We start from the raw sequence: 57671 nt of genomic DNA, 5'->3' as shown, positions 1-57671 counted from the left end.
GGGGCGATGTTCTCGTCGCAGATCAGGCCGGCGGCGGTGATGCCGTCCATGCGCGGCATCTTGACGTCCATGCACACCACGTCCGGGCGCTTGGCACGCGTCAGTTCGACGGCCTCCTCGCCGTTGGCGGCCTCGCCGACGACCTCATAGCCGTTGTCCTCGAGCATGCCGACGAGGTCCATGCGGTTCACGGATTCGTCCTCGGCGACCACGACGGTGCGCTTGCGGTTCTCGTCCGCCTCCGCCGGGGCGGCCTCCTCACGGGGAGCGGCGGCCTCCTGCGCGACGGCCTCCAGCTCCTCCTCGGTCAGCACGGGCTCCATCTTCGGAGTCTGATCATCGGCGTTCTTAGCAGCCATGCCAGTCCTTTCCTCATATGCTTACAAAGTCATCCTTGGCGATTTTAACGCATAATCCCAGTGCCCGCCCGCACGACGTGCCCTCCCCTGAACGAAATCGCCACGCGGGACGCGCATCATGTGCGCCGCATCGCGCCGATGTGCTATATTGTCACGAGTGCCTTACGGCATCGTCGATAACCGGATACGCCCCCGTATCCCAATTGGTAGAGGAAGCAGCCTCAAAATCTGCGCAGTGTGGGTTCGAGTCCCACCGGGGGCACGGCTGAAATCCCCGCAATCTTCATGGTTGCGGGGATTTTCTGTATTCGTTCGGGCACAGTGGGCATACGTGGGCATAAAGGAAGGGTCCCTTATCAGCTATCAGCCGTGACGCTGATAGCTGATAAGGGACCCTTTCGCCGGCTCGTTCCGGCTTACGCCGGGAATTCGCCTATCGGCTCATTTCCGCGCTGATGGAATCAGTCGCAGGCGCCCACGGTGTGGACGTAGATGGAGTCGGTGCTGCCCGGCTGGTGCTCGCCCTGGGCGGAGCTCAGGATGACGATCTTGTCGCCGTCGACGACCTTGCCGGCGTCGCGCAGCAGCTTGTCGGTGAAGACCATGAGGTCCTTGCGGGACTTGTCATGGTAGTCCTCTTCGAGCAGGAAGGCCTCGGTGCCCCAGGAGAGGGCCAGCCAGTGGTAGGTGTGCTCGTTGTTGGTGATGCCGTAGATCGGGGCGGCCGGACGCTCGCGGGAGACGCGGTGCACGGTGTTGCCGGTCTGGGTGTAGGCGACGATGGCCTTGGCATTGAGCTTGTCGGCCAGGTCGACGGCGGCGGAGGAGACGGCGCCGGTGGAGGACATGTCGAGGTTCTTCAGGGCCGGGATGCGGTCGAAGCCGTGCTCGGTGGCGAAGCCGGAGATGCGGGACATGGTGGCGACGGTGACGGCCGGGTACTCGCCGACGGCGGTCTCGTTGGAGGTCATGGTGGCGTCGGCGCCGTCGAGCACGGCGTTGGCGCAGTCGGAGGCCTCGGCGCGGGACGGGACCGGGGAGTGGACCATGGAGCCCAGGACCTCGGTGGCCACGATGACCGGCTTGGCGTAGTGGCGGGACAGCTCGATGATGCGCTTGGTGGCCAGCGGGACCTCCTCGAGCGGGCACTCGACGGCCATGTCACCACGGGCGGCCATGATGCCGTCGAAGGTCTTGACGATGTCCTCGAGGTTCTCGAGGGCCTGCGGCTTCTCGATCTTGGCGACGATCGGGATGCGGCGGCCTTCCTCGTCCATGATCTCGTGGGCGCGGTCGATGTCGGTGGCGAAACGCACGAAGGACATGGCGATGATGTCGGCGCCGGTGCGGATGGCCCAGCGCAGATCCTCTTCGTCCTTCTCGGTCAGGGCCGGCAGGGAGACGGCGACGCCCGGCAGGTTGATGCCCTTGTGGGAGGACACCGGACCGGCCACGACGACCTTGGTGTACACGTTGTTGCCCTCGACCTTGGTGACCTCGAGACGGACCTTGCCGTCGTCGATGAGAATCGGGTCGCCCGGGTGGCAGTCGCCCGGCAGGCCCTTGAAGGTGGTGGAGGTGATGTGCTCGTCGCCCTCGACGTCGTCGGTGGTGATGACGAACTCCTGGCCTTCCTTGAGCTCGACCTTGTCCTCGCCCTCGGCGTTCTTCTTGAACCAGCCGCAGCGAATCTTCGGGCCCTGGAGGTCGACCAGCACGGCCACGTTGCGGCCGGCGGCCTTCGAGGCCTGACGCACGTTGTTGTAGACCTTGAGGTGGTCCTCCGGGGTGCCGTGCGAACGGTTCAGACGGGCCACATCCATGCCGGCCTCGACGAGGCTGGTGATGCCCTCGAGGGATTCGGTGGCGGGACCGATGGTGTCGACGATCTTGGCTTTGCGCATGTTGCCTATTCCTAACTATTGCAAGGGACGCAGGCCGGACGACCTACGTTTTCCACGGAACAGTGTACTAGCTTTCGCCCGTTCCTTCCAGTTTTCCCATCGGTGTGTTGTTAACGCTCACAGCCCAATCGCCGCAATACAAAGAACGCCCACGGAAAATCCCCTTTCAGGGAATTCCGTGAGCGTTCTCGTAGAATTCACCGGGCCGACGGATCATCCGCCGGCCGTCGGCCCCGATCGGCCGTCACGCCGACGTCACTCGCCGTCCGCGCCGGACTCCACGGCGGGCTTCGATCCCTTGCCCGCGTCCATCGCTTTCATCTTGACGACCGACGCGAGAGCCGCGCCGCCGATCGCGACGACGATCACGGCGAGCGACAGCCATGTGGGCACCTCGGGCACCCAGTGGACGCCCTCGCCGCCGTTGATGAACGGCAGCGTGTTGCCGTGCAGCGCCTCCATCACCAGCTTCACGCCGATGAACCCGAGCACGACGGACAGGCCGAGCGGCAGGTAGACGAGCTTGTCGAGCAGGGCTCCGAGCAGGAAGTAGAGCTGCTGCAGACCCAGCAGGGCGAACACGTTCGACGTGAACACGAGGAACGGGTCCTTCGTCAGACCGAAGATGGCCGGAATCGAATCGAACGCGAACATCACGTCGGTGGTGTCGATGGTAAGGAACACGATGAGCATCGGCGTCCAGTAGCGCATGCCGTTATGGGTGGTCCTGAGCTTCTCGCCGTCGTATTCGTCGGTGATGCGGATCACCTTGCGCAGCGTGCGGATGATTCCGTTCTCCTGGTACTCCTCGTCGTCATCGCCGCCGATGACCAGCTTGACGGCCGTATAGATGAGGAACGCGCCGAAGATGAAGAACACCCACGTGAAACGGCTGACGAGCGCCGCGCCGATGAGGATGAACACGCCGCGGAAGAGCAGCGCGATCGTGATGCCCACGGACAGCACGTACTTCTGAATCTGCTTCGGCACGGCGAAGTTCGACATGATGATGACGAACACGAACAGGTTGTCGATGGACAGCGAATACTCGGTGAGCCATCCGGAGTAGAACTCGATCGCGGGCTTGGAACCGGCGAAATACCAGATGCAGCCGCCGAAGATCAACGCCATGACCACGAAGAAGGCGATGTGCTGGACGCATTCCTTCGTGGAGGGCACGTGCGGCCTGCGTCCGATGACGAACAGGTCGACGATGAAGAACAACGCAAGCACCACGAACGTGGCGATTTCAAATGCAAGAGGGGTTTCGGCCATGATTCCCTACCCTAACGCATCTCTATGACCGCTCTTCCCCGTTGCCGTGGCTCACTCGTTCGCCTTCGCTTTCCCTGCGACGCTCGCGACGCTATCGCTGCTCGCTGCTACGAAGGCTCACTCGTTCGCCTTCGTCATCTGACGCAGCTCCTTCTTCAGATCGCGGATCTCATCGCGCAGACGGGCGGCGAGTTCGAACTGGAGCTGTTCGGCGGCGGTGTGCATCTGCTCGCTCAGCTGGCGGATCAGATCGGCGAGGTCCTGGGCGGGCAGTCCGGCCTTGAGGATCTCCTCATGGCGCTTGTCCGCCTCGGCGGCGTCGAACGCGGGCACGCCCAGATGCGTGTTGCCCGCCTTGCCGGCGTTGCGGTAGCCGCCTTCGAGCAGGGTGGCCGTGTCCACGTCCTCCTTGGCGAGCATGTCGTTGACGTCGCTGATCTTCTTGATGAGCGGCTTCGGGTCGATGCCGTGCTCCTTGTTGTACGCGATCTGCTTCTCACGGCGGCGTTCGGTCTCGTCGATGGCCTGCCGCATCGCCTCGGTGACCTCGTCCGCGTACATGATGACCGTGCCGGACACGTTGCGCGCCGCGCGGCCGATCGTCTGGATGAGCGAACGGTAGGAGCGCAGGAAGCCCTCCTTGTCGGCGTCGAGGATCGCGACGAGCGACACCTCGGGCAGGTCGAGGCCCTCGCGCAACAGGTTGATGCCGACGATCACGTCGATCTTGCCTTCGCGCAGCATGCGCAGCAGCTCGACGCGGCGCAGCGTGTCCACGTCGGAGTGCAGGTATTCGACCTTGATGCCCCGTTCGAGCAGATAGTCGGTGAGGTCCTCGGCCATCTTCTTGGTGAGCGTGGTGACCAGGGCGCGCTCACCCTTGGCGACGCGGTCCTTGATCTCGGCGAGCAGGTCGTCGATCTGCCCCTCCGTGGGACGCACCTCGACCTTCGGGTCCAGCAGTCCGGTCGGACGGATGATCTGCTCGACCACCCCGTCGGACAACCCTAGCTCGTAGTCGCCGGGCGTGGCGGACAGGTACACGGTCTGGCCGACGCGTTCAAGGAACTCCGGCCATTTGAGCGGCCGGTTGTCCATCGCGGAGGGCAGGCGGAAGCCGTGTTCGACGAGCGTGCGCTTGCGCGACGCGTCGCCCTCGTACATGGCGCCGATCTGCGGGACGGTCACGTGCGACTCGTCGATGACGAGCAGGAAGTCGTCGGGGAAGAAGTCGAGCAGCGTGTGCGGCGGCGTGCCGGGCGCACGGCCGTCGAAATGTCGTGAATAGTTCTCGACGCCGGAGCACACGCCCACCTGGGTGAGCATCTCGAGGTCGTAGGTGGTGCGCATGGTGAGGCGCTGCGCCTCCAGCTCCTTGCCCTGCTTCCTGAGTTCGGCGACGCGCTCGTCGAGCTCCTCGCGGATCGTCTTCAACGCGCGTTCCATACGCTCCGGCCCGGCCACGTAATGCGAGGCGGGGAAGATGTGCACCTCGTTCTCCTCGGCGATCTCGTCGCCGGTCAACGGGTGGAGCGTGGAGATGCGGTCGATCTCGTCGCCGAAGAACTCGATGCGCACGGCGAGCTCCTCGTACACGGGGATGATCTCCACCGTGTCGCCGCGTACGCGGAACGTGCCGCGCGTGAACGCGATGTCGTTGCGCTTGTACTGCATGGCGACGAACTTCCGCAGCAGCTGGTCACGGTCGATCTGCTGGCCGACCTTGAGCAGCAGCATGCGGCCCGCGTATTCCTCCGGCGTGCCGAGGCCGTAGATGCACGACACGGTGGCGACGACCACGCAGTCGCGTCGCGTGAGCAGGTTGGCGGTGGCCTGGTGGCGCAGACGCTCCACATCGTCGTTGATGTTGGAGTCCTTCTCGATGTACGTGTCGGTCTGCGGGATGTACGCCTCGGGCTGGTAGTAGTCGTAGTAGGAGACGAAATAGCTCACCGCATTGTCCGGCATGAGCTCGCGGAATTCGGCGCACAGCTGCGCGGCGAGCGTCTTGTTCGGCTCGATGATGAGCGTCGGCCGCTGCAGCCGTTCGATGAGCCAGGCGGTGGTGGCGGTCTTGCCGGTGCCGGTCGCGCCCATGAGCACGACGTCGTTCTCGCCGTTCTCGATGCGTGTGGCGAGCTCGTCGATGGCCTGCGGCTGGTCGCCGCTCGGCCGGTACGGCGATTTGACGACGAACGGCCTGTCCTCGCGCTGGATGTTGAACCCCATCACTGCTCCTTCCATTCGGCGACCAGTCTATCAACCTGCTCGAACATGCGTTCGAGCGGCTGTGTGGCGTCGATGACGGCGTCGGCGATCGCCTCGCGCTCCGACCGCGTCGACTGGTGGCGGATGCGTGCCTCGGCCTGCTCACGCGTCATGCCGCGCGTCGCGACCATGCGTTCGATCCGCGTCTCGACGGGTGCCTCGACCGTGACGATATGGTCGAAGCGGAACGGGATGTCGCCGATCACCTCGGCGAGCAACGGCACGTCGTGCACGACGATGGCCGCGGCCGGATGCATGCGTTCCATGCGCGCCGCCGCGGCGTAGATCAGCGGATGCTCGATCGCGTCGAGCCGCTCCCGCGCGCCGGGTTCGGCGTCGCGCCCGAACACGTGGTCGGCGACCCATGCACGGTCCAACGTGCCGTCCGCCGCGACGGCGTCGTCGCCGAACTCACGCGCGATGGCCGGCAACGCCGCGCCTCCCGGCGCCACGACCTCGCGCGCCAACGCGTCATAGTCGATGTGCAGCGCGCCGTCCTCGCGCATCCGCGCCGCCACCGTGCTCTTCCCCGCCGCGATGCCCCCGGTCAATCCAATCCGAATCACGAAAACGCTCCTCCCCTTCTCTCCATCTCCCCATTTCCCATGGTGCGGTGAAACCCCCATGGTGCGGTAGGCGAAAACGACTTGATTCCGCCGTTATGAAGAAAGTGTGTTGCCGCACCATGGGAGAGATGGCCGATGATACGACGAAACCCGGCCCATCGGGACCGGGTTTCGTTTCAGGCGTTACGCCGTGAGCTCATGCCGTGAGGCGGAACTCACTTGCCGAGCAGCTGGTCGCGCAGGGCGGCGAGCTGATCGGAGTCGGCGAGCGTGCCGGTGGAGGTGTTGTCGGAAGAGTAGTTGGACACCTCTTCGACCTTCTCCTCCTTCGGGCCCTGGCCGTCGGCGGCAGCGGACTCCTCCGCGTGCTCGAGCTCCTTGGCCACGAACTCCTTGTGCTCCTCCCACAGCTGGTGGGCGGCCGCGTACTGGGACTCCCACTCCTCGCGCTGCTTCTCGTAGCCCGCGATCCACTCGTTGGTGTTCGGGTCGAAGCCTTCGGGGTACTTGTAGTTGCCCTGCTCGTCGTACTCGGCCGGCATGCCGTAGATGGCCGGATCGAAGTCCTCGGAGGCCGGGTCGACGGAGTCGTTGGCCTGCTTGAGGGACAGGGAGATGCGGCGACGATCGAGATCGACGTCGATCACCTTGACGAACACGGTCTCGCCCGGCTTGACCACGGTCTCCGGGTTCTCGACGTGACGGTTGGCGAGCTCGGAGATGTGCACCAGGCCCTCGATGCCGTCCTCGACGGAGATGAACACGCCGAACTGCACGATCTTGGTGACCTTGCCCTTGACGATCTGGCCGGGGACGTGGGTGCGGGCGAAGCGCTGCCACGGATCCTCCTGGGTGGCCTTGAGCGACAGGGAGATGCGCTCGCGGTCCAGATCGACGTCCAGCACCTCGACGGTGACCTTGTCGCCGACCTTGACGACCTCGGACGGGTGGTCGATGTGCTTCCAGGACAGCTCGGAGACGTGGATGAGGCCGTCCACACCGCCGAGATCGACGAACGCGCCGAAGTTGACGATGGAGGAGACGACACCCTCGCGGATCTGGCCCTTCTTGAGCTGCGAGAGGAAGGTCTCGCGCACTTCGGACTGGGTCTCCTCGAGGTACTGGCGACGGGACAGGACCACGTTGTTGCGGTTCTTGTCGAGCTCGAGGATCTTGGCCTGGATCTTCTGGCCGATGTACGGGGTGAGGTCGCGGACGCGACGCATCTCGACCAGGGAGGCCGGCAGGAAGCCACGCAGGCCGATGTCCACGATGAGGCCGCCCTTGACGGCTTCGATGACGGTGCCCTCGACGACGCCGTCCGCTTCCTTGATCTTCTCGATGTCGCCCCAGGCGCGCTCGTACTGGGCGCGCTTCTTGGACAGAATCAGACGGCCTTCCTTGTCTTCCTTCGTGACGACAAGGGCCTCGACGGTGTCGCCGACCTCGACGACCTCGTCCGGATCGACGTCCTTCTTGATGGAAAGCTCGCGGGAGGGGATCACACCCTCGGTCTTGTAGCCGATATCCAGGAGGACCTCGTCGTGATCGATCTTGACGACGGTACCCTCGACCAGATCACCATCGTCGAAGTTCTTGATGGTGGAATCGACTGCCTTGATGAAGTCCTCTTCGGTGCCGATGTCGTTGATGGCGACCTTGGTGACCTCAGTGTTGTTCTCTGCCATGTAGGTAATGGTTTCTCAATAGTTGGATGGATAATTACTCGATATTCAGTTATGGATGTGCCCATTGGACACGCGACTTTCCACAATACAGTCAGCCATGCCCAAAATCCCGGGCGTGTCGCCGTCGGTCAGGCCTCGCCTCCGGCCTTCGCCTGGCGCTCGGCCATCTCCACGACGTTGGCGAGGAGCATGGCGCGGGTCATCGGGCCGACACCGCCCGGGTTGGGCGAGTAGGCGGACGTCTTGTCATGGGCGGCCTTGTCGACGTCGCCCCTGACGCGCCAACGGCCCGCCTCCTCGTCGTAGACGCGCGAGACGCCCACGTCGAGCAGCACGGCGCCGTCCTTGACCATGTCGGGCTTGACGAATCCGGCGGAGCCCATCGCGGCGACGACCACGTCGGCGCGGCGGATGTGGTCGACGACGTCGCGCGTGCCGGTGTGGCACAGCGTGACGGTCGCGTTGACGGCGCGGCGGGTGAGCATGAGGCCGATCGTGCGGCCGATCGTGATGCCGCGGCCGAGCACGCACACCTCCTTGCCGTCCAGGTCGATGTCGTACGCCTTGAGCAGTTCGATGCAGCCGCGCGGCGTGCACGGCAGCGGCGTGTCGATGTCACCCTTGACGTGGAGCACGAGCTCGCCGAGGTTGTACGGGTGCATGCCGTCGGCGTCCTTGGCCGGGTCGATGAGGTCGATGATCGCGTTCTGGTCGATGCCCTTCGGCAACGGCAGCTGCACGATGTAGCCGGTGCACGCCGGATCCTCGTTCATCTCGCGCACCACGGCGGCGATGTCGTCGAAGGTCGCGTCGGCGGGTAGCTCGTGCTTGATGGAGCGGATGCCCACCTCGGCGCAGTCGGCGTGCTTGCCGGCCACATACTTGACCGAACCGGGGTCGCTGCCGACCAGCAGCGTGCCGAGGCCGGGTTCGACGCCCACGGCCTTGAGACGCTCCACGCGCTCCTTCAAATCCTGCTTGATCTGCGCGGCCACGGCCTTGCCGTCGAGTTTCACGGGCATGTCGACTCCTTCTGTCCTAACGTGTCGTGGGATGCGGTGGACGCTACTACGATTAGGTAACATGTCGGTTTCGCCGAAGACGGATATGGACGCGCGGCGAGGAGCGGAAGGGTTCGGACGATGAGTGTGGGACATTTGGGACGGCGAGCGGGACGACGGTTCGGGAGCGTGCGGCGCGTCGCGGCTTCGGTCGTCGCTACCGCGCTCACCCTCGCCTGCGCCGCCTGCGGCACGGCGGCGGGCGACGGCGGGACGGCCACGGGCGCGCAGACGACGCAGGAGACGAAGACCGGCGTCATCAAGGTGGTCTCCTCGGTGAACCAGTGGGGGTCGCTCGCCAAGGAGATCGGCGGCGACGCGGTCGACGTCACATCGATCCTCTCCTCCACGGGCGTGGACGCGCACGACTTCGAACCGAAGACCTCCGATCTGGCGAAACTGAGCCGCGCCGAGATCGTCGTCGCGAACGGCGCCGGATACGACACGTGGGCCACGAAGTCGCGCGGACCGGACTCGACGCTCGTCTCCGCCGCGCAGATCGTGGGCGCGATGGACGGCGACAACCCGCATCTGTGGTTCTCGAAGGACGCGCGCGCCGGCATGGCCAAGGAGCTGGCCGACGCGTTCTCGAAGGCGCGGCCGAAGAAGCGCAAGACGTTCGCAGCCAATCTCAAGGCCTGGCAGTCGCGCGAGAAGGAGCTCGACGCGCGCATGGCCGACTTCGCCGACGCGCACAAGGACCTCACCTATGGCGCGACCGAGGCGGTCGTCTACTATCTGATGAGCGACATGTCGTTCGACGACGCCACCCCGAAGGGCTACGCGCAGGCGGTCGCCAACGGCGGCGAGGTCGCGCCGGCGGACCTGCAGACCTTCCAGGAGGCCATCGAGAAGAAGAAGGTCGACGTGCTGGTCAACAACACGCAGGAGGCCTCCGACGCGACGAACATGCTCATCGGCACGGCCGGGCGCTCCGACGTGCCGGTCGTCGACGTGAGCGAGCAGATGCCGAAGCGGTACGACACCCTCGTCGACTGGATCGGCGCGCTGGCCGACGAGATCTTCACCGCCGTCGACCCGGACTACGGCAAGGACGACACGGCCGACGATACCGAATCGTCCTCTTCCGATTCCTCTGATTCCTCTGGCTCCTCCGACGACTCCTCCAACGACTCGGATTCCGCCGGGACCGCCGCAGGCGACGCCCAACCCGACCCCGGCAAGTAACGGCGCGGACGACGGGTCCTTATCGACGCGCCCGTAATTGAGAACGGTTGTCAACATCATTTGCGATAATCCTGCGGTAGATTCGTGAATCCCAATCCATGACCACAGGAGGCCCGACCATGGGCGAACCGCTTCAGGACGCAATCGTCTTCCGCGACGCGGCGATCAGGCGCGGCGACCGCGTCATCTGGCAGCACGGCGACTTCGCCATCCCCGCCGGATCGGTCACCGCGATCGTCGGCACCAACGGCGCCGGCAAGACCACGATGATGAAGGCCGAGCTGGGACTGCTGCCGCTCTCGCACGGCTCTCTCACCGTCTTCGGCAAGCCGGCCGGCGAGGCGAACGGCGTCATCGGCTACGTCCCGCAAAGCTACACGTCGGACATCGACTCGAACCTCACCGCCGAACAGTCGGTGCTGCTCGGCCTGACCGGCACGCGGTTCGGCATCCACCCGGTCACGCGCGCGCAACGCGCCAAGGCGCACGAGGCGATGGCGTTCGTCGGCATCGACAACAAGGCACGATACCGGCTGTCCGAACTGTCCGGAGGCCTGCGCCAACGCGTCGCCATCGCGCAGGCGATCGTCTCCGACCCGAAACTGCTCATGCTCGACGAGCCGCTCGCCAACCTCGACCTCGCATCCCAGCGCGCCGTCGCGCACCTGCTCGCACGCCTCAACCAGGAGCTCGGCATGACGATCCAGATCGTCGCACACGACCTCAACATGCTGCTGCCGATCCTCACCGGCGCCGTCTACCTGCTCGACGGGCACCCGCACTACGCGGACATGCGCAAGGTGCTCGACTCGAAGCTCCTCACCCACCTGTACGGCACGAACGTGCAGGTCGTGACCACGCCGCAGGGCGACATGTTCGTCACCCCCTCCCCCGACGAGCCGAAGGACCAGCTGATGGACATGCACACGGCCGCCGAGGTGGCGGAGCTGCACCATCACGCGCACACCGACGACATGCACGCGCACGACGCCTCCACGATTCAAGGAGCGAGGAAATGAGCCACATCGATTTCAGCTTCGACCCCAACTGGATGGACACGCTGACCGCGCCGTTCATGGCCAACGCGTTCCTCGCCGGCCTGTGCATCGCGTTCGCGGCCGGCGTGATGGGCTACTTCACCATCGCCCGGCATTCCACGTTCGCCGCGCACGCGCTCGCCCACATCGGCCTGCCCGGCGCGACCGGGGCCGTGCTGCTCGGACTGCCCGTCTCGCTCGGCCTCGGCGTGTTCGCGCTGGGCGGCGCGCTCGTGATCGGCGCGCTCGGCAAGCGCGTCTCCGAACGCGAGATCGCCACCGGCACGGTGCTCGCCTTCGCGACGGGCCTCGGCCTGTTCTTCGCCCGGTTGTCGAGTTCGGCCTCGCAGCAGATGCAGTCAATCCTGTTCGGTTCGATCCTGACGATCACCACCGCGCAGATCGTCGGATTCGCGATCTTCGACGTGGTGCTGCTGGCGGTGCTGTCGATCATCTACCGGCCGCTGCTGTTCAGCTCGCTCGACGAGCAGGTGGCGCAGGCCAAGGGCGTGCCAATCGGCTGGATGAACGTCGCGTTCATGGCGATCGTGGCCGGTGTGATCACGATCGCCGTGCCCGCGGTGGGCACGCTGCTCATCTTCGCATTGGTCATCACGCCGGCGGCCGCGGCGAACATCATCGCCTCCTCGCCGCTCAGGGCGATGGTCGCGGCCGGGGCGATCTGCCTCGTCTCGATCTGGGGTGGCCTCGTGCTCTCCGCGATGTTCCCAGCTCCCCCGAGCTTCATCATCGTGACGATCTCCACCCTGTTCTGGGCCGCCGCCAAAGCCGTGGAGGCGCTACGGCGGCGGTGACTCTATTTATAAAGAAGTCCCGCCCATCGTCGCCCCATCCATCGGCCGTCCGTTCACGCGCCCAGTCAGCGCCCGGCTTCCTCGACCAGGGCCGTGGCGATGGCGGCGAGGCCTTCGCCGCGGCCGGTGAAGCCCATATGGTCCGTGGTGGTGGCGGTGACGGACACCGGGCACCCGACGGCCTCGGAGAGCGCGACGGCAGCCTCGTCACGGCGACGTCCGATCTTCGGCCGGTTGCCGATGATGGCGACCGACGCCGACGCCGGAGCGAAGCCGCGTTCCCGAAGATACGCGACGGTCTCGCGCAGCATGTCCGCGCCGTGCATGCCGGTGCCGTGTGCCTCCGCGCCGACGCCGAACAGCGCACCGATGTCGCCCAGTCCGGCGGCCGCCAGCAATGCGTCGATCAGCGCGTGCGCGGCCACGTCGCCGTCGGAGTCGCCCTCGATGCCGCTGCCCTCGCCGTCCCAGCGAAGCCCCGCGAGCCACAATTCGCGGGAGTCGTCTTCAGAGGCGAAACGATGGGCGTCGAATCCCTGTCCTATACGCATAGTGCTCCTCCCGATATGCGAAGGCCCCCATTGGCGGGGGCCTTGCGGATGTCGATCGTCGAATCGCGTCAAACCGCGGCTCAGCGCTTGCGGCTCTTCTTCTTCTCGGCGTCGAGACGCGCCATCGTGTCGGAGGCGGCCTCCTCGGGCGCCTCGGTGTGATGCTTCTCGTCACCGGGCTTCGGCTCGCTGTAGCCGAGGTTCACGTCGAGCAGGCGCTGCGCCTCCTCCTCGTCGATCTTCTCGGACAGGGCGATCTCCGAGGTGAGGATGGAACGCGCCTTGGTGAGCATGCGCTTCTCGCCGGCGGACAGTCCGTGCTCGTCGACGTCGCGCTGGGCGAGGTCGCGCACGACCTCGGCGATCTTGTTGACGTCGCCGGTCGCGATCTTCTCGACGTTCAGCTTGTAGCGCCGCGACCAGTTCATCTCCTTCTCGACGATCGGAGTGCGCAGGATCTCGAACACCTTCGCCACCTCGTTCGCGTCGACGATGTCGCGCACGCCGACCTTCTTCGCATTGTCGACCGGGACGTTGATCACCAGGCCGTCGGAGGACAGCACCGACAGCTGCAGGTACTCGCGGGTGACCCCCCTCACGGTCCGCTCGGTGACCGCCTCGACCCTCGCCGCGCCGTGGCGCGGATAGACGACCATATCGCCGACCTTGTAACCCATGAAACCTCCGCTGAAAGCAGACCCACAAAAAACCTGAAAAAGTATGCCATCACCCCCGGACACGCCGGCAGGTCGCCGACCGCGGCTCGCGCGACGCGCCAAAGCCGCGATGATAACGTTTGTAGCCGTACACTATGGGCATGGCTACAAACACGAACATCAATGAAGATACCGTCGCCGTTCCCGTCAACCAGGGTGACCTCGACAAAGTCAGCAACGCCGAGTTCTACAACCCGCACGCCATCCTCGGCGCGCACATGGCGAACTACCCGCATGCCGACCAGACCACGATCCGCGTGCTGCGCCCGATGGCGAAGACCGTCGCCATCGTCACGCAGGACGGCGAATACCCGGCCGAGCATGAATACAACGGCGTGTTCATCGCCGTCGTGCCCTCCGCCAGGACCGAGCACGGCTACAGCGTGCCCGACTACCGCGTGAAGGTCTCCTACGAGGGCGGCGAGCCGTTCGTCGAGGACGACCCGTACCGCTACCTGCCCACCGTCGGCGAGATGGACACCTACCTGTTCGGCGAGGGCCGCCACGAACGCCTGTGGGAGGCGCTGGGCGCGCACGTGCGCCGCTACTCCGACCCGATGGGCGACGTGACCGGCGTCTCCTTCGCCGTGTGGGCGCCGAACGCGCACGCCGTGCGCGTCATCGGCAACTTCAACTCGTGGGACGGCCGCCGCCACGCGATGCGCGCGCTCGGCTCCTCCGGCGTGTGGGAGATCTTCATCCCCGGCATCGGCGCGGGCGAGGTGTACAAGTACCAGATCCTCAACGCCAACTACGAGTGGGTCGACAAGGCCGACCCGATGGAGCGCTCCCACGAGGTGCCGCCGGCGAACGCCTCCGTCGTCGTCGAGTCGACGCACGAGTGGCAGGACGACGAGTGGATGGAGAAGCGCGCCAAGACCAACCCGATGGACAGGCCGGTCGCCATCTACGAGATGAACGCGCTGAGCTGGCGCAAGGACGTGAACAGCTACCGCGAGCTGGCCGACAAGCTCGTGCCGTACATCGAGAAGATGGGCTTCACCCACGTCGAGTTCATGCCGCTCGCCGAATACCCGTTCACCGGCTCCTGGGGCTACCAGGTCACCGGCTACTACGCGGTCGACTCCCGTCTCGGCGGCCCGGACGACTTCAAGTACCTCGTCGACCGTCTGCACGAGGCCGGCATCGGCGTGATCATGGACTGGGTGCCCGCGCACTTCCCGAAGGACGCGTTCGCGCTCGGCCGCTTCGACGGCACGCCGCTGTACGAGGACCCGGACCCGACCCGCGGCGAGCATCCGGACTGGGGCACGTACATCTTCAACTTCGGCCGTCACGAGGTGCGCAACTTCCTCGTCGCCAACGCCTGCTTCTGGCTCGGCGAATACCACATCGACGGCCTGCGCGTCGACGCGGTCAGCTCGATGCTGTACCTCGACTACAGCCGCGAGCCCGGCCAGTGGCATCCGAACATCTACGGCGGCCGCGAGAACCTCGAGGCCATCGACTTCCTCAAGGAGGCGAACGCCACCGCGTACAAGAACAACCCGGGCATCATGATGATCGCCGAGGAGTCCACCGCGTACGCGGGCATCACCGCCCCCACCGACCAGGGCGGCGTCGGCTTCGGCCTCAAGTGGAACATGGGCTGGATGCACGACACGCTCGAGTACCTGCACGAGGAGCCCATCAACCGCAAGTGGCACCACAACGAGATCACCTTCTCGATGGTGTACGCCTACTCGGAACACTATGTGCTGCCGCTGAGCCACGACGAGGTCGTGTACGGCAAGGGTTCCCTGTACGGCAAGATGCCGGGCGACGGCTGGCAGAAGTACGCCGGCGTGCGCGCCCTGTTCGCCTACCAGTGGGCGCATCCGGGCAAGAAGCTCACGTTCATGGGCAACGAGCTCGCGCAATGGGGCGAGTGGGACCACAACAACTCGATCGACTGGGCGTGCCTCGACTGGGAGGACCACCGCGAGGTGCAGTCCATGGTCGCCGACCTCAACAAGCTGTACAAGGAGACGCCGGCCATCTGGAGCCAGGACTTCACGCCCGACGGCTTCCAGTGGCTCACCAGCGACGACGCCGACCACAACACGCTGAGCTTCATGCGCATCGGCTCCAAGGGCGAGACCGTCGTCGTGGTCGTGAACTTCTCCGGCGAGGCGTGGTCCGACTACCAGGTGCCGCTGCCGAAGGAGGGCAAGTGGACCGAGGTGTTCACCACCGACGCCAAGAAGTACGGCGGCTCCGACATCAAGAACGGCACGTTCGAGGCGGACGCCGGCGAATACCATTCGCGTCCGGCCTCGGCGAAACTCACCATTCCGGCGCTCGGCGCTGTATTCTTGAAGCCGGAAGAGTGACGAAAGGCGAACACCCCCTACCTACCGGCTGAAAGGCGGCAAGAACAACCATGCTCAATACCACGGCACGCCAACAGACCACACCGCGCACGGTGCTGGTCGTGGAGGACGAACCGACGCTGGCCACGGCCATCGCGCAGCGCATCACCGCCGAGGGGTGGACGGCGCGCGTGGCCGGCGACGGCGCCAGCGCCGTGCAGGCGGCCACGCAGTTGAAGCCGGATCTGGTGATCATGGACATCATGTTGCCGGTGATGGACGGCCTCGAGGCGACGAAACGCATCGTGGCCGCCCGTCCGGTGCCGGTGCTCATCCTCACCGCCCGCGACGACGAGGCGGACAAGGTGATCGGTCTGGGGGCGGGAGCCGACGACTACATGACCAAGCCGTTCTCGATGCGCGAGCTCATCGCCCGCTGCAAGGCGCTGCTGCGCCGCGTCGAGCGCGCGAAGGTCATCGCCAAGAACGCCGAGAACGAGAAGATCCTCGACTTCGGCACACTGGTCATCGACCCGGCGCAGCGCACGGTGAGCGTGAACGGCGAGTACGTACACCTCACCCCCACCGAGTTCGATCTGCTCGCCACGCTGGCGCGCAAACCCAAGTCTGTGCTCACCCGCGAGAAGCTGCTCGAGGAGGTGTGGGACTGGGTGGACGCGTCCGGCACCCGCACGGTCGACAGCCATGTGAAGGCGCTGCGCCACAAGCTGGGACCGGACATGATCCGCACGGTGCACGGCGTCGGATACGCGTTCGAGCCCCCATCGGGCGAGTGAGCCGGAGACGACCGGAACATGGGACGACCGATGACGCCGATGACCAAGTCCATCGACTCCCGCCGGGCGGGCGCATGCCGTGAACGCATGCGCCCGCTCGGCGTATTCTCCTCGCTCAAGCTCGAATTGTGCGCGCTGCTCGTCTTCGCCACGGCGATCGCGTTCACGATGTGCTGGTTCCTGCTCAAATTCGGCTGGAGCGGCTGGCTCGCCATGCCGTTCACCCTCGTGGTGGCGCTCGGCATCACGTATTTCTTCTCACGCGGTCTCACCGCGCGTCTGCGCCAGCTGCGCGACGCCGCCGAGGCGATGGCCGACGGCGACTACACGGTGCGCGTGCCGATGGACGAGTCCAGCCACGACGAGGTCGGCCAGCTCGCGCGTTCGTTCAACGAGATGGCCGCGGAGCTCCAGCACGCCGACCAGATGCGCCGCGACATGATCGCCAACGTCAGCCACGAGCTGCGCACGCCCGTCTCCGCGCTGCAGGCGCAGGTGGAGAACATGGCCGACGGCGTCACCGAACCGACGCCCGCGAATCTGGAGGGCATCCTCGACCAGACGCAGCGGCTAAGCGACCTCATCGCGTTCCTGCTCGACCTGAGCCGCATGGAGGCCGGCGCCGCGAGCCTCGAGATCGAACGCTTCGATTTCCGCGAATTCCTCGACGACACGATCGAACCGTTGGAGATCGCCGACGGCGGCCATGCGCACGACATCCGCATGCAGGCCGCCGAGGGCATCATGATGGAGGGCGACCAGGACCGTCTGCGCCAATTGTTCACCAACATCATCGGCAACGCGTTGAAGCACTCCCCCGACGGGACGAGCGTGCTCGTCGAAGTGCATGAGGACGAGACGCACGACACCGTGGTGACGAACGTCGTGAACTTCGGCTCGCAGATCGCCCCCGAGGCCCGTTCGGACATCTTCCGCCGCTTCGTCAAAGGCAAGTCCGGTCCGGGCACCGAATCGGGCGGCACCGGGCTCGGCCTGTCGATCGCGCGCTGGGCGGCGCAGCTGCACGGCGGCGACGTGCGCGTCGTCGACGACATGCGCGGCGCCGACTTCGAGATCACGTTGCCGAAGCATCATACCGTGGCGTAGCGGTCAGGGCGAGACAGGCGACGACCTGCGCGCCCGCCTCCTCCAACGCGGCCACGCAGGCGCGCATCGTCGCGCCGGTGGTGACGATGTCGTCGACGAGGACCACGCGCCGCCCGTCGACGCGCCGGGGCCGCGGCACCGTGATGACGGAACCGCCCACCCTCGCCGCGCGTCCGCTCCTGCCCTTCGTCTCCACCGACTTGCCTCCCGTGACGCGCGACGTCAGCACGTTGCCGGCGTGCGCACGGACGCCCCGCGCACGGCACCATGAGGCGAGTGCGCGCGCGGGCGGCATCATATGCCGCCTGCCGCGGCGCCTCGCCGAACGCGCCGATGACGGCGCCGGCACGATGAGCAGCCCGTCGTCACCGTCATGACCGGCGTCCACGCCTCTCGTCACCATGTCGCTCGCCACCGTGCCGTCGGACGTCGTGACGCCGATCGCGTCCGGGACGCGCGAGGCGAGCGTGCACAACGCCTGGGAGAACAGACGATCGCACTCCTCGTCGCCATGATCCTTCCATGCCAGCACGGCGCGTCTCACCGTCCCCTCGTACACCGAACACGCGTATGCCGGCACGTGCGTCGCCTCCGACGGCACGATCACCACCTGCGAGAACAAGGCCCGGCATGCGGGGCACAGCACCTCGTCGGGCATGTCGCATCCCGCACAGCCGCGCGGCAGCAGCAGGCCCATCATGTCCGAGGCCACGGTGCCGGCGCGCATGATACGCCTCCTACCGTCCCGCGGCGGGCTTCGGCAGGCGCTCCAGCAGGCCGTCGATGAGTTCGACGGTGTCGGCCGGGCTGGAGACGGCGATGCCCATCGCCCCGGCCTGCACCGCCGGATAGTCGTTGCCGCCGGGCTCCATGCGGTCGCCGACGAACGCGATCCGGTCCACCTCGACGCCGAGATGACGGGCGAGCTCGCGCACCGCGAACGCCTTGTCGATGCCCCGGTCGGCCACGTCGATGCTCGTGTAGCCGCCCGCGTGCACCTTGAGATCGGGCAGGTCGGCGGCGACGGCCGCGGCAAGACGCGCCTTCACCTCGTTGGTCGGATCGAACGCCTGCTTGGCCTCCAGCGGCGCCTGCTGACCGAGCACGGACAGGGTGATCTGGGAGCCGCGGTCCTCGATGCGTTCACCCCACACCGTCTCGAACCAGACGCCCTGCTCGCGCGCGCGGCGCTCCAGGCTCGCGCGGGCGCGGGCGCGCTGGTCCGCGTCAAGGTCGTGGCTGAACACCTGCTTCCAGCCGCCGCCTTCCCAGCGCCGATAGCAGGTGCCGGAGGTGGGCATGAGATGGAGCCGCCGCAGATCCGCCTGCGGTTCGAGCACGTCGAGGATCTGGCTGACGACGAGCTCGTAGCGGCCGCCGGTGATGACGGCGACGTCGATGCGCCGCGTGAGTTCGCTGAACCGATGGGCCATGGCCGGCTTCATGGGTTTCCTCGAATTGGCGAGCGTGTTGTCCAGATCGAATCCGATCAGCCGTACACGCGCGCAAAGCACGTCGAGGTCCCATTCGTCCCATGGCCTGATCATCGTCGTCTCCTGTCCGCTGCGCGCAGCCGTCGTATGTCCAGTATCCCACGTCGGAGGCCGCCCCATCGCGGTTGCCGCCGGCATGGCCTACAGTGGGTGCCATGCTTGAAGCCCCTTGGAATGAACGAGTATACCGCAATCGTCACGGCCGCGGCGTCCGCACGCCGATGTTCGGCACACGTCTGCCACGGTATCGCACCCGTTCGGGCATGTTCGACGATCTGGTGGCCGCGCATATCCGCCGTCTGGCCGAGGCGTGGCCGCAGCTGGTCAAGCCGGTGCAGTTCGCGGTGGAGGACGTGCCGCCCTCCGATCCGGCGCCGTGGGAGTCGGAGCCGAGCATCAACTCCCGCCTGTTCCCCGCCGACCACGGCATGCCCGCGCGCATCGTGCTGTACCGCATGCCGTTGCAGTCGCATACGCGGGGCCGCGAGGAGCTCCAGTGGGCGATCCGCGACGAGCTCGTCATCCGTCTGGGCGAACTGTACGGCCGTCGCCCCGAGGAGCTCGACCCGGATTTCGAGTGGTGAGCCCGGCGGCCGCACGGTTCAGCGCACGATCGACGCGTCGGGCGTCGCCCTGACGAGCTCCTCGCGCACCGCGAGCGTGGTGGGCGCGACCACCGACAGCCCGGCGGTCTTGTCGGAGTCGAGTCCGCCGCCGATGCGCGCGCCCCACGAGACGGCCTTGGCCTCGTCCGAGACGATGGCGGCGACGCCCTCCCCTTTCACGGTGGTCGCGTCATGCGCCTTGACGGTCACCTCGCGTTCGTCGCCGGCCTTGCCGGTGTCGTCCATGAATGTGAGCTTGACGGTGGCGTCATCGTCGCCGGCGTTGACGAACGTGAGCGTCGTATCGACGCCGTCCGCAATCGCCATGCCGGAGGAGACTGCGGGAGCCGAGGCCTGGAGCAACGCGAAGTCCTCCTGTCCGTCGGAGCCGGATCTCGTGGCCTTGGCCGAGGCGACGAAGGCCTTCCCGCCGCCGGAGACGACGATTCCGCGCGCGCCCTTGGGCGCCTTGCCCAGATCGATGACGGCGACGCGGTCCGCCTTCACCTGCTCCTTGCGGATGTCCTTCGCACCGTTCTCGGTGGCCCAGGAAAGGGAGACCTCGCCGGCGCTCTTGCCGTACAGGTAGAGGCTCACGCGGTCGCCCTCGGCCACGCCGGGAATCACGCTCGTGGCCGTGGCGTCCGCGGCGGGCATCGCGAAATCGGAGCCCTTCGGCGTCAATCCGCTGCTCGCCGTGGTGCGCACGACGGCGCCCACCGGCGTGGCGCCGCTGTCCACGGTGACGTAGACGCCGTCCTGTCCGGAAGCGGCCGCCGACAGGTCGACGACGGTCTCCCCCTCGGCGGCGACGGTGGCGCTGCCCGCCGTGGACAGGCCGAGCCGTCCCGAGGCCTTGCTGCCCACCACCGTGATGGACACGGTGGTCGCCTTGGACGAGGGATTGGCGAGCACGAGCTGCTGCCGCGTGCCGGTGGCCGTGGAGGTGAGCAGGAACGACTGGCTCATCGCTGGGGTGACGCAGGTGGCGGCGGAGATGCCGCGCAGGTCGCCGTCCGCGGCGTGCGACACGGTGACGCCGGCGTGGCCGGAACCGTCGCCGGCCTTGAGCAGGTTCGTGTCGAGCAGGCGGGAGTAGCCGCCGTCGTCCCTCGACACCATCGCGTCACGGCTGACCGGCTTGTCCGGGGCCTTGAGCGAGACGGTCTTCGCGTCGCCGGTCAGGTCGAGCGGCGTGGACGTGGAGGCGTACACGGAGCCGAACGCGGCGAGCGCGGTGGAGGTCGTCATGTCGCCGGCGGATGCACGGTACTCGCTGTCCCCCCAATCGGTGGAGTCGGGCAGTTCCATGCGGGCCGGGCAATACGCCTGCAGACGCTCCTGGACGATGCGGTGCGACGATCCGAGCGTGCCCGAGGCGGAATCCACCATCACGTCGGGCATTCTGACGACAGCCAGCACGGCGAACGCCGCGATGAGCAGCACGCTGGTGACGACCGCCACGATGACGCGCAGCACGCGCATCGGTGTTCCCTGCCTGTTCATGCGGTTTCACCCTCCTCTTCGCGTTCGGCGCGCGCGTCCTCGTCGACCGGCTGCCCGCGCCGTCGCCGTGGCGCGGCGACGAGCACGTACAGCAGGCATGTCACGCCCAGCAGGACCAGCCAAACATAGCGCCACGGACTGTGCGCCATGGCGCGTTCACGCGTGGCGTCGACGCCGACGCCGGTGCCCTCGGCCGCGGTCAGACGGTAGTAGGTGCCCGAGTCGGAGGTCACGACGGACTGGGTGCCGTCGGACGCGGTGATGTTCGTGGCGAGCTGGTCGGATCCGGATTGTCCGGAGACGACGAACACGCCGCCGAACCCGAGACCCACGAGCGCGGAGATGGCCGCGTCGTCGCTGTTCGACAGGAGCCTCGCGGACAGCTCGCCGATGCGCCCATCGGCGTCGTCCGTCTGGCCGGCGGCCTGGCGGGCACGCCATGCGGGCGAGGAATCGACGAGATCGCCCACCGAGGTGTCCATGACCGCGTAGGAGACGTTGGAACGGGAGTCGGCCTCGAGGGCGAGGATGCGTTGGCCGGGCTGGCCTTCGAGCATGTCCGTCGCCACCATCGGCAATCCGGAGCCCGAGACGGCGACGGACCCCTCGACGTGACGGGCCGTGGAGAATCCGGTCCAGGCGACCACGCCCACGGACAATGCGACACACAGCAGCACACGTCCCGCGATCACGGCCCGGTGCCATGCGCGTCCGGAGGCGGCGCCGGAATCCGACCGGCCGCCCGGAGCGCGCAGGGCGACGAAGCGGCGGACGGCGCCGCCGGCCATCAGGCATACGCACGACAGCGCGCCGAGCATGGCGAGCAGAAGTCCGGGAAGCACCGATCCGGCCACGGCGCCGTCGGCGTCCAACGCGATGGCGACCCGTGCCGAGCCGAGGCTCAGCGCGCCGCCCGCGACGATCGTCACCCACATCATGCGCGAGGCGCGCAGGGCGAACGGCAGGACCAACGAGACGACGGCCAGCACGGTCACGGCGAGCAGCATGCACAGGGTGGCGATGCCGAATCCGGAGGTGAGGAACTGCGTGAAGCCGCCGGTCTCGTCGAATCCGAACGCGCGGATGACCACCTCGGTCAGGTTGAGCGCCGCCGGACGGCCGTTGGCCGACGCGACGGGGACGGTCATGTCGCCGAACAGCTGACGCCATTCGCCGCGGGAGGCGTAACGCACGGACGCGACGAGCGTCGGCGCCGCGAGCAGCGCGGCGGGCAGCGGCATGAGCAGCAGCATGGCGCGATGCCGGGGCACGAAGACGAGGAAGACGAGGAACGTGACGACGAGGGGCAGCAGCAGCTGGGGCTCGGCGGCCACGACCGGCATGTAGCACAGCGAGGCGGCGGCGGACGCCTGCACCGAGGGGCGCGGACGGACCGGATCCTCGGTATGGTAGAGCCCCACCGCGCGGAACGTGAACGCGAACGCCGCGGGCATGAGCACCATCACGGTGAGCATCGGCAGGTCGGCGGTCGAGAACAGTCCCATGGCGAGGCCGAGGGAGACCCACAGCAATCCCGAGATGACGCGCACCGCGTCGGAACGGGTGAATACGCCGGCGAGCGCCCAGAACGACAATGCGGCGCACGGCGCGGCGAGGAAGAACATGAGGACCGTCGCGGCGGCCACATGCCCGCCGGTGAGGAGGGAGACGAGCAGCAGCACCCACAGCCACGGGGCCGGTGGGGCGGCGACGCCCACGCCGACGCCCCACGTCCACTGCGTGGTGGCGGCCGATGCGAGCTGGGCGAGGGAGGCGCCGGTGGGCAGCCATTGCGCCGAGACGAGCGATCCGCCGGACAGCGCCGTGCGGAACAATGACCAGTCGAGCGCGAGCACCGCGACGAACGCGGCCGCGGCCATCGCGGCGGCGAGCCCCCAGCGGCGCACGGCGCGCATGCGCAGATGCGCGCGCACCAGCGGCCCCAGCAGCACGGTGCCGCGCTGGTCGGCGAGGGCGTGCGAACGTTCCCTCCACTGCGTGAGCTGGCCGCGCGTGGCGGTGAGCAGCGCCAGTCGCCGCCGGTCCACCTTCGTCTGACGTGCGACCGCCCGGCGCGCCCGCAACGCCCCGGGCAGGGATGCGAGCGCACGCCAGGGCATGCACAGCTCGCACCATGCCTCATAGGGCTGCTTGGCGACGAGACGGGCCAGTGCGAGCCCGATGGCGGCGACGAGCGAGACGAGCCAGACGAGGGGCCAGCGGGGCATGGCGATGTCCGTGCACCGGTAGCGGCGCCATGCGGTCATCACGCGCATGGACGGATTGACCGCGTCCTCCGGGTCCAATCCTTCGCCGCCGTGCGAGCGCACGCCTTCGAAGCGGGCGCGGCGATGGGCGATGCGCGCGCGGGGGACGACGACCACGCGTCCGCCACCGCGGCAGATCCTGCGGCATAGGTCGGTTCCCTCGGCGTAGGTGGTGAACCACGGGTCGGTCCCGCCGAACGCGCGATAGGTCTCCATGGGTACGAGCGCGCCGGCCAGCGACACGGCGAAGACGTCGGCGCGGGCGTCGTACTGCTCCTGGTCGGGTTCGTCGTCGACGACCAGCGTGTTGACGACGTGGCCGGTCGCGTAGGCGCCCACGCCATGCAGCCGCGTGCCCTCCCAGTCGAGCTGCTTCGCGCCGAGCAGGGAGGCGCCCGGCGTATTGCGCCACGCCTCGACGAGGCGTTCCAGACAGTGGGCGTCGGCGGGACGGGAGTCGTCGTGCAGCAGCCACAGGGCGCGTGCCGTGCCGTCCAGGCCGGCGTAGTCCATGGCCTTGGCGACCGCGGCGCCGAAGGACGAGGCCCCTTGGGCGCGCACCAGCCACACGTCGACCGACAGGGTGCGCGGTTCACGGCCCAGCAGCGGGTCGGTGGGCGTCACGGTCACGTCGAACGAGGTGCGCAGCGGCTGCGCGGTGTCGCCGGTGCAGTCGGCCACGACGATCGCGCCGGGCAGCACGGTCTGTCCGAGCAGCGATCCGAGCGTGTCCGGAAGGAATCTCAGATCGTCCTCGACGGTCACGACGGCGGCGACGCCGGTCTCGACGCCGCGCGCCCGTGAACGCGGACGGGCGGCCAATGCGTCGGACAGGATCCGGCGCACGCCGCCCGTGGTGGGAAATTGTTCGATGTCTGCAGTCACGCCTGCTCCTTGCGTGTTTTCTTGTACCGTCGGCGTTCCCTCTCGCTCATGCCGCCCCAGATGCCGAACCGCTCATCATGCTCGATGGCCCATTCGAGGCACTGCCGGCGCACTTCGCACTGCGCGCACACGCGTTTCGCATCGCGCGTCGACCCACCCTTCTCCGGGAAGAACGCCTCCGGATCGGTCTGCGAGCACAGCGCCTTGCGCTGCCATGACACATCGCCGTCCGGGGAGAACAGCCCCCATAACAGCTCCTCCAGCGGCTCGTCGGCGGAATCTTCGGCAATGCCCCACATGTGCATGACCTCCCTTGCCTGATTCGAGCCTGTTCCTTCGTGTCTAGATTACACACATGCGGTTTGGCTTTTGTCAAGTGGAGCCGTGTCAATGCCACAGTTCGGACGTCCGATGTGGTATAAGCCCGTTCCCTTGGTTTTCCAACGGAACGGCGTCCGTCCCTCCCCGTCTTCAGGATGCTTTTCGTCCGCATGCCGTACAATCGAGAGGATTTTTGTCTCCGACAGGAAGGTTTGCGTCCGTGGGCTCGAAGAGATCCGGCAACGATATCCCCAACGTGAACGGATGGGGAGACCGCTCCCCCCGTCATAGCGTGGCGTTCCGCATCCAGCACAAGCTGCGCGACACCGTGATCTGCGTGGTCGTGGCGGTGCTCGTGTTCGCGGGCACCGCGGCCGGCGCGACGCTGCTGGACATCAACGGCACGATCGCCGACCAGGCGGTCGGCGTGATCCCGCAGAACGGCAACTCCGCGTCGAACTCCGTCGTCGACCCGAACGCCGGCAAGTCGCTGGAGATCCTCATCCTGGGTCAGGACACGCGCGACGGCGGCAACAGCGCCATCGGCGGCTCCGGCGGCGACCTGGACGGCACGCACAACGCGGACACGACGATGGTCATGCAGATCTCGGCGGACCGCAAGTACATCAATCTCGTGTCCATCCCGCGCGACTCGCTCGTCGACGTGCCGAGCTGCGAGACCTCGAACGGCACGGTGGGCGCCCAGTACAACGTGATGTTCAACTCGATCTTCGCCTCCGGCTACAGCCAGGGCGGCGACCTCGCCTCGGCGGCCAGCTGCACGATGAACGCGGTGAACTCGCTGACCGGCCTCAACATCCAGAACTTCATCGTCGTCGACTTCAACGGCCTCAAGAGCATGATCGACGCGGTCGACGGCGTGGACCTGTGCATCCCCTCGGACATCTCCGACGACTACACGGGCACGTACCTGAACAAGGGCTGGCAGCATCTCGACGGACTGGCCGCGACCCAGTACGCCCGCATGCGCCACGGCGCCGGCGACGGCTCCGACGTGCAGCGCACCACCCGCCAGCAGTACCTCGTCAAGCAGCTGCTCAACCAGGCGCTGCAGAAGAACATGCTCACCCAGTCCGGGCAGCTCTACCAGCTCGCGAAGGCCGCGCTGAAGTCCCTCAACATCTCCAAGGGACTGGCGAACACGACGACGCTCGCCGGTCTCGCCATGAGCCTCAAGGACCTCAAGGTCTCCAACTTCTACACGCGTACCGTGCCCGTCGTCGAGGCCCCGACCGACGCCAACCGCGTGGTGTGGGGCGACGACGCGGACGCGCTGTGGGCCAAGATGCGCAACGGCGAGCCGTTCGTCTCCCAGACCACGGAGACCTCCACGGACTCCGGCTCCACCGGTTCCGCCGACTCCGGCCAGTCCGGTCAGTCCAACGGATCGTCCGCCGACCAGGGCGCGGCCGCTCAGGGCTCCACGGACCAGCAGGGCACCGAGCAGCAGGGCACCGAGCAGACCCAGTCCGCCAACACGAAGGTCGCCGACGGCGTCGAGCAGGACGCCTCGGGCCAGTACATCGACACCGCCACCGGCGGCGTCATCGACACGGAGACCGGCATCATCAAGGACGCGGCCAGCGGCCAGGTGATCGGCATCTCCGAGGCCTACCTCAACAACGTGGCCTGCCCCGTCAAGCAGTAGCCCACGGCGGGACCGGCGTGTTCCGGCGAAAGGCCCCGCGGCGCGATGCGCGTCGCGGGGCCTTTCGCATGTGCCGGAAATGAGAAAATACCAGACGCCCGGCCCCCATCCGCGCCACGATGTGCAACAGTGTCATAGGTTCAGACAACAATCATCCGATCAGGCACGGGGAGGCGGCATGACGCAGGAAGACGAGGGCTCACGTTCCCAAGGGGTTCCTCCGAGCTTCATCCCCGCCGCCTCCCGCCGCCGCCCGGCGGCCGAAGGCGTCCAGGGATTCGCCGCCAAGCCCGCGTCGTTCACGCCGACGGCCGCCGCCTCGTTCACGCCGGCCGCGTCGTTCGCACCGGCCTCGTCCGGCGGCACGCCGCCGAGCTTCACGCCGGTCCCGTCGCGCGCCGAGGCGCGTCATGCGCAGCCCCGGCAGTCCCAGCATCCGACGCCCGCCTCGTTCACCCCGCGTTCCAGCGCATCGGCGTCCGTGTCCTCGCTCGGGTCGTCGGCCGCGCCGTCACGGGTCCCGCGGTCGGCGGCCGCGCCGCGATCGACGTCATCGGCCGCCGCCTCCGGCCACGATTATGAGCAGTCCCCGCGCAGCTTCTCCCCCGCGCCGGCGCGCGCCGCACGCCGGTCGACGGGTTCCAGCAGCGTCGCCGGTACACGCCGTCCGGGCGAGGGCGCGGCACGCGCCGCACGAACGGATTGCCCCTCGTCCATGAGACGGGACGCGGGAGGCCGCGACGGTCTGCAGCACGCGGGGAACGCACGGACCATGCGGGCCATGCGCCGCCGACGCCATCGCGCCCCGCACATCATCCTCGGCGCGCTCGCCGCGCTCGTCATCGCGCTCATCCTCTCCGTATTCGGCGCATGGCATTGGGTGGACTCCCGCCTCACCAAGGAGAACGGGTGGCTCACCTCGGCCGCGAACACGTCGGCGACGACATGGCTGATTCTCGGCTCCGACGAACGCGACGGCACCGCCGGCGGCAGCGCCGACGACACGCCGGGCTTCCGCACGGACACGATCCTGGTGCTCACCAAACCGAAGAACGGCCCCAGCTCGCTCATCTCCATCCCGCGCGACTCGCTCACCCAGGTGGACGGCACCTACATGAAGATCAACGCCGTCGCGCAGCTCAGCGGCAACCAGGCGCTCGTGAGCACCGTCGAGCAGATCACCGGTCAGAAGATCGACCACATCGCCAAGATCAAGTTCGGAGGCCTCACGACCGTGGTCGACGCGGCCGGCGGCGTGAACCTGTGCTACGACGAGACGGTCCAGGACCCGTACTCCGGACTGAACTGGCAAGCCGGATGCCATGTGGCGGACGGCACGACGGCGCTCGCGTTCTCCCGCATGCGCTACTCGGACGCGAACGGCGACTTCGGACGCGCCCAACGCCAACGTCAGGTGATCTCGGCGATCGTCTCGAAGATCTCCTCCAAGGAGGTGCTGGGCAATCCCGCCAAGGCGATGAAGGTCGCGGACGCTGGCCTCGCCGCGGTGACCTTCGATTCGAAGACCTCCCCCGCCACGCTGATCGACATGGCGCTGACGTTCAAGGCGGCCACGGGCTCCGACGGCGTGACCGGCAGCGTCTATTGGACCGACCCCGACTATCAGGTCGACGGCGTCGGCTCATCGGTCCTGCTGGACGACTCGAAGAACCTCGAACTGTTCTCCGAACTCGCGGGAGGCACACACAAGGCCGGAACGGTCGGCACCCTCGCGGAGGCGGAGAACGGCTGACGGTTCCCGCACGACGAATCGCTCTTGCCACCTCTCTCCCCGCCCCTCGTCCCCGGATTTGTGAAGATTTCCGGGGGCTCCATCCACATTGCCCGTGGAGGTTGCACGCGACGCGCCCGCCCCCGGACACTGGGGGCATGACACGGAGAACCCCATCGCGCGGCAGGGCGGCCGACGATCCCGCGCGCCGCGAGGAGCGCCTGACCATGGTGGCGACGGCGGCGCCGCTCGCCGCCCAGATCGTCATGCTCGCCGTGCTGCTGGCCATGCGCCGCTGGATGTTCGCGCTGATGCTGGCGCCGTCGATCATCGGATGCGTCGCCGTGCTGCTCGTCCAGTACGCGCGGAACCGGAACCGGGACCGCGACCCGTCGGGCATCGGCGCCGACGACCGCGCACGGCGCGAGGCAATCGACGACGGCACGGAGCTGGACCAGCTCGAACCGGTGCCGCTGGAAGGCCTGCTCGCGCTGCTTCCGTCCGACGACGCGTTGCCCTGGCGGACGATCGCACGGCGATGGCTGGAACCGTGCACGCTGGACGTGCCGGTCGGCGTATGCGCCGACGGCGTGTTCCGGTTGGATCTGGAACGGCAGGGGCCGCACGCGCTGGTGGCGGGCACCACGGGCTCGGGCAAGTCGGTGCTGCTGCAGAGCTGGTGTCTGGCGCTCGCCTGCCGCAACACGCCGGATGACCTGCGGTTCGTGTTCCTGGATTTCAAGGGAGGGACGGCGTTCAAGGAGCTGGAACGGCTCCCTCACTGCATCGGCAGCGTCTGCGACCTGGACCTGAAGCACGCCACGCGCGCCCTGCACGCCATCGAGGCGGAGCTCAGACGCCGCGAACGCCTCGTCTCGGACGCGCACGCGCAGGACGTCGAATCCATGGGGACCGACGCGCCGCCCCGCATCGTCATCGTGGCGGACGAGTTCCACGCATTGAAGGACCAGCTGCCGGACATGGTGGACCGGCTGGTGCGCATCGCCTCGCTCGGCAGGGCGCTCGGCATGCACGTGATCGCCTGCACGCAGCATCCGGCCGGACAGGTGTCCGCCGACATGAAGGCGAACATGTCGCTGGGACTGTGCCTGCGCGTGCGCGACGGCGTGCAGTCGACGGAGATCATCGGCTCGACGAAGGCCGCACGCATCCCGCCGTCGCTGCCCGGCGTGGCGTACTGCAGCGACGGCGAGGCGGTCGTCCCGTGGCGTTGCGCCGCCGCGCGGGACATCCCGCGGATCGTGGACGCGGTGGACGCCGCCGCGCGTCTGCACGGTTCGATCCCGCCGCCCGCGCTCTTCACCGCGCCGTTGCCGCGGCGCGTGGATGCGCTCGCCGCGTCCCCCGGCGGCGGCGTGCCGTTCGCCCTGCGCGACGACGGCGTGTCGCTCCACGTCGCCCGTCTGCCGTTGGACCGCGGCAACATCGGCGTGATCGGGCAACATGGCCGCGGCAAGACGAATCTGCTCGACGTGGTCCGGCTTCGTCTCCTCGCGGACACCGGAGCCGACGCGCCGGCCGTGCGCCTCACCGTGCGCGACGGGGACGGCCATCGCAGCCGGATGCTGCGTGGGGACGCCCGCGGGACAGGCCCCGCCCTTCCCCGGTCCGCCCGCCCCCGGCTCGTCTGGATTGTCGATGACGCCGGCCCCCTGTTCGACCCGTTCGGCGATGACCCGCTGTGCGCCGAGCTGCGCGGGGCGCTGACGGACCACCATGTCACCGTGGTGTTCGCGGCCGATACCAGCCGGCACATCCGCATCCCGGAGCATTGCGCGATCCGCGTGGTGTTCCCCACCGGCGACCGCGCCACCGACCAGATGAACGGCATTCCCGGCGACCTGTGGACGTCGTTCGACCATGACGACATGGTGCTGCCCGGGCGCGCGGTCCTCATCGACCACGCGCGCGCCGCGCCGGTGCAATGCGTGCTGGCCGGCGGCTGACGGGCGCGCCGCGCCGCCGGGCGCCGCCGTTCCTTCATCTCTTTGGCGAAAAGTCTTGAAAATGACGTGCGAACGTGCTTATGTATATGAAGACAGGATGTAGAGGGCTCGGACAGGAGTGTAACGACGATGAGCAGTGCTTACGATTGGCGCGCCAAGGCCGCGTGCCGCGACAAGGATCCGGAGTTGTTCTTCCCGGTGGGCAACACGGGTGCCGCATACCAGCAGATCGAGGAGGCCAAGGCCGTGTGCCGCACCTGCAAGGTGATCGACGCATGCCTCAAGTGCGCGCTCGACACGAACCAGGATTATGGTGTCTGGGGCGGCCTGAGCGAGGACGAGCGTCGCCAGCTCAAGCGCAAGGCGATGCGTCTGCGCCGCTCGCAGGCCATGCAGATGCAGATCTGAGGTCCGCATCTCCCCCGTGGTTCCCGCGTCATGGCGGAGCCGCGGCTTTCCGCTTGCATAATGATGAGGCCCGGCCCCCTGTGGAGCCGGGCCTCATCATATGTCCGGACCGTCGCCCGTCGCCCGAACGTCACTCGGTCTGGGCGGCGCGCAGCTTCATGTCGAGCACCACGCGGGTGCCGCCGTCGCGACGCGGCTCCCAGCGCACGGTGCCGCCGAAGTCGTTCGTCACGAACGTGTTGATGATCTGCGTGCCCAGGCCCGAGCCCGAGGAACGCGCCATGCCGCCCTGGGCCTCCGTGTCGATGCCGGTGCCGTCGTCCTCGACGATGACGCTCAGGTTCGAGCCGGAACGTCCCACCGAGATGGTGATGTGGCCTTCCTTGCGTCCCTCGAAACCATGCTCGACGGAATTCGTGATCAGCTCGGTGAGCACGAGCGACAGCGGGGTCGCGTCCTGGGCGGGCATCATGCCGAACTTGCCGACGAAGTCGATGTCGATGTGCTGGTCGCGCATCGTGGCGACGTCGACGGCCATCTTGAGCAGGCTGGCGATCACCTTGTCGAAGTCGACGACCTCGTCGACGGTCTGGCTCAGGCCCTCGTGCACCATGGCGATGGTCTGCACGCGGCGCTGCGCCTCCTTGAGCTCCTTCTTGACTTCCTCTGACTTGGTCTTGCGCGCCTGGAGGCGCAGCAGGGCGGAGACGGCCTGCAGGTTGTTCTTCACGCGGTGGTGGATCTCGGAGATCGCCGCGTCCTTGGTCTGCAGCTCCTGTTCGCGGCGGCGCAGCTCGGTGACGTCGCGGCACAGGACGATGCCGCCGGTGCGGCCGTTCATGTCGTACAGGGGCAGCGAGCGCACCGACACGGCGGAACGGTCCGTGGTGATTTCGGAGTCGACGGCGGCCTTGCCGCTGAGCACGAGCGGCAGCTGCTCGTCGACCTGCTCGTTCTGTTCGCGCAGCAGGTCGGCGCCGAGCTCGCTCAGGTAATGGCCCTGCATGGTGGTGAGCAGGCCGAGGCGACGGAAGCAGCTGATCGCGTTCGGCGAGGCGTAGCGGACGATGCCGTCCATCGTGAGCACGATGAAGCCGTCGGCGACACGGGCCATATGGCGCTGGCTCATCACCGAATCGGAGTACGGGAACTGGCCGCGCGGGATCATCTCGTACAGCTGCTTGCCGGCGTTGATGCTTTCGGACTCGTAGCGGCCGTTGGATTCGCGCGTCGCCATGTTGGTCTCGCGCACGACGAGGCCGAGCGTCTTGCCGTTGTGGCGCACGGGCGCGTACACGTTGCACACGGTGGACTTGCCGACGGTCCTCAGCACGGTGGACCGGAACACGACGGCCGACTGCATGGCGGCATCGAGCTCGCCGGTCATCGCCTCGGGCATGATGTCGCCGACGACGTCGTCGGTGCGCAGCGTCATCACGGTGGAGGGACGGCATTGTTCGGCCACGACGTAGCGGCCGTCGCCGTTCTGCATGATGAGCAGGAGGTCGGCGAAGCTCAGGTCGGCGATCACCTGCCAGTCGGCGACGAGCTGGTGCAGCCATTCCCTGTCCCTGTCGTCGAGGTCCGGCCGCGTTGCGAGTATCTGGGAGAAATCTGCCATGGCCCCCATCATACGCAACGCCGCGTCCTTCGCGACGCCGGCCTTCCGCCCCGGCAAGGCTTGACTTCGCCGTAACCTACGCTATCGTAGGTTACGGTAACGTAAGTACTGGATACGTCAATACATGAAGGGGCCGGAGGCGGCATGGCATACACGGGGAAGCTGACGGACGAACAACTCAGGGAGAAACGGCAGGCGGTCGTCGACGCCCGCGAGCAGGCGTTGAAGGCGCGCGCCGACGCGGCACGCAGCAAGGCCGAGCTCAAGGCGCAGGAGATCCGGCTCAAAGCGGAGGCGAAGGCCAAGCACGTCATCGCCAAGGGCGAGGCCAAAGCGTTGAGGCTGGAAGGCATCGCGCCGGCCGAGGTCGAACGCAAGATCCGCCTCGACGTGCATGGACGCCCGAAGCCGGCCATGCGCGGCTGGATCCACGCGGTCGCCTCGCCGCTGTCGCTGGCCGCAGGCATCGTGCTCATCTGCCTCGCGCAGGGGGCGGGCCTCAAATGGGCGTGCGCCGTGTTCATGACGGCCTCGCTCGTGCTGTTCACGAACTCCGCCTGCTACCATCTGGGCGATTGGAGCCCGCACGTCACCGACGTGCTGCGCCGCATCGACCATGTGAACATCTTCCTGCTCATCGCCGGCACCTACACGCCGGTCTCGTTCGCGCTCCAGCCGTTCTGGCGCAACTTCATCATCATCTCGATGTGGACGTGCACGGCCGTGGCGATGATCATCCACGTGATCTGGATCTCCGCGCCGCGATGGCTGTACACGATCGTCTACATCGTCTTCGGCATCTACGGACTCGCGTTCATGGCGCTGTTCTGGCGGTCGCCGTACGCGGGTCCCGCGGTCGTGATCCTGCTGTGCGCGGGCGGTGCCTGCTACATCCTCGGCGCAATCGTCTACGCGCTGCGCAAGCCGGATCCGTGGCCGCGCGTGTTCGGCTTCCACGAGATCTTCCACTGCGGCACCGTCGCCGGGTACGCCTGCCACATGGTCGCCATCTACATGGTGATCGTCGCACTGTGGGTCTGAGGCCTCGGAACGGATACGGGAAAGGCCCTCCGGCTCCCGATTGGATTGGGGGCCGGAGGGCCTTTCCGTATGCGCGCGTATGCACATACGCGCATATGTATCGTCACGCTCACACGAGCGGCTTGGACTCCTTGATGGTCACGGAGATCTCGCGGCCGTTCGGCGCCTTGTAGCTCACTGTGTCGCCGGCGGAGGCGCCGTTGATGGCGGCGCCGATCGGGGATTCGGGGCTGATGATGTCGTGGTCGGTGGCGATCGACAGGTCGCGCGTGCCGAGCACGAACACCTTCTCACGGCCCATGATGTCGAGCGTGACGAGGGAGCCGTCGCCCACCTTGCCGGCCGGCGGGGCGGTGAGGATCTTCGCGTGACGCAGCTTGACGGTGAGCTCGTCGATGCGGCCCTGGTTGACGCGCTGCGCCTCGCGGGCAGCCTGGTAGCCGCCGTTCTCGCTCAGATCGCCCTCCGCGCGCGCGGCGGACACCTTGGCGAGGATCTCGTCGCGGTACTCGCCCTCACGCCAGGCGAGCTCCTCCTTCATCTTGTCGTACGCCTCCTGCGTAAGCAGGATGTCCTTGTCGTCTTCTGCCATGTCGCTTCCTTATCCTCCCCGGCGCGCGTCACGCGCACGGGGATGCTGTGAATGTCTGTCGTGGATATGCGAAAGCGCCGGTCATCCCCGGCGCTTCCTGAAGAATCCGCTGCCGCCGTACTCAGCGCGTGGAGATGATGTCGATCACGAACACGAGCGTGTCGCCGCCGCCGATGCCGGCCTGCGGGACGCCGCGCGAACCGTAGCCGTACTCCGGCGGGATGGAGACGATGAGACGGGAGCCGACGTTGTGGCCCGGCACGGTCTGGTCCCAACCCTTGATGACCTGGCCGACGCCGATGCCGAAGCTGGCCGGCTGGTGGCGGTTGAAGCTGGAGTCGAACGGCTCGCTCTTGCCCCACACGACGCCGTGGTAGTTCACGGTGACGGTGTCGCCGCGGCGGACAATCGGACCGTCGCCCTCCACGACCTCGACGACCTTGAGACCGGCCGGCGCCTCGGCGGTCGGGAACTCGATGACGGGCGTGGTGCCGAACTCGGCCTGCACGGTGGGCATATCAGCCATGGGCTGCCTCCTATCTCACGGGGCGCGCGTCCCACACGACGCACGCCCGCATACGGAACATCATCCTCAATCGGACACAATGCCGACCATACTAGCACCACCGGCGCGCGGCAATCGGCATTCGCCCACTTCGGCGGTCGACGTTCGACCGTCTCAGCATTCGACCACGTTGACGGCGAGGCCGCCCTTCGAAGTCTCCTTGTACTTGGCCATCATGTCCTCGCCGGTCTCCTTCATCGTGCGGATCGCCTGGTCGAGGCTCACGATGTGCGAACCGTCGCCGAGCATGGCCATGCGCACCGCGTTGATGGCCGTGTTCGCCGCCATCGCGTTGCGTTCGATGCAGGGAATCTGCACGAGGCCGCCGACCGGGTCGCAGGTCAGTCCCAGATTATGCTCGATGCCGATCTCGGCCGCGTTCTCCACCTGTTCGGGGGTGCCGCCCATCACGGCGGCGAGTCCGGCGGCGGCCATCGAGCAGGCGGAACCCACCTCGCCCTGGCAACCGACCTCCGCGCCGGAGATCGACGCGTTGCGCTTGAACAGGTAGCCGATCGCGCCGGCGGTGAGCAGGAACGTCACGACGCCCTGCTCGTTCGCGTCGTCGACGAAATGCCAGTAATAGTGGAGCACGGCGGGGATGATGCCGGCCGAGCCGTTGGTGGGGGCGGTCACGATGCGCCCTCCCCCGGCGTTCTCCTCGGAGACGGCGAGCGCGAACAGGTCCACCCACGCGGCGTCGGAGCTTTCGAGCACGGCGTCATGGCGCTGCCGGTCACGGCGCAGCACGTCGGCGTTGGAGGCGAGACGCGCGTACATCTTCGGCGCGCGGCGGGGCACGTCGAGGCCACCGGGCAGCACGGGCTCGGTGGACGAGCAGCCGTGGTTCACGCATTCGCGCATGACGCGCCACACGTTGTCGATGGCGGTGCGCACCTGCACGCCGGAGCGTGTGGCGGTCTCGTTGGCCCACACGAGTTCGGCGATGCTCAGATGGCGTTCACGGCACAGGTCGACGAGTTCGGCGCAGGAGGAGAACGGGTAGGGCGCGTCCGGGCCGAAGTCGGTGGACGCGGACTCGTCCTCGTCGGCGAACGCGGTGCCCTCCGGCGGCCGCTCGTGGATGCCGATCATCAGGTCGTCCGGGTGCCCTTGGCGGATGAATCCCCCGCCGATCGAATACCAGACCTGCTCGTCGACGAGGCTGCCGGCCGCGTCGAACGCCTGGAAGCGCATGCCGTTGGGATGCGCCGCCATGCGCTTCCACTGCTCGAAGACCATGTCCTTGTCGTAGTGGAATCCGATGCGCTTCTCCCCGGCGAGGTTGAGCGTGTCGTCGAGCGCGCAGGTCTCGCGGATGCGCAGCATGTGCTGCGTGTCGACGGTGGCGGGCACGTTGCCTTCGAGTCCGGCCATGACGGCGCGGTCGGTGCCGTGGCCGAGTCCGGTGAGCGCGAGCGAGCCGTACAGGGTGACCTTGATCCGGTCCGTGCGTTCGATGAGCCCGTCGTCGCGCATCGAGGCGACGAACGCGTGCGCGGCGGACATCGGCCCCACGGTGTGCGACGAGCTGGGGCCCACGCCGATGGAGAACATGTCGAGGACGCTGAACATGGGGTTCCTCCTATCTGCCTTGTCTGGCTGTCTGGCCCGCCCGGCTACCTGCCGAGTGCGGAGAACATCATCACCGCGCACACGAGGCCAAGGGCGGCGAGCGCGATCTGCGCGACGAGCAGGCCGATCGCGGCCTTGCGCCTGGCGGCGAGCTTCGGACCGTGCGTCTGGCCGAGCATGGTGGCGACGAAGCCGAACACCGCGTAGTTGACGGCGACGGCGGCCACGTCCCCGTTGGAGAGCACGACGCCGTTGAGCGGCTGGTCGAGCGAGTTCATCACCGAGGTCATCACGAACAGGCCCCAGATGCCGTAGCCGATCGCGCCGATGACGCCGTAGGCGATGGGCTTGAACTTGTCGCGCATGCGCAGGGTGAACGATTCGACGCACCACAGGATCGCGAAGCCGACGACGTACGTGTAGGCGACGGCGACGAACGTGACGACGAGCGCCCACGGCACGAGCGAGGCGACGTTGCCGATCATCGTGAGGTAGAAGCCCGAGCAGGCGATCGCGCCGACGGTGAGCGCGGCACCGACGATGATGTTCTGCGCGAGCATGATCGGCAGTCCGGTCGTGGTGTCCTTGTCGACGTGGCTCCAGCTGGACGGCATGACGTTCCTCTCCTTCACGGGTGCATTGTGGTCGGGACGGGGAACGAGCCTAGCCGCCGTATGTTTCGGCGGTTTGTTTCCGGATGATGACGAACGATGGCGGACGATGGAAGTGCCCCCGCAGGGATTCGAGCATATCGAGCTTCAGACAACAGACACCGCCAAGCTCCATACTCGCAGCCAGACAGATGTACTCACACTGACCGGCAACATCCTGCCATTCGGTTTCCTGACCATCATTATTCGTAAACCCAGTCGTCAGTAAGGTAGTCACCTTTTCCTGTGGTGCTGGCGGGGAGGTCCCCGCTTTTTCTTTTCTCTAAATCATTCCTGGTCTTGCAGAGGCGTACGTGAAGTAGCGCAACACGGGAATACCGAAGGAACTTGTAATGGAAAAGCATGTAGGCGCATTTTTAGGTGCACAAGCCGACACGGGCAAAAGCACCCCCGAGGTGGGCAATAGGCTTAGGTCCAATCGGCCAGTCAGAGCTACAAGGAGGAGGAACTCCACCCGCGCGGGACGGACCCGGAGCAAATGGGGATCGGTCATAGCAAGACTGGATTCTGACGGACAACTGTATGCGTGGCAGGTCCGGTATAAGAACCCGATCGACCCTAGTAAGAAAGTACAACGTCAGTTCAAACCGGAATTCAAAGCGGAGGCATATCGATGACTTGATGAGGAGCATGAGCTCGTCATCAAGCATGAGAAGGGCATCAAGCAATGGGTTCATCCGACCGAACGGGCTAAAGCCGAAGCCGCGCTTCAGATTACATTCGGTGATTTTATCCGCAACGAATTCACCCCCGGATACCGTAAATCCGATGGAACGCCTTTGGCCGGGTCATCGAAACGGAACCTGAGAGCGGATTGCTGATCTGTTGGCTTTCGATTTCCTTCCCGATCAGCATGATGCTTACGTGTTGCAACAGGCCATTCTGGAAATCGCCATGCAGACTTCGAAGCTGGAAGAATCCAAGATTGAACTGGAGAGAGCCTTGGCTCTGGCAGAATCCTCTCATGCCTTCCCCATATTGGTCAAGGACGGAGCATAAGAAACAATCCCGCTTCCTATTCCAGATGTCACGGAAGTGCCCGCCCACTTGGCACGGGCACTTCCAACCAGTTTCCTTCGCGGACTAGTTCACTTGGCTTTTGACCAGCCCGGTTCCGTACGGGAACAGTACCGTGTTGGGATCGATATATTTCTTGGCGATGTTGTTGGCGTCTTTCGGCCAGGTAGTCGTCAGGTGCCCGCTGAAGTCCCGATCTGCGGACAGCAGCACATCGGCCACGCCCTCTCCTTCGGAACCGGGGAACCCGGCCATGATCACCGCATCCACCTGCTTGAGCTGGTCGGTGATGGTCAGTGCTCGGCCCGTGGTCAGTATCAGGATGATGGGCAGGTTCGGATGCGTTTTGCGGATGCTGGAGATCGTATTGATATCCTTCTGCTGTAGTGTCAGTTGATCCGCAGTGCGGTCGCCGGCGTATTCCGCGTATGGGCTCTCCCCGGCGACGACGATGGCCGCATCATAGTTTCCGGTGAATGAACCGTCTTCCTTGAGATCGACGGTTTGGCCGTTCTCTTTGCCGGCCGTCTTGAGGCCCTCATAGATGGTGGTGCCGCTGGTGATGTCGCCAGCCGACCCCTGCCAGGTGATCGTCCATCCACCGGACTGCATGCCGATGTCGTTGGCGGACGACCCCGCCACGACGATGCGCTTCATGGACGGCAAGTCGTTCATCAACGTGGAGCCATCATCGGTCGACCTGTTCTTGAGTAGCGTCAATGATTGCGCGACGGCCTCGCGGGCCACGGCGCGATGTGCCTCGCCGCCGAATTGCGCTAGCAGTTCCTTATTTGAGTAGGCCAGCTGTGGGTTCTCCAGCAGACCCATCTCATCCTTCACGTTGAGGATACGGGTCACCGCATCATCGACGCGCGCCATGGCGATATCCCCGGAGTTCACGCCGTCGATGACGGCCTGGCGTGCCGCGATCCACTTGGGTTGGGTTCCCTCGTGTTCGTCCACCATGAGCATGTCTACGCCGGCGTTCACGGCCTTCGCCACTTTCTGGGCGTAGTTCAGGTTGCCCTCAATCTGGTCGATGCCGTTGTAGTCGGTTATGACGATGCCGGTGAATCCGAGTCCTCGTTTCAACACGTTGGTGAGCAGGTCGGCGTTGCCGTGGCATTTTACACCGCCGATGGAGTTATAGGAGACCATCACCGATCTGACGTTCGCGTCCTGGACGGCCGCCCGGTAGGGTACCAGCAGTTCGCTGTCGAGAATCTTCCGGAATGCTTCGCTGTTGTAGTCGAGAGGCACATCACCTTGGTTGACGCCGTCTTTGGTGATGCCCTCGCCGATGAAATGCTTCGCGGTGGCGATGGCGGAGTCCGAGCCGGCCAGCCCGCTGCCGCTTTCGCCCGCCTGCGAGCCTTCGATATAGGCGGCGCCGAGTTTGGCCGAGAGATCTGCGTTCTCACCGTATGCCTCATAGGTGCGGCCCCATCGTTCGTTTTTGGGCAGTCCCAGCGTGGGCGTGAATACCCAGTTGGAGCCGGTGGCTCGTACCTCGCTTGCCGTGATCGCTCCGATCTGCTTCACGAGTTCGGCGTTTCCGGTTTGGCCGAGGTTGACGTTGTGCGGGAACAGTGTGGCGTCGGCGACGTTGTTGTGGCCGTGTACCGCGTCCACGCCGTACAGCAGCGGGATGCCGGTCTCGTTGATGACGGCGTGCTGGTAGGAATCGGCGCGGTTCGCCCAATCGGATGCGCTGTTGCCTGATTCCGGGGCGGCACCGCCGCCGCTCAGTATGGAGCCGATATGGTATTCAGCGGCCTGCTGCGGCGTGATGTGCCGGGTGTCCGGCTGCATCATCTGACCGACTTTATCTTCCAAGGACATCGAGGCCAGTAATCGTGCGACGCGATCGTTCCGGGCGGTCACCATGGTGGCGGCTGGTTCCGTATGTGAAGATGCGGGTTTCCGATGCGGGTTTCCGTCGTCGTTTGCCGAGGCCATCGGCACTGCGGCAAACACCAGTGATGCTGAGATCGCCATCGAAAGCAATGTGGTCGCCACTGCATTGCGGCGTCGAATACGGTTGTGCATGGTCGTTCCTTGTTCCTTATTCATAGAACGTTTGGATATTCATATTGAGGTTGGATGCGGCTCATGGCCGCGGCTGAAGGGAACGCCCGGAGACCTGTATTCTTACAGGTCTCCGGGCGCCCGTTTCCCTATCAGCGACGGCGGCTGCGGGCGCGCTTGGCGAGCAGAAGCGCCACGCCACCACAAACGAGTGCGAGGGCGACGGCCAAGGCGACACCGATGGCCGCGCCAGTCTTGCTCAGCGCTGTGTTCGTCTTGCGATCCGAGGACGCACCGTTGCCGCTGGACGGAATGACTTCCTGTTTCAGCCCGTCGATGGCCTGTTGGAGGGCGGATTTTGCCGCCTCGACCTGTTCCTTTGTGGCGTTATCCGAGTCAAGGATGGACTTCGCGGCGGCGATGGCCTTATCGAGGTTCGTCTTTGACGCGGCGGTGAAACGCTTGCCGTCATCTGGCTTCAGCGATTCGGCCTTTTCGACCAGTGCTTCGAGCGCGGACTTGTCGACGGTCGGCTTGGTGGGCTTGTCCTCCTCCTTCAGTCCGTCGAGCGCGGACTGCAATACCCGTGCCGCGTCGTCCACGGTCTGCTGGGCGGCCGTGCCGTCGGCGGAGACTTTGAGCGCGTTGGATAGTGCTTCATCCAGCGCGGCCTTCGATTCGGCGGTGAACTGCTTGCCGTCGGCGGGCTTACGGTTCTGGGCCTGTTCGATCAGCTTGTTGAGCTGGGTCTTGTCCACTGTCGGCGGCATGGGTTGGTCTGCGCTTTGGAGCGTGAGATTGGCGTACCGGTAGTTGACCGCGCCTCCCCTGGCCACGATGCGGAGCAGATGTTCGCCTTCGGTGAGCGGGACCTTCTTCAATGCGGTGGTGGCGTAGCTGTCCCAACCGTATTGGGGTACGTCCAGCGCGGCCAGCTCGGTGCTTTTGCCGTCCGCTGCGACCTCTTCAATCACGGCCGATGCGTTCTGGTCGTTGGTGGCGGCGTTGAGGCTGAACTGGTAGGTTCCACCCTGCTTGGCGTTGATGGAGAACTCTTGGTAGGAATTTTCCTCGCCCCATCCGACGTTACGCGTGTTGCCGGTTCCTTGCAGACCCCAGGCCTTGTCGTCGGAGCCGCCAATGATCGCATCGGTGGCGAGTCTCACCTGGCCGGAGGTTCCGGTTGCAGTGCCGACGTCCGTGGCATGGACTTTGGTGAGTCGCAGATCCCAGATGCTGGCGTCATCGGCGGTCAGTGCCACGCGCAGCGTCTGCTCGCCTGCGGCGAGGCGGATCCGCGTACGTCTTTCTCCGGTGTTCGCCACATCCCAGGTGTTCGGCAAGCTCACCGATACCGATTCCAATCCGGAGCCGGAGATCCTGATCGCGTTCGGCACGGCTTTGGCGTTCACCCAAAAGCCGTAGGTCAGCGTATAGTCGCCTTCCTCGGCGACGTTCAGCGTGTATTCCGCATAGTTGCCGTTCTTCTGGTTGTTGCTGAGGCTGCCGTTGGAGTCGGAGGCCTTGTCTTCGTTCAGGGAGACGGTGTCACCACCGACGGCGATGGGCGTTATCGCCTTGGACAGGGTGAGCTTCAGGCTGCGGTAGTTGAGACTGGTCCCCTTGGTGAGCACGCGGATGCGGTGTTCGCCCTGGGTCAGCTGCACGGTGGCGGTCTGCGTCTTGTAATTGTCCCAGCCGGTGTTCGGCACGTTGAGCTGCGTTAGATCGGTCGCCGTGGAGCCATCGACTGTTTGTATGTGTGCAACGGCGCCGTCGGATCCGGTGGCCGCGTCGAGGGTGACGACGTACGTGCCGGTCTTGGCGACGTCCACCAGGTAATCCTGATAGGAGTCGGCCTCGCCCCATCCGATGTTGCTCGGGTTGGAGCCTTGGATGGCCCATGCCTTGTCAGTGGAACCGTTGATGACATTTGAGGGTGCCAGTGTAGCCGGGGAATCGGCGTTCGTCTTCACTGCGTTCGCTTTGGCGATGCGGATGTTCCATAGGCTCGCGCCCTCGGCGTTGAGCTCGAAGCGCAGCGTCTGTCCGCCCGCCTTGAGGTGCAGGCCCGTTTTGTATTCGCCGGTGCCGTTGTACATGTTCGGCAGCGAGATGCTGGCGAGGTTGTCGGTGGCGAAACCGGTGCCGCCGGAGAGTTTGATGGCGTTCGGTACGGCGCCGTTGTCCCATACGCCGAAGGTGATGGTGTAGTCGCCTTCCTCGGTCACGTTCAGGTAGTAGTCCTGATAGTCGCCCTTTTTCTGGTTGTCGCTCAGCGATTCGACGCCGCGATATGGTCTGGCGTTCTCGCCGCCAAGCGTCACCTCCTGATCGCCAACCGTGATGCCGGCGGGCATGTCGTTGGTGCCGTTGAAGGTCAGGTCGGCGGACAAAGCGCCTTGGCCGTCGCTGTCGTCGTATCCGTTCGCCGCGACCGTCAAGCTGCCGGAGGTGCCGCCGTACAGCGTTTTCCCGGTCCAGTCGAGGGTCAGGGTGATGGTGTGGGCGTCTTTGCGTTCGGCTTTTGTCAGCGTCGCGTATGCGGCGATATCGCCGGTGAGCGAGACCACACCGTCGTCGGCGACGTGGTCGTTGAAGGTGCCTCCCGTGATGGTCACGTCCACGGATTTGGCCTGGTAACCGATCTCGCCTGCGGAGAGCGATTCGGGATCGTTCACTGCGGTGAACGTGACCGGCGCACTGATTGCGGTGCCTGCCGTACCGGAGTACTGGCTGGCATCCACGTTCAGCGTGGCGGTCATGTCGCTATCGAAGTCGACGTCCGATTCCGTAGTGAAGGTGACGCGCGCCGTGGTGTCGTTTACGCGATCGACGGTGTATGCGATGCCGTGGGGCGCGTCGTCGAACGTCCATTTCGCGGGATCAAACGTCTGGACGAATTGGCCGTCGGCCAGTGCAAGGGTAACGCTTTTGCCGGTGAGCGATCCTTCGGTCAGCTGCTCCCGTTCGGCCGTGATGGCGTTGCCGATGACCATCGCCGAGAACGATTGCGCGGCGCGGTCGAGCTTGATGCGCAGGGTGGCGGTGCCCTTGGCGAGCTGGACAGTGGCCTTTGTTCCGTAGACGTAGTCGCCGAGCTTGGTCTCCGTGCCATTGCCGTCCACGGAGTACAGGCTCACGTCGGCCGTGGTGGTATCGGCTGCGGTACGTACATGCCCAGCGACCACGTCCGTGGGTGTGGCGACGTATGCGGATTCGTGAACGGTGGAGCCGTTGTCGCGCGACGGTTCTTCAGACTCATCGCCCGTGTTCGGCTCGGTGGGATTGGCGGCGTTGCCGTCTTTCTGGTTCGTGCCGTTCTTCGATGAATCCTCATCAGGCGTTCCGTCACCGGGTTCTTGCCGGGTGGAATCGCCGCCTGTCTCGGTCTTGAAGTCCGCGCCGGCATCGCCCGCATCGGGGACGGCTTCTGCATCGTTCCCTGAAACGTTCGCGCCGGTGCCGCTGACCATGACGTCATAGGTGCCGGTCTTCTGCACGTTCACTGCGTAATCGAGATGATCGCCGTCGGCTATCGCGACAGCCTTGCCGTCGGCGATGCGTACTCCGTCACGATCGGTGTAGTTCGTCGCGTCGAGTCGTCCGGGAATGCCTACGGTGTCCTGTGTCTTGGTGAAGGCGATGCCGGCATAGTTCACGCCGCCTTCGGGGAAGGCCACACGTAGGATCTGGATGCCTTTGCCGAGTGTCACCGTGGTCTGGGCGGTGGAGGTGACGGCGTTGTCGGACGAGTAGTGTGCCGTGCCGAGTTCGTTGCCTCCGGAGGACAGCGTGACTGGCGTGTTGCGTGTCGAACCGCTCGCGGCGGAGAGGGCGTACGTCACCTTGTACGTGCCGGCTCTGCGAACGTTCACCAAATATTCCACGGTGCTGGTTTTGTCGAGCCCGGTGATGGCGGTGTCATTTTTGGTGCCGGCGCCGTCGAGGGTGGCGTCGGCCAAGGTCAGGGCGGCGGTCACGTCCTTCACTTTGGTCTGGTCGATGGGCTGCCACCGGTAGGTGGCGACGTTCTTGGCTGGCACGCTGGACACGAACTGTGCACCATTGTTGACGACCTTGAATTTCTGTTCTTTGTCGGTTCGATTGACGACCACCATGGAGACCTCACCGGTCTTGGGGTTCTTGAACGCCACATTGGTGAGCGTGTCCGGGGAGCCGGCGGTGCTGTCCACACGTACGTCGCCCGGACGAATGTACCGGCTGAACTGGCTGATGAGGTTCACTTCAGGCGTGTTGACCACGTCATCGGGGTTCTTCGCGTTCTGCACGAAGGTGGTGGGATCGGGAGTGCCGACCCAGTGGTGGGTCTTGCCTTCGCTGTCGAGCATGGAGACCCAGCTGTTGTAGCTCTGAGAGCCGTTGCGGAACCAGTCGATCATCCAGTTCGCTCCGGTGGTGCCCCACCAAGAGCGTTCGGTCAGGTGGATGGACTTGTCCGGGTTGGCCTGGCTCAGTGCTCCCATCGTGCTGGGGTTGCCGCCGTAAGGATGGAAGGCGATACCGTCCACGTTGGCCCAGTCCTCGGGGCTTTGCTTCATTTCGCTTACGTAGGCGTCGGCACCGTCGAAGTTGTGGTCGAACGCCCAGACCTGAACCTGTTTCTCAGCATCATTCAACACGGTGCTGGCCGCAAGCTGTCTTTTGATGGCGGTGGCGAGCTTGGCTTCCTGCGTGCCGGTCATATGGCAACTCGGATAATCGATTTCCAGCAAGGGCTCGTTCTGCAATGTGAGTGCGGAGACTGGGATGCCTTCCTTCTGGTATTCCTCGATGTAGCGCACCAGGTACTTGGCGTAGTCGTCGATATGTTCGCTGTTGAAATCACCTCCCTTGAGCAGCAGATTATTGTCCGCATAGGATGCGCTGGAGCTGGTCGGGGTCTTCATCCACCCTGGCGGGCTCCACGGTGAGGCGAAGAAGCTGATGTCGACGCCGAGGTTCTTGGCTTCGGATTGGAGCGCATGCACGAAGTCGATGATGTGTTCGTCGCGGTCCTTCTGAATGCTGAATCCGGTCACACCGTCGCCGTCCCAGTTGGGTTCCGCGCCGTTCAATGTGGCATTCGGGGCATCGTAGTAGGTGTAGAAGTCTTTGTCGGTGAAGTCGGCGGCTCCGATAGTCAGGCGGAACGAGGTCAGTCCCATGCCGTTGACCGGGTCAAGCAGCGTCCTGATGAATTCGGCGCGTTTGGATTCACTCATTTTCCACCAGTTGCCCACAGTGGAGCCATCCACGGAGGTACCGATACCAGTGATGGTCTGGTAGGTTTTCGTGTCATCCACTGAGATGTCGGTGATGTTCTCATCGGTGGTGTCGGTGACGTTGGTCAGGTCGATGGCGTCCTTGGCCGATACCGCGTTGCTGACTGTCCAGTTGGGTTTGGATGCGTTCTTATCCGTCAGGTTCCAGAACCAGCCTGACTCCTGCGAGTGTTCCGTCGAGGACATCGTGACCTGGACTCCGCTGTTGCGGATGACGGTGCCAGTATCGGCCGCCGACGCGGCATTCATTGGGACCAGCATGGTCATCGAGACCGTAAGTCCCGTCAATGCGAGGCCGATTCGCCTTCGTTGTTTCATCATTCTCCTTCGAACTTCCTGTTTTCCATTGCGAGTCATCGAACACGTCGTCGTTGAAACACTCCAATGTGTGGATACGCTTCACCGCCTCACCATGACACGCATTTCATGCGCATGAAATTAAAACATTCGCATGAATACCGCCATCCTATCGCAAAGCAATCAGAATGTCAAAATTCATTCGAATGAAATTTGGGCGGATGTCGCGCAAGCGACTGACAATATTTCACAGCAGGCACTGCAGTTGCGCGGTCGTTTGCGTCGCGGAATGCCAAGCACCGACAATACAGGTCACGAGTACAACAACCGTCGTGGCTGCGGATATGAAGACGGCCGGTACTCCACGCTTATCGTAGAGTACCGGCCGAAAACGGTTCCCGTGAGTATTGGTCATCTAGTCGACTCTCGCCAGATCGGCAGCTCCGATAATGCCTGCCTTGCCGCCGGCCTTGGCTTCCAGGATGTTGGCGTGCTGGCGGTACATGCTGGCCTGTAGGTATCGGTTGAATGCGGTGCTGGCGGGGCCGAGCAGCATGCTGCCGACCTCAGCCACACCTCCGCCGATGACGAAGGTGTCGGGATCCAGTACGGCGGACAGATTGGCCATGAGCCGGCCGAGCCAGTCGCCTAGGCGTTCGAACGCTTCGGTGGCGGTGGGGTCCCCCTGTTGGGCGGCGTCACGCACCATGGGGCCTATAAGTTTACTGCGGTCGTATTCGCATGTTTCGAGCAGGTGCTGTGACTGGTTGGGTTGGCGTCTGGCGGCCGACCATGCGAACCGTTCCAACGCCGAACCGGAGGCGTATTGCTCCGCGCAGCCGAACAGGCCGCATCCGCAGGCCTCGCCATCGGGGACCATGACCATGTGGCCGATCTCGCCGGCCATGCCGAACGCGCCCCTGGCCAGATGGCCGTCGACGATGATGGCTCCGCCGACACCGGTGCCCACGGTGATCATGATCATGTCCCGGGAGTCACAGCCGGCGCCGAAGCGGTATTCACCCCATCCGGCGGCGTTGGCGTCGTTCTCGACAACCACCTTGACCCCGTTCCCGATCAGATCTTCGATGGCGTCGGCGAGCGGGTACTGGTTCCATGCCGGCAGGTTCGCCGCGAAGCTGACGGTGCGTCGGTCGGATGCCACGTTGCCGGCGGCCGAAATGCCGATGGCCTTGATGTCGCCCTCTTTTTTGCACTGTTGGTAGATGTCGGCCACGACGGCGTTGATGTCGGCGGCGTCCTCCGGTGTGGGCACACGCTGCAGGCAGCGGATGTTGCCTTCCTCGTCGCAGATGCCTCCGGCGATCTTTGTACCGCCGATATCAATGCCGAGCGTTTCCATGGCTGATTTTCCTTGCTGTCGAAATAGTTGTTGAAAGCTAACCGCCACTCAGTGGTTGCGGATGGCGTTGCGCAGGGGCAGGACGCTGGTGGGCGAGACGGACAGTTCGTCGAGTCCTATTTCAAGGAACGTGTCGGTCAGGCTCAGGTCCGCGCCGAGTTCGCCGCAGATGCCACACCAGATGCCGTGGCGATGGGCGGCCTCGGTGGCCATGCGGATCATGCGCAGCACTGCGGGCGAGTGCGGGTCGGCGAAGCGTCCGAGGTTCGGGTTCTGCCGGTCGCAGGCCAGCGTGTACTGGGTCAGGTCGTTGGTGCCGATGGAGAAGAAGTCGACTTCGGCGGCCAGTTCGTCGGCCATGATGACCGAGGCGGGCGTCTCGATCATGATGCCGACCTGGATGTGTTCGTTGAAGTCGATGTGCCCGCCGCGCAGCTCGCTCTTGACCTCGTCGAGGATCTTCTTGGCGTCGCGCACCTCCTGGACCGAGGTGATCATGGGCAGCATGATGGCGATGTTGCCGTACACGGAGGCGCGCAGCAGGGCGCGCAATTGCACCTTGAAGATCTCCGGACGGGTCAGGCAGATGCGGATGGCGCGGTAGCCGAGGGCGGGGTTGTCCTCGTGCTCTAGGTTGAAGTAGCCGACCTGCTTGTCCGCGCCGATGTCGAGCGTGCGGATGACGACCAGACGGTCGCCCATCTTTTGCGCGACTTCCTTGTAGGCTTCGAACTGGAATTCCTCGGTCGGGTAGTCCTCGCTCTCCAGGTACAGGAACTCGCTGCGGAACAGGCCGATACCCTCGGCGTCGTTGGCCAGTACGGCGGTCACGTCCGAGGGGCGGCCGATGTTGGCGTACAGGCGCACCTGCTGGCCGGACTTGGTCTCGGTGGGCTTGCCCTTGAGCTCCTGCAGCAGGCGCAGGTGTTCCTCGTACTTGGCCTTCTTGCCTTGGTATTCGGCCAGCGTGGCCTCGTCCGGGTCGACGAACGCCAAGCCGCTGGTGCCGTCGATCACGGCGGTGTGGCCGTCGTCGTCCGGGTCGAAGGCGTCGCCGATGCCGATGATGGCGGGCAGGCCCATCGTGCGGGCCAGGATCGCGGTGTGCGAGTTCGCGGAACCCTTGGCGGTCACGAAGCCCAGCACCTTGGCGCGGTCGAGCTGCACGGTTTCGCTGGGGGCCAGGTCCTCGGCGAGGATGATGTGACTGTCGCCGTCGCCGTCCTGCGCTCCGCCGCCGCGTTTGCCTTCGAGTACGTTGATCACGCGGCGGGAGACGTCCTTGACGTCGGCGGCGCGCGCCTGCATGTAGGAGTTGTCCATTGCTGCGAACATGGCGGCGAACTGTTCGGCGGTGCTGTTGACCGCGAACTCGGCGTTCACCTTGCTCGATGTGATCAGGTCCTCGATGCTTTCCACGTAGTCCGGGTCCTGGAGCATGAGCTGGTGGGTGTCGAACAGTTCGGCCTTGCCTTCGCCGAACTCGGCGGCTGTCTTGTCACGGAGCTGCTTGAGCTGGTTGACGGCCGTATCACGGGCCGCACGGAAGCGTTCCACCTCGGCCTTCGGGTCGTCGACCACGCGGCGTTCCACGGCGTGGTCGGCGGTGTCGAGCACGCGGATCGCGCCGATGGCGATGCCGGCGGAGACTCCAACGCCTTGTATCGTTCTCATCACAGGTTCTCCTTGAGGAACTGCTCGAATTCGGCGGCGGCCTTGACCTCGTCGTTGCCCTGCACCTTGACGGTGACCTCGTCGCCCTGCTTGACGCCGAGTCCCATGACGCCGAAGATGCGTTTGGCGTCCACGGATTTTCCGTCGCGGGTGACGATGATGCTCGACTGGTATTCCTGGGCCTTGGCGACCAGCAGGCCTGCGGGGCGGGCGTGCATGCCCTCGGGGTCGGATACGGTGAACGTGAATTCCTGAGACATGATGATTCCTTTATGCGTTTGATGTGTTGCGCTTGAAGCGCCTTGTATACGTGCTGTGGTTTACAGCTGTTCGCCGTTGGTGGCGATGACCTTCTGGTACCAGCCGAAGGATTTCTTGCGGCGGCGTTCGAAGGTGCCGTGTCCTTCGTCGTCGGCGTCGACGTAGATCAGCCCGTAGCGTTTCTTGAATTCGCCGGTGCCGAAGCTGACCACGTCGATGCAGCCCCACACGGTGTAGCCCATGACCTCCACGCCGTCGAGGTCGATGGCCTTGCCGACCTGTTCGATGTGGGCGCGCAGGTAGTCGATGCGGTCGTCGTCGTCGATGGTGCCATCCGGGTTGACGGTGTCGTATGCGCCGTAGCCGTTCTCCACGATGAAGATCGGCTTGCGGTAGCGTTCGTACAGGACGCTCAGCGCGTAGCGCAGGCCGACGGGGTCGATCTGCCAGCCCCATTTGGTGGCGGGGATATACGTGTTGCGCACCACGCCGGCGATGCCGGAGTCGAAGTCGCCGGGGGTGGAGTCGTCGGCGGACAGGGCCATCGACATGTAATAGCTGATGGAGATGAAGTCGACCGTGCCTTCGGCGATGACCGTCTCGTCTCCCGGCTCCATGTGAGGGGCGATGTCCTCGCGGGCCCACATGTTCCTCGCGTAGTTCGGGTATTCGCCGTTGACGTACACGTCGCCGAACACGAGCCGGTCGCGCATGGCGACTTCGGCGCGCATCACGTCGTCGGGGTTGCAGGTGGCCGGGTAGATCGGCACGATGGCCAGCATGCATCCGATCTGGAAGTCGGGGTTGATCTCATGGCCGCGCTTGACGACCAGGGCGCTGGCGACGAACTCGTTGTGCACGGCCTGCCAGACCTTGCGCTTGCGCTCGTGGATCGTGTCCGTCTCGGAGAACCGGATACCGGAGTCGGTGTAGGCGAAGATCGGGTTGTCGAGGTTCATCTGGTTGTTGACCTCGTTGAAGGTCAGCCAGTACTTCACCTTGGTCTTGTAGCGTTCCATGACGGTGAGCGCGAACTTGACGAACAGGTCGATGAGCCTGCGGTCGGTGAACCCTCCGTATTTGAGGCTCAGGTTCAACGGCATCTCGAAGTGCGAGAGCGTCACGACCGGTTCCATGCCCTTGGCCTTGAGGTCGTCGAACAGGTCGTCGTAGAACCTCAGACCCGCCTCGTTGGGCTCGTCCTCCTCGCCGTTAGGGAAGATGCGCGACCAGGCGATGGAGGTGCGGAAGCATTTGAAGCCCATCTCCTGGAACAGCGAGTCGTCGCCGCGGAAGCGGTGGTAGTAGTCGTTGCCCCAGTGGTTCGGGTAGATCTTGCCGGTCTCGACGCTATCGGTGATCTGCCGGGGCACGCCGTGCGCGCCCGCGGTCATCACGTCGGCGATGGATACGCCCTTGCCGTCTTCGTTCCACGCACCTTCGAGCTGGTGGGCGGCCACTGCGCCGCCCCACAGAAAGTTGCTTGGGAAACCCATGTTGTGTTCCTTTTCCTGATAGGTCCTGTGGGTCAGTTGATCTTCTTGTACAGCGCGATGAGCTCGTTGACTAGCAGTTTGACGGTCTCCGCGGCCATCATCTGGTCCTCGACGTGCGTCATGAGCAGGCTGACCTCGATCTTCTCGCCGGACGCCTCGCGCTGCACGAGGTTGGTGTGCAGGTCGTGGCCGGTCGCGAAGCTCTGGTCGCCGCTCTTGATGAGCTCGTCGGCCTTGTCGTATTTGCCGGCCTTGGCCGCCTGCAACGCCTCGATGTAGTCGGATTTGGCGCTCCCCGCGGCCGTAATCATCTGGAAGCAGAGGGTCTCCCAGTCGAAGTCCTTGTTGTCTTCTGCCATTGTTACCACCCTTGGTTCGTTCGTTTGGTTGTGTTGTCTGTCTGTTTGGTGTCGGTTACTTGGAGGCGATGGCGATGGCGTGTTCGAGCACCTTGTCGCCGCGCACCATGCCGTAGTCCTGCGGGTTGATGGCCTCGACCGGCTTGCCGGGCAGCAGCTTCTTGACGTGGTCGAGCTCGTAGCGTACCTGCGGTCCGAGCAGCACGGCGTCGGCGTTCGCGGCCTTCTCCTCGACCTCGGAGATCGGGTAGGCGTCGATTTCGGCCTCGATGCCCTTGGCCTCGGCGGCGGCGCGCATCTTCTTGACCAGCATGCTGGTGGACATTCCGGCGTTGCAGCACAGTACGATCTTCATGGTGTTTTCCTTTCAGTGGGCCCCATACCGATCGTGGGGCGGTTGGTTGTTATGGGTGTATTGAGTGTTGATTAAGGAGGGGGCCCGGCAAGGGTGGTTGCTCGTACCGGGCTCCCATGTCATCCGACCATTGCCGATCGGAAGAGTCGGGCCGTTCGATGCGGCGTCTCAGGCCTTGGCCGCGGCGGCGGCCGTCTCGATGTCGGCGTCGTTGGCGGCCTGTTCGGCGACCCATGCCTGGTCCTGCTTCTTGACGAACGGCAGGTAGACGACCACGGAGATCACGAGGATGATGAGCTGGATGAGCGCTGCCTTCCAGCCGCCCAGCAGGAAGCCGGAGATGATCACCGGGGTGGTCCACGGCACCTGGACGGCACCGAACGGGGGCAGGAAGCCGATGTACATCGCGCCGTAGGTGATGATCATGGCGATCAGCGGGACGACGATGAACGGAATCAGGAAGAACGGGTTGAACACGATCGGCAGGCCGAAGATGACCGGCTCGTTGATGTTGAACAGGCCGGGCACGACGGACAGCTTCGACATTTCCTTCATCTGGCTGGACTTGGCCACGATCAGGCCGGCGATGAGCAGGCCGAGGGTGATGCCGGTGCCGCCGAACTTGACGAAGCAGTCGACGATCTGCGGGGTGAGGATGTGGCCGCCGTCGGCGGTGGTCACGGCCTTGCCGGCATCCATGAGGGCCTGGTTGGCCACGGAGTTGGCGGTCAGCAGCGGGGCCATGATGCCCATGACGACGTTCGGGCCGTGGATGCCGCACCAGAAGAGGATGGAGATGAGCAGGGTGATGATGATCGCGCCGGCCCAGTTGTCGGTGAGGTTCTGCATCGGGGTCTGCAGGATCTTGAAGATGAGTTCGGTGAAGCTCACGCCGCCGAACAGCTGGCACAGGTGGTAGATGACGGCGGAGCCGAGCACCACGAAGAAGCCGGGGATCATGGCGGAGAACGCGTTGGACACGCCTTCGGGCACGGAGTCGGGCAGTTTGATCTTGAGGTTGTGCTTCATGCACTTGACGAACACCAGGCCGGACAGCAGGCCGACGATGATGGCGGTGATCACGCCGTTGCCGCCGGTCCATGAGGTGGAGATTGCGCCGGACACGGAGGCGGTGGTGCCCTCCTTGATCGCGTCGACGGTGCTGTGGTCGATGCTCACCGAGGACGGCGAGAGGATGAAGAAGGCGACCAGGGCTAGCAGACCGGAGGAGATACCATCTTCCTTCTCGTTGCGCGCGTAGGCGTAGCCGATGCCGACCGCGATGATGACGGCCAGGATATTGAACGTTCCAGCGGACACCTGGCTCAGGCCGATGTTCCACTTGTCGGTCAGCAGGTTGTTCATGAAGTCCGTGTAGCCCTCGAACGGCAGGTTCGCGAGCAGCAGGAACAGCGATCCCACCAGGGTGGCCGGCATCGTGAGCACGAAGCCGTCCTTCAGAGCGATGACCGCTTTGGTCGTCGCGAATTTCATGAAGCCGTTGAGCAGTTTGTTGCCGAACTCCTTCATTCTCGTCCTCCTTTGGACTGGTTGACGTCCCCGGGCCGGTGTCCTTGTCGCCGGTCCGATTCCTCTTGTTCAGTATCAAGTCATTCGGATGAATAGGCGTAATCCGAATGACTTGACTACAATATACAAGTTTCATTCGGCTGTGTCAAATTCATTCGAATGATTTTTGGATACGGCGTGTCGCCTCCCCGAGGGAATACCGCGAAGCGGCGCCTCCCCCACCGGCGACGCCGCCTCACGCATATAAGGGACTACTTCAGGTCGGCGAAATTAAAAAACGTGGCCTTCTTATAGTGGTAGTAGACCGTGCCGGCGTTGAACATGCGGCCGCTGGCCAGATAGGCGTCGTCCTCGACCACCAGGGCGGGATCCCCAGCCGACAGGCCAAGAAGGTCGGCCCGGCCATGATCCAGCTCTCGCGCGTATATCAGCTTGTCTGCAAATCCCGTACTCAGCCCCAGGTCCTCGCGAATGTACGCGTAAATGGAGCCACTGGCGATCTCCTCGCTGAGATACGGCACGAACTCCTTGAGATACAGGGCGTACTCGATGGCGAACGGTTCGTCATCCAACAGACGCAGGCGCGAGACGCTATAGACTTTGGCGTCGACGGCGCACTTGAGGCGCGCGGAATCCGCGCCCGCCTCGCGCTGCTCCAGCTTGATCAGCTTGGAGGACACGGAATGGCCGGGAAACTCCGAAGTCATGCCTCTCGTGCCGTTGATGTTGAGGCAACCCTCACGCCTGTTCTCCCGGACGAACATGCCGCTGCCCTGCACCGGATACACATCGCCAAGCTCGACCAACATGGCAATGGCGTTACGCACGCAGTACCGGGTCGCGCCGAACCGCTCCATGAGCTCGGGCTCGGTGGGCAGCTTTCCCGCGTCGTGGTATTTGCCCTTGTCGATCTCCACCTTGAGAATCTTCGCCAGTTCACGGTATTTCATACACCCTCCAAAATCACATCATTCAGCCGCGCCACATCGCCGCAGCACACATAATCCATATTATCGCATGACTCATATTCATTCGAATTACAGACACACCATCACCCACAATTGCATGATTCATTCGAATGAATTATTCTTAGGAAACACCATCTACAGTTCAGACGCTGATGTCGGCATTCCATAGGAGAACACGCGCATGAGCATATCCAAACTAGTATTTATTGATATCGACGGCACACTGCTGGACAGCAGCCACCGCATTCCCGAATCGGCTCGCGAGCAGTGCCGCCGAGCGCAGCAGGCCGGTCACCGGCTGTTCATCTGTTCGGGCCGTGCGGCGCTGGACATCGATCCACCGGTGCTCGAACTTGGGTTCGACGGCATCGTATCCGACGGCGGCGCATGCGCCGAGCTCGACGGTGAGACCATCATCGACGAGCGCATGCCCGCTGAATCCGTCCGCATGGCGACCTCGTTCTTCACCGCGCACGCCATGCCGTATGCCTGGCACTGCCCCGACGGCATGCACGCCACCGAACGCTACCTGCACCGGCTCGGCATCTGGCGAAAACTGCTGCGGCATCCGCAGATGCGCGACTCCTGGCACACCATCACCGACCATTCCGCCCCTCTGCCTCCAGTCCGCAAAGGAACGTTCTACGTCCCCGAGAACGGCAGTCTTACCGTGGAAGACGTGCGTCGCGAGCTCGCTGACTACGCGACCATTATCCACGGATCAATCAACGCTTCCAGCGACGACAACGGCGAGATCCTTATCCCCGGAGTAGACAAGGGCACGGCGCTCATGAAAGTCTCTCAACGGCTCGGAGTTCCACTGTCCGACACGATCGCCATCGGCGACAGCGACAACGACCTTGAGATGATACAGACTGCCGGCATCGGCGTGGCGATGGGCAACGGCACCGAAGCCGTCAAATCAGTCGCCGACATGATTGCGCCAAACGTCGACAACAACGGTCTCGCGGCGGTACTGCACCGGCTGCTCCGTTAACATGCCACCCCGCCTCAGAAGAGAATGCTCCAGACGGGGCTGTTCGACACACTCTCCTTCATCGGCGTGGGAACACGGCCCCGAGCCATGCGCTCCGTCTTCGCTTCCTGCGCCGTGTCCCGTGCCGCTCCCGGGCCGCCACCCAACAGCCGCATGATTCCAACGCAATCGCAACATCGCCTATCGTCGGAAATACAAAACCCGGCCCACGATATTTCGTGAGGCCGGGTGATGAAGTGCCCCCGGCGGGACTCGAACCCGCAAGCCGAAGCGATCGATTTTAAGTCGACTGCGTCTACCGATTTCGCCACGGGAGCCTGTGGTCGGCGGGAACCGACCGTGTCATTGTACTATGCGGCGCGCCCGTGCGTCGGGTCGCGGCGCATAGCCGTGTCACGCGGGAACGCCATGTGGATCGCGTCGAGGGACGTCACGCAGCGAGCAGGCGCCGTCCGTAGTCGAGGACGATGCCGTCGAGCAGCCCGTGCTCGCTCGCCACGTACGAGTCGATGGCCTCGCCGTGGTCGAGCCGCGCGGCCTCGCTCACCTTGGCGAGCACGCGGTTCCAGACGACGGCGCCGCCGCCCACCACGTCGATGCGTCCGGGATGGATCGTCTTGTAGGCGCGGCGCTGTTCGCGCGTCATCCTGAGGAACAGGTCGTCGATGCTTGTCGCGTCGGCGATGGACAGGCGGTGGCCGTCGACGATGGAGTGGTCGTATTCCTTCAGTCCGATGGCGAGCGCGGTCATCGTGGTCACGGTGCCGGACACGCCGATGATGGTGCGCGCCTTGCCGGCGGGCACGGTACGGAACGCCTCGTCGATATGCGCGTCGATGTCCTCGACGGCCTCGGCGATCTCCTCCTCGGTGGGCGGATCGGTCTTGAGATGCCGTTCGGTCATGCGCACCGATCCGATGTTCATCGAATACGCGGCCTGCACCTGCGTGGCGGGCGCGGTCTCGCCGTCGCCGCCGATGACGAGTTCGGTGGAGCCGCCGCCCAGGTCGACGACCAGATAGGGCGGTTTGAGGTCGCCGCGGTCGACGACCGACGTGGCGCCGAGAAAGCTCAGGTCGGCCTCCTCCGTGCCCGGGATGACCTCGGGGCGCACGCCGAGGATCGACTCGATGCCGTCCTCGAACTCCTCGCGGTTCCCGGCGTCGCGCGTGGCGGAGGTGGCGACGAAGCGGATGCCGTCGACCGGATGCTCGGCGAGGATGCCGGCGAACTCGCGCGCCGCCGCGTAGGCGCGTTCCAGCGCCTCGTCGGCGAACCGGTGCGTCTTGTCGACGTCCTGGCCGAGCCGGATGACGCGCAGCTGGCGCGGCACGATCTCGGTCATGCCGTGCTCGTCGACGCGCGCGATCTTCAGTCGGATGGAATTGGTGCCGCAGTCGATTCCCGCGACGGTCACCGCCTTGCCCATGATGGTTCCTTTCCTTGGCATTGAGCGCCTGTCTCCTTGGGCTCCCCTTGCCAGGGGAGCTGTCCGCGAAGCGGACTGAGGGGTAGTCCGCCTTGTCAGTCCAGCACGCTGCACCGGCACACGGCCGGGTCGAACTCGTCCTTCACGCGGTCGAGCACCATGTCGCCGATCGGGTTGGCGCCGCGGCCCATGACGAGCGACTGCGCGATCAGCGCGTGCAGGCACTTGACGCGCACGGGCATGCCGCCGGCCGACGTGCCTTCGATATGCTCCTCGGTGTCGCCGAGCTTGACGGCGATCTCGTGGCGGAACGCGAGATACAGCTCGTGGGCGCGCGCGTAGGCGGCCTTCACGTCCTCGTCCTCGGCGACGAGACGGCTGTACTCCTGCATCACGCCGTCGGCCTCCACATGCGAGGCGGCCTTGACGGCCTCCGGGCTGGTGAGATAGCAGGTGGTGGGGAACGGCACGCCGCCGGGCAGCAGCGGACGGGTGACGACGGCGAGCGGGCGGCCGCACACGCAACGCGCGCCGACGGCGGCCATGCCGCGCGGGTAGCGTCCGAGCTGGTGCTCGACGATGGCGATGTCGGCTTCGTTGGCCGGATGGTCGAGGATCTGGTCGGCCAGTGCGGTCGGGTCGATGGTGGTGGTCACTGTTGGTCCTTCTTGGTCGTGGTCGTGTCCGTCGAGGCGGAGCCGGAATCCTGCCGGTTCTTCTGCGTCCCGTCCTTCCCCTGCGTGCCCGTGGAGTTCTTGGACACCGGTTCGTCGGCCTTCTTGAACGCGTACGAGAGCTCACTGTACCAAGGCAGTTGCTTCGACGTGTCCGTCTCGGCGTCGGTCTTCGTCCCGCCGCCGCTGCCGTCGCCGGTCACCGCCTGCGGGTTCTGCACGCGCACCGCGGTCTCGCCGGGGAAGACGAAGCCGAGACGTTCGCGCGCCTGCGCGGCAACGTAGTTCTTGTCGTTCCAGCGGGAGATGTCGTTCTCCAGCTCCTGCTTCTGGGCGACGAGCGCCGCCTCCTCGCGCTTGAGACTGTTCAGGTGGGCGAGGTCGGCCGCGTATGTGTTGAACGTGGAGACGAGCTGGATGGTGCCGACCGCGATGATGAACAGGGAGACGAAGAAGGCGATCGGGCCGGAGTTGCCGGAACGGCGGTTCTTCTTCGCCTTCGCGGCGGACTTGGCGTCCCCCGCGCGTGGTGTCCGGTTCCGTGTGGTCATGGGCAACAAAATACCCGTCGCGTTCGACGGAACGCGACGGGCATTCGTTGCTGCGCTATGGCCGCCCCGTATGGGGCGACGCCTCAGCACGCCGGCGAAGCGGCATCAACTCACTTGTTGATGTACTTCTTGCAGGCCTTGAAGGCGCTGTAGCCGGCGTACTTCGCGGTGGAGCCGAGCTCCTCCTCGATCTCGAGCAGGCGGTTGTACTTGGCGACGCGCTCGCCACGGGCCGGGGCACCGGTCTTGATCTGGCGGGTGTTCTTGGCGACGGCCAGGTCGGAGATGGTGGTGTCCGGGGTCTCGCCGGAACGGTGGGAGACCATGGAGGTGTAGCCGTTGGCGGTGGCCAGCTCGATGGCGTCGAGGGTCTCGGTCACGGTGCCGATCTGGTTCAGCTTGACCAGCAGGGAGTTGGCGGCGCCGAGCTCGATGGCCTTGGCCAGGCGAGCCGGGTTGGTCACGAGCAGGTCGTCACCGACGAACTGCAGGCGGTCGCCGAGCAGCTTGGTGATGGCGGTCCAGTCTTCCCAGCCCTCCTCGTTGAACGGATCCTCGATGGAGACGATCGGGTACTCCTCGATGAGCTGCTCGTAGAAGTCGAGCATGTACTGGGAGTCGCGCTCGTCGCCCTCGAAGTGGTACTTGCCGGTCTCCTTGTTGTAGAACTCGGAGGAGGCGACGTCGAGGGAGATGCCGATCTGCTTGCCCGGCTCGTAGCCGGCGGCGGAGATGGCGTCCATGATGTAGTTGAGGGAGTCCTTGTTGGACTTCATCTTCGGAGCGAAGCCGCCCTCGTCGCCGAGGCCCGTGTTCAGGCCTTCC

General features: G+C 65.3%; 48 protein-coding genes and 2 tRNA genes (2 of these 50 cut by a window edge). 15 read left to right on the top strand and 35 right to left on the bottom strand.

Annotated elements, in window-relative coordinates; translation table 11 throughout:
* Positions 1-359: the 5' end (the start) of an ANTAR domain-containing response regulator gene (locus AC1AYX_RS03320; protein WP_476502169.1), read on the bottom strand. The gene continues 433 nt to the left of window position 1, outside the view; only the first 359 of its 792 coding nucleotides appear in the window; its start codon is at positions 357-359; the stop codon falls past the left edge of the window.
* A gap of 188 nt (positions 360-547) precedes the next feature.
* Here AC1AYX_RS03320 and AC1AYX_RS03315 point away from each other — a divergent pair.
* Positions 548-621, top strand: a tRNA-Leu gene (locus AC1AYX_RS03315).
* A gap of 199 nt (positions 622-820) precedes the next feature.
* Here AC1AYX_RS03315 and pyk read toward each other — a convergent pair.
* From pyk to AC1AYX_RS03285, 6 genes are all read right to left on the bottom strand, one after another.
* Positions 821-2263, bottom strand: a complete 1443-nt coding sequence (gene pyk, locus AC1AYX_RS03310; protein WP_476502168.1) for a pyruvate kinase — start codon at positions 2261-2263, stop codon at positions 821-823.
* Between the two features lie 255 nt (positions 2264-2518).
* Complete coding sequence (locus AC1AYX_RS03305; protein ID WP_476502167.1) at positions 2519-3538, bottom strand: TerC family protein; 1020 nt, start codon at positions 3536-3538, stop codon at positions 2519-2521.
* 117 nt (positions 3539-3655) lie between these two features.
* Positions 3656-5767, bottom strand: coding sequence for an excinuclease ABC subunit UvrB (uvrB, locus tag AC1AYX_RS03300; RefSeq protein WP_476502166.1), 2112 nt, complete (start codon positions 5765-5767; stop codon positions 3656-3658).
* Positions 5767-6432 (bottom strand): dephospho-CoA kinase, encoded by a 666-nt coding sequence (coaE, locus tag AC1AYX_RS03295; RefSeq protein WP_476502165.1) that lies wholly within the window; start codon positions 6430-6432, stop codon positions 5767-5769. Before coaE ends, uvrB begins: the two co-directional genes overlap by 1 nt.
* A 155-nt stretch (positions 6433-6587) precedes the next feature.
* Positions 6588-8060: a 30S ribosomal protein S1 gene (gene rpsA / locus AC1AYX_RS03290; RefSeq protein ID WP_476502164.1), complete on the bottom strand. Its 1473-nt coding sequence runs from the start codon at positions 8058-8060 to the stop codon at positions 6588-6590.
* 128 nt (positions 8061-8188) lie between these two features.
* Positions 8189-9082, bottom strand: coding sequence for a bifunctional methylenetetrahydrofolate dehydrogenase/methenyltetrahydrofolate cyclohydrolase (locus tag AC1AYX_RS03285; RefSeq protein ID WP_476502163.1), 894 nt, complete (start codon positions 9080-9082; stop codon positions 8189-8191).
* 120 nt (positions 9083-9202) lie between these two features.
* Here AC1AYX_RS03285 and AC1AYX_RS03280 point away from each other — a divergent pair, with 120 nt between their 5' ends.
* From AC1AYX_RS03280 to AC1AYX_RS03270, 3 genes are all read left to right on the top strand, one after another.
* Positions 9203-10309 (top strand): metal ABC transporter solute-binding protein, Zn/Mn family, encoded by a 1107-nt coding sequence (locus AC1AYX_RS03280; RefSeq protein ID WP_476502162.1) that lies wholly within the window; start codon positions 9203-9205, stop codon positions 10307-10309.
* A gap of 119 nt (positions 10310-10428) precedes the next feature.
* Positions 10429-11328 carry an ABC transporter ATP-binding protein gene (locus AC1AYX_RS03275; protein ID WP_476502161.1) on the top strand — a complete coding sequence of 300 codons (900 nt, stop codon included), beginning with the start codon at positions 10429-10431 and terminating at the stop codon, positions 11326-11328.
* Entirely contained in the window at positions 11325-12161 is an 837-nt protein-coding gene (locus AC1AYX_RS03270; RefSeq protein WP_476502160.1) for a metal ABC transporter permease, read from the top strand. The genes AC1AYX_RS03275 and AC1AYX_RS03270 overlap by 4 nt, the downstream gene beginning before the upstream one ends.
* Before the next feature lie 65 nt (positions 12162-12226).
* On the opposite strand, the gene ispF is transcribed toward AC1AYX_RS03270, so the two are convergent.
* Together ispF and AC1AYX_RS03260 are read right to left on the bottom strand one after the other, a co-directional pair.
* Positions 12227-12712 (bottom strand): 2-C-methyl-D-erythritol 2,4-cyclodiphosphate synthase, encoded by a 486-nt coding sequence (ispF, locus tag AC1AYX_RS03265; RefSeq protein WP_476502159.1) that lies wholly within the window; start codon positions 12710-12712, stop codon positions 12227-12229.
* A gap of 80 nt (positions 12713-12792) precedes the next feature.
* The gene (locus AC1AYX_RS03260) at positions 12793-13389 is read right to left on the bottom strand and encodes a CarD family transcriptional regulator (protein ID WP_034526438.1); all 597 of its coding nucleotides are present in this window, start codon (positions 13387-13389) and stop codon (positions 12793-12795) included.
* Positions 13390-13529: 140 nt separating this feature from the next.
* Here AC1AYX_RS03260 and glgB point away from each other — a divergent pair, with 140 nt between their 5' ends.
* From glgB to AC1AYX_RS03245, 3 genes are read left to right on the top strand one after another with little or no spacing between them, the layout of a single operon-like run.
* Positions 13530-15761, top strand: a complete 2232-nt coding sequence (glgB, locus tag AC1AYX_RS03255) for a 1,4-alpha-glucan branching protein GlgB (RefSeq protein WP_476502158.1) — start codon at positions 13530-13532, stop codon at positions 15759-15761.
* Between the two features lie 50 nt (positions 15762-15811).
* Positions 15812-16537, top strand: a complete 726-nt coding sequence (locus AC1AYX_RS03250; RefSeq protein WP_476502157.1) for a response regulator transcription factor — start codon at positions 15812-15814, stop codon at positions 16535-16537.
* A gap of 39 nt (positions 16538-16576) precedes the next feature.
* On the top strand, positions 16577-17644 hold the full coding sequence (locus tag AC1AYX_RS03245; RefSeq protein WP_476502205.1) for a sensor histidine kinase: 1068 nt from the start codon (positions 16577-16579) through the stop codon (positions 17642-17644).
* On the opposite strand, the gene AC1AYX_RS03240 is transcribed toward AC1AYX_RS03245, so the two are convergent.
* Together AC1AYX_RS03240 and AC1AYX_RS03235 are read right to left on the bottom strand one after the other, a co-directional pair.
* Positions 17613-18371, bottom strand: coding sequence for a ComF family protein (locus tag AC1AYX_RS03240; RefSeq protein WP_476502156.1), 759 nt, complete (start codon positions 18369-18371; stop codon positions 17613-17615). The two genes, AC1AYX_RS03245 and AC1AYX_RS03240, sit on opposite strands and share 32 nt — an antisense overlap.
* A 10-nt stretch (positions 18372-18381) precedes the next feature.
* The gene (locus AC1AYX_RS03235) at positions 18382-19191 is read right to left on the bottom strand and encodes an HAD-IIB family hydrolase (RefSeq protein ID WP_476502155.1); all 810 of its coding nucleotides are present in this window, start codon (positions 19189-19191) and stop codon (positions 18382-18384) included.
* A 101-nt stretch (positions 19192-19292) separates the two neighbouring features.
* On the opposite strand from AC1AYX_RS03235, the gene AC1AYX_RS03230 reads away from it, so the two are divergent.
* Positions 19293-19721: a metallopeptidase family protein gene (locus tag AC1AYX_RS03230; RefSeq protein ID WP_476502154.1), complete on the top strand. Its 429-nt coding sequence runs from the start codon at positions 19293-19295 to the stop codon at positions 19719-19721.
* Positions 19722-19739: 18 nt separating this feature from the next.
* Here AC1AYX_RS03230 and AC1AYX_RS03225 read toward each other — a convergent pair whose 3' ends face one another.
* Genes AC1AYX_RS03225 through AC1AYX_RS03215 form a run of 3 tightly spaced genes read right to left on the bottom strand, consistent with a single transcriptional unit; the run spans position 19740 to position 24699 of the window.
* Positions 19740-21248 (bottom strand): DUF5719 family protein, encoded by a 1509-nt coding sequence (locus AC1AYX_RS03225; RefSeq protein WP_476502153.1) that lies wholly within the window; start codon positions 21246-21248, stop codon positions 19740-19742.
* On the bottom strand, positions 21245-24400 hold the full coding sequence (locus tag AC1AYX_RS03220) for a glycosyltransferase family 2 protein (RefSeq protein ID WP_476502152.1): 3156 nt from the start codon (positions 24398-24400) through the stop codon (positions 21245-21247). The genes AC1AYX_RS03225 and AC1AYX_RS03220 overlap by 4 nt, the downstream gene beginning before the upstream one ends.
* The gene (locus AC1AYX_RS03215) at positions 24397-24699 is read right to left on the bottom strand and encodes a WhiB family transcriptional regulator (RefSeq protein ID WP_476502151.1); all 303 of its coding nucleotides are present in this window, start codon (positions 24697-24699) and stop codon (positions 24397-24399) included. Before AC1AYX_RS03215 ends, AC1AYX_RS03220 begins: the two co-directional genes overlap by 4 nt.
* A 242-nt stretch (positions 24700-24941) precedes the next feature.
* Between AC1AYX_RS03215 and AC1AYX_RS03210 the strand changes: the two genes are divergently transcribed.
* The 4 genes from AC1AYX_RS03210 (at position 24942) to AC1AYX_RS03195 (ending at position 30497) form a co-directional block, all read left to right on the top strand.
* Positions 24942-26390, top strand: coding sequence for an LCP family protein (locus AC1AYX_RS03210; protein WP_476502150.1), 1449 nt, complete (start codon positions 24942-24944; stop codon positions 26388-26390).
* Between the two features lie 178 nt (positions 26391-26568).
* Positions 26569-28143 carry an LCP family protein gene (locus AC1AYX_RS03205; RefSeq protein ID WP_476502149.1) on the top strand — a complete coding sequence of 525 codons (1575 nt, stop codon included), beginning with the start codon at positions 26569-26571 and terminating at the stop codon, positions 28141-28143.
* A 137-nt stretch (positions 28144-28280) separates the two neighbouring features.
* Positions 28281-30089 carry an FtsK/SpoIIIE domain-containing protein gene (locus AC1AYX_RS03200; protein WP_476502148.1) on the top strand — a complete coding sequence of 603 codons (1809 nt, stop codon included), beginning with the start codon at positions 28281-28283 and terminating at the stop codon, positions 30087-30089.
* A 129-nt stretch (positions 30090-30218) separates the two neighbouring features.
* Entirely contained in the window at positions 30219-30497 is a 279-nt protein-coding gene (locus tag AC1AYX_RS03195) for a WhiB family transcriptional regulator (RefSeq protein ID WP_034526413.1), read from the top strand.
* A gap of 130 nt (positions 30498-30627) precedes the next feature.
* Here AC1AYX_RS03195 and AC1AYX_RS03190 read toward each other — a convergent pair whose 3' ends face one another.
* On the bottom strand, positions 30628-32118 hold the full coding sequence (locus AC1AYX_RS03190; RefSeq protein WP_476502147.1) for a sensor histidine kinase: 1491 nt from the start codon (positions 32116-32118) through the stop codon (positions 30628-30630).
* A gap of 144 nt (positions 32119-32262) precedes the next feature.
* Between AC1AYX_RS03190 and trhA the strand changes: the two genes are divergently transcribed.
* On the top strand, positions 32263-33159 hold the full coding sequence (gene trhA / locus AC1AYX_RS03185) for a PAQR family membrane homeostasis protein TrhA (RefSeq protein ID WP_476502146.1): 897 nt from the start codon (positions 32263-32265) through the stop codon (positions 33157-33159).
* A 109-nt stretch (positions 33160-33268) separates the two neighbouring features.
* On the opposite strand, the gene AC1AYX_RS03180 is transcribed toward trhA, so the two are convergent.
* The 4 genes from AC1AYX_RS03180 to AC1AYX_RS03165 all read right to left on the bottom strand — a co-directional run bounded on the left by AC1AYX_RS03180 (position 33269) and on the right by AC1AYX_RS03165 (position 36505).
* On the bottom strand, positions 33269-33751 hold the full coding sequence (locus AC1AYX_RS03180; RefSeq protein WP_476502145.1) for a GreA/GreB family elongation factor: 483 nt from the start codon (positions 33749-33751) through the stop codon (positions 33269-33271).
* 121 nt (positions 33752-33872) lie between these two features.
* Positions 33873-34277 (bottom strand): FKBP-type peptidyl-prolyl cis-trans isomerase, encoded by a 405-nt coding sequence (locus tag AC1AYX_RS03175; protein WP_476502144.1) that lies wholly within the window; start codon positions 34275-34277, stop codon positions 33873-33875.
* A 153-nt stretch (positions 34278-34430) separates the two neighbouring features.
* Positions 34431-35891 (bottom strand): L-serine ammonia-lyase, encoded by a 1461-nt coding sequence (locus AC1AYX_RS03170; RefSeq protein WP_476502143.1) that lies wholly within the window; start codon positions 35889-35891, stop codon positions 34431-34433.
* A 44-nt stretch (positions 35892-35935) separates the two neighbouring features.
* On the bottom strand, positions 35936-36505 hold the full coding sequence (locus AC1AYX_RS03165; RefSeq protein WP_476502142.1) for a cadmium transporter: 570 nt from the start codon (positions 36503-36505) through the stop codon (positions 35936-35938).
* Between AC1AYX_RS03165 and AC1AYX_RS03160 the strand changes: the two genes are divergently transcribed.
* Positions 36504-36770: a hypothetical protein gene (locus AC1AYX_RS03160; protein WP_476502141.1), complete on the top strand. Its 267-nt coding sequence runs from the start codon at positions 36504-36506 to the stop codon at positions 36768-36770. The genes AC1AYX_RS03165 and AC1AYX_RS03160 overlap by 2 nt on opposite strands.
* Positions 36771-37306: 536 nt before the next feature.
* On the opposite strand, the gene AC1AYX_RS03155 is transcribed toward AC1AYX_RS03160, so the two are convergent.
* The 11 genes from AC1AYX_RS03155 to AC1AYX_RS03105 form a co-directional block, all read right to left on the bottom strand.
* On the bottom strand, positions 37307-37528 hold the full coding sequence (locus AC1AYX_RS03155; RefSeq protein ID WP_476502140.1) for a hypothetical protein: 222 nt from the start codon (positions 37526-37528) through the stop codon (positions 37307-37309).
* A gap of 117 nt (positions 37529-37645) precedes the next feature.
* Entirely contained in the window at positions 37646-39628 is a 1983-nt protein-coding gene (locus tag AC1AYX_RS03150; protein ID WP_476502139.1) for a glycoside hydrolase family 3 protein, read from the bottom strand.
* Positions 39629-39759: 131 nt separating this feature from the next.
* A complete protein-coding gene (locus AC1AYX_RS03145) occupies positions 39760-45213 on the bottom strand; it encodes a carbohydrate-binding protein (protein ID WP_476502138.1) in 5454 nt (1817 codons plus the stop codon).
* Between the two features lie 391 nt (positions 45214-45604).
* Entirely contained in the window at positions 45605-46552 is a 948-nt protein-coding gene (locus AC1AYX_RS03140) for an ROK family glucokinase (RefSeq protein WP_476502137.1), read from the bottom strand.
* A 48-nt stretch (positions 46553-46600) separates the two neighbouring features.
* Complete coding sequence (ptsP, locus tag AC1AYX_RS03135; protein WP_476502136.1) at positions 46601-48226, bottom strand: phosphoenolpyruvate--protein phosphotransferase; 1626 nt, start codon at positions 48224-48226, stop codon at positions 46601-46603.
* Complete coding sequence (locus AC1AYX_RS03130; protein ID WP_100513134.1) at positions 48226-48486, bottom strand: HPr family phosphocarrier protein; 261 nt, start codon at positions 48484-48486, stop codon at positions 48226-48228. Before AC1AYX_RS03130 ends, ptsP begins: the two co-directional genes overlap by 1 nt.
* 60 nt (positions 48487-48546) lie before the next feature.
* Positions 48547-49983: a 6-phospho-beta-glucosidase gene (locus AC1AYX_RS03125; protein ID WP_476502135.1), complete on the bottom strand. Its 1437-nt coding sequence runs from the start codon at positions 49981-49983 to the stop codon at positions 48547-48549.
* Positions 49984-50015: 32 nt separating this feature from the next.
* Positions 50016-50342 carry a PTS sugar transporter subunit IIA gene (locus AC1AYX_RS03120; protein WP_033889656.1) on the bottom strand — a complete coding sequence of 109 codons (327 nt, stop codon included), beginning with the start codon at positions 50340-50342 and terminating at the stop codon, positions 50016-50018.
* A gap of 55 nt (positions 50343-50397) precedes the next feature.
* Positions 50398-50697, bottom strand: coding sequence for a PTS sugar transporter subunit IIB (locus tag AC1AYX_RS03115; RefSeq protein WP_100494382.1), 300 nt, complete (start codon positions 50695-50697; stop codon positions 50398-50400).
* 168 nt (positions 50698-50865) lie between these two features.
* Positions 50866-52227 (bottom strand): PTS sugar transporter subunit IIC, encoded by a 1362-nt coding sequence (locus AC1AYX_RS03110; RefSeq protein WP_476502134.1) that lies wholly within the window; start codon positions 52225-52227, stop codon positions 50866-50868.
* Between the two features lie 251 nt (positions 52228-52478).
* Positions 52479-53177 carry a GntR family transcriptional regulator gene (locus AC1AYX_RS03105; protein ID WP_476502133.1) on the bottom strand — a complete coding sequence of 233 codons (699 nt, stop codon included), beginning with the start codon at positions 53175-53177 and terminating at the stop codon, positions 52479-52481.
* A 199-nt stretch (positions 53178-53376) separates the two neighbouring features.
* Here AC1AYX_RS03105 and AC1AYX_RS03100 point away from each other — a divergent pair, with 199 nt between their 5' ends.
* On the top strand, positions 53377-54192 hold the full coding sequence (locus AC1AYX_RS03100; RefSeq protein ID WP_476502132.1) for an HAD family hydrolase: 816 nt from the start codon (positions 53377-53379) through the stop codon (positions 54190-54192).
* A gap of 237 nt (positions 54193-54429) precedes the next feature.
* On the opposite strand, the gene AC1AYX_RS03095 is transcribed toward AC1AYX_RS03100, so the two are convergent.
* The 5 genes from AC1AYX_RS03095 to eno all read right to left on the bottom strand — a co-directional run.
* Positions 54430-54509 (bottom strand) — tRNA-Leu (locus tag AC1AYX_RS03095).
* Positions 54510-54622: 113 nt separating this feature from the next.
* The gene (locus tag AC1AYX_RS03090; protein WP_476502204.1) at positions 54623-55621 is read right to left on the bottom strand and encodes a Ppx/GppA phosphatase family protein; all 999 of its coding nucleotides are present in this window, start codon (positions 55619-55621) and stop codon (positions 54623-54625) included.
* 95 nt (positions 55622-55716) lie between these two features.
* Complete coding sequence (locus AC1AYX_RS03085) at positions 55717-56277, bottom strand: DUF501 domain-containing protein (protein WP_476502131.1); 561 nt, start codon at positions 56275-56277, stop codon at positions 55717-55719.
* Positions 56274-56846, bottom strand: coding sequence for an FtsB family cell division protein (locus AC1AYX_RS03080; RefSeq protein ID WP_476502130.1), 573 nt, complete (start codon positions 56844-56846; stop codon positions 56274-56276). Before AC1AYX_RS03080 ends, AC1AYX_RS03085 begins: the two co-directional genes overlap by 4 nt.
* A 110-nt stretch (positions 56847-56956) precedes the next feature.
* Positions 56957-57671, bottom strand: the 3' portion of a protein-coding gene (gene eno / locus AC1AYX_RS03075) for a phosphopyruvate hydratase (protein WP_034526353.1). It continues 584 nt past the right edge of the window; only the last 715 of its 1299 coding nucleotides appear in the window; its start codon lies off the right edge, out of view; the stop codon is at positions 56957-56959.

This window comes from Bifidobacterium sp. LH_419 (assembly GCF_056356955.1).
The sequence above is the reverse complement of the archived record's forward strand: the minus strand, read 5'-3'. Positions and strand labels throughout refer to the sequence as shown.

Bases quoted from the DNA above. Each gene is read 5' to 3' on its own strand.
- AC1AYX_RS03165 (WP_476502142.1), bottom strand. From the start codon at position 36,505: ATGCCGTCCAGCTGGAGCCACGTCGACAAGGACACCACGACCGGACTG.
- AC1AYX_RS03190 (WP_476502147.1), bottom strand. From the start codon at position 32,118: ATGGCAGATTTCTCCCAGATACTCGCAACGCGGCCGGACCTCGACGAC.
- AC1AYX_RS03195 (WP_034526413.1), top strand. From the start codon at position 30,219: ATGAGCAGTGCTTACGATTGGCGCGCCAAGGCCGCGTGCCGCGACAAG.
- ispF (WP_476502159.1), bottom strand. From the start codon at position 12,712: ATGCGTATAGGACAGGGATTCGACGCCCATCGTTTCGCCTCTGAAGAC.
- trhA (WP_476502146.1), top strand. From the start codon at position 32,263: ATGGCATACACGGGGAAGCTGACGGACGAACAACTCAGGGAGAAACGG.
- AC1AYX_RS03225 (WP_476502153.1), bottom strand. From the start codon at position 21,248: ATGAACAGGCAGGGAACACCGATGCGCGTGCTGCGCGTCATCGTGGCG.
- AC1AYX_RS03115 (WP_100494382.1), bottom strand. From the start codon at position 50,697: ATGAAGATCGTACTGTGCTGCAACGCCGGAATGTCCACCAGCATGCTG.
- AC1AYX_RS03180 (WP_476502145.1), bottom strand. From the start codon at position 33,751: ATGGCAGAAGACGACAAGGACATCCTGCTTACGCAGGAGGCGTACGAC.
- AC1AYX_RS03145 (WP_476502138.1), bottom strand. From the start codon at position 45,213: ATGATGAAACAACGAAGGCGAATCGGCCTCGCATTGACGGGACTTACG.
- AC1AYX_RS03280 (WP_476502162.1), top strand. From the start codon at position 9,203: ATGAGTGTGGGACATTTGGGACGGCGAGCGGGACGACGGTTCGGGAGC.
- AC1AYX_RS03125 (WP_476502135.1), bottom strand. From the start codon at position 49,983: ATGGGTTTCCCAAGCAACTTTCTGTGGGGCGGCGCAGTGGCCGCCCAC.
- AC1AYX_RS03215 (WP_476502151.1), bottom strand. From the start codon at position 24,699: ATGTGGGGCATTGCCGAAGATTCCGCCGACGAGCCGCTGGAGGAGCTG.
- coaE (WP_476502165.1), bottom strand. From the start codon at position 6,432: ATGGGGGTTTCACCGCACCATGGGAAATGGGGAGATGGAGAGAAGGGG.
- ptsP (WP_476502136.1), bottom strand. From the start codon at position 48,226: ATGAGAACGATACAAGGCGTTGGAGTCTCCGCCGGCATCGCCATCGGC.
- AC1AYX_RS03305 (WP_476502167.1), bottom strand. From the start codon at position 3,538: ATGGCCGAAACCCCTCTTGCATTTGAAATCGCCACGTTCGTGGTGCTT.
- uvrB (WP_476502166.1), bottom strand. From the start codon at position 5,767: ATGGGGTTCAACATCCAGCGCGAGGACAGGCCGTTCGTCGTCAAATCG.
- AC1AYX_RS03285 (WP_476502163.1), bottom strand. From the start codon at position 9,082: ATGCCCGTGAAACTCGACGGCAAGGCCGTGGCCGCGCAGATCAAGCAG.
- AC1AYX_RS03275 (WP_476502161.1), top strand. From the start codon at position 10,429: ATGGGCGAACCGCTTCAGGACGCAATCGTCTTCCGCGACGCGGCGATC.
- AC1AYX_RS03150 (WP_476502139.1), bottom strand. From the start codon at position 39,628: ATGCACAACCGTATTCGACGCCGCAATGCAGTGGCGACCACATTGCTT.
- AC1AYX_RS03205 (WP_476502149.1), top strand. From the start codon at position 26,569: ATGACGCAGGAAGACGAGGGCTCACGTTCCCAAGGGGTTCCTCCGAGC.
- AC1AYX_RS03250 (WP_476502157.1), top strand. From the start codon at position 15,812: ATGCTCAATACCACGGCACGCCAACAGACCACACCGCGCACGGTGCTG.
- AC1AYX_RS03155 (WP_476502140.1), bottom strand. From the start codon at position 37,528: ATGAGAGGATTCTGCCAGAGCCAAGGCTCTCTCCAGTTCAATCTTGGA.
- AC1AYX_RS03235 (WP_476502155.1), bottom strand. From the start codon at position 19,191: ATGATCAGGCCATGGGACGAATGGGACCTCGACGTGCTTTGCGCGCGT.
- AC1AYX_RS03230 (WP_476502154.1), top strand. From the start codon at position 19,293: ATGCTTGAAGCCCCTTGGAATGAACGAGTATACCGCAATCGTCACGGC.
- AC1AYX_RS03105 (WP_476502133.1), bottom strand. From the start codon at position 53,177: ATGAAATACCGTGAACTGGCGAAGATTCTCAAGGTGGAGATCGACAAG.
- glgB (WP_476502158.1), top strand. From the start codon at position 13,530: ATGGCTACAAACACGAACATCAATGAAGATACCGTCGCCGTTCCCGTC.
- AC1AYX_RS03170 (WP_476502143.1), bottom strand. From the start codon at position 35,891: ATGTTCAGCGTCCTCGACATGTTCTCCATCGGCGTGGGCCCCAGCTCG.
- pyk (WP_476502168.1), bottom strand. From the start codon at position 2,263: ATGCGCAAAGCCAAGATCGTCGACACCATCGGTCCCGCCACCGAATCC.
- AC1AYX_RS03245 (WP_476502205.1), top strand. From the start codon at position 16,577: ATGACCAAGTCCATCGACTCCCGCCGGGCGGGCGCATGCCGTGAACGC.
- rpsA (WP_476502164.1), bottom strand. From the start codon at position 8,060: ATGGCAGAGAACAACACTGAGGTCACCAAGGTCGCCATCAACGACATC.
- AC1AYX_RS03080 (WP_476502130.1), bottom strand. From the start codon at position 56,846: ATGACCACACGGAACCGGACACCACGCGCGGGGGACGCCAAGTCCGCC.
- AC1AYX_RS03260 (WP_034526438.1), bottom strand. From the start codon at position 13,389: ATGGGTTACAAGGTCGGCGATATGGTCGTCTATCCGCGCCACGGCGCG.
- AC1AYX_RS03100 (WP_476502132.1), top strand. From the start codon at position 53,377: ATGAGCATATCCAAACTAGTATTTATTGATATCGACGGCACACTGCTG.
- AC1AYX_RS03175 (WP_476502144.1), bottom strand. From the start codon at position 34,277: ATGGCTGATATGCCCACCGTGCAGGCCGAGTTCGGCACCACGCCCGTC.
- AC1AYX_RS03200 (WP_476502148.1), top strand. From the start codon at position 28,281: ATGACACGGAGAACCCCATCGCGCGGCAGGGCGGCCGACGATCCCGCG.
- AC1AYX_RS03110 (WP_476502134.1), bottom strand. From the start codon at position 52,227: ATGAAGGAGTTCGGCAACAAACTGCTCAACGGCTTCATGAAATTCGCG.
- AC1AYX_RS03130 (WP_100513134.1), bottom strand. From the start codon at position 48,486: ATGTCTCAGGAATTCACGTTCACCGTATCCGACCCCGAGGGCATGCAC.
- AC1AYX_RS03160 (WP_476502141.1), top strand. From the start codon at position 36,504: ATGACGTTCCTCTCCTTCACGGGTGCATTGTGGTCGGGACGGGGAACG.
- AC1AYX_RS03090 (WP_476502204.1), bottom strand. From the start codon at position 55,621: ATGGGCAAGGCGGTGACCGTCGCGGGAATCGACTGCGGCACCAATTCC.
- AC1AYX_RS03140 (WP_476502137.1), bottom strand. From the start codon at position 46,552: ATGGAAACGCTCGGCATTGATATCGGCGGTACAAAGATCGCCGGAGGC.
- AC1AYX_RS03270 (WP_476502160.1), top strand. From the start codon at position 11,325: ATGAGCCACATCGATTTCAGCTTCGACCCCAACTGGATGGACACGCTG.
- AC1AYX_RS03240 (WP_476502156.1), bottom strand. From the start codon at position 18,371: ATGCGCGCCGGCACCGTGGCCTCGGACATGATGGGCCTGCTGCTGCCG.
- AC1AYX_RS03120 (WP_033889656.1), bottom strand. From the start codon at position 50,342: ATGGCAGAAGACAACAAGGACTTCGACTGGGAGACCCTCTGCTTCCAG.